General features: G+C 69.9%; 49 protein-coding genes and 5 pseudogenes (1 of these 54 cut by a window edge). 28 read left to right on the top strand and 26 right to left on the bottom strand.

The window, feature by feature from the left end:
• The 4 genes from ACPFP2_RS26070 to ACPFP2_RS26055 all read right to left on the bottom strand — a co-directional run.
• Positions 1 to 999, bottom strand: partial view of an AAA family ATPase gene (locus ACPFP2_RS26070; RefSeq protein ID WP_424092317.1) — the 5' portion only. It extends 786 nt beyond the left edge of the window; the window shows 999 of its 1,785 coding nt (coding positions 1-999); it begins with the start codon at positions 997 to 999; its stop codon lies off the left edge, out of view.
• A gap of 87 nt (positions 1,000 to 1,086) precedes the next feature.
• On the bottom strand, positions 1,087 to 1,905 hold the full coding sequence (locus ACPFP2_RS26065) for a ribonuclease HI (RefSeq protein ID WP_424092316.1): 819 nt from the start codon (positions 1,903 to 1,905) through the stop codon (positions 1,087 to 1,089).
• A 29-nt stretch (positions 1,906 to 1,934) separates the two neighbouring features.
• Positions 1,935 to 2,627 (bottom strand): hypothetical protein, encoded by a 693-nt coding sequence (locus ACPFP2_RS26060; protein ID WP_424092314.1) that lies wholly within the window; start codon positions 2,625 to 2,627, stop codon positions 1,935 to 1,937.
• Between the two features lie 86 nt (positions 2,628 to 2,713).
• Positions 2,714 to 3,196 (bottom strand): DUF4352 domain-containing protein, encoded by a 483-nt coding sequence (locus ACPFP2_RS26055; protein ID WP_424092341.1) that lies wholly within the window; start codon positions 3,194 to 3,196, stop codon positions 2,714 to 2,716.
• 163 nt (positions 3,197 to 3,359) lie between these two features.
• On the opposite strand from ACPFP2_RS26055, the gene ACPFP2_RS26050 reads away from it, so the two are divergent.
• Positions 3,360 to 5,306 (top strand): GTP-binding protein, encoded by a 1,947-nt coding sequence (locus ACPFP2_RS26050; protein ID WP_424092312.1) that lies wholly within the window; start codon positions 3,360 to 3,362, stop codon positions 5,304 to 5,306.
• Positions 5,307 to 5,408: 102 nt separating this feature from the next.
• Here ACPFP2_RS26050 and ACPFP2_RS26045 read toward each other — a convergent pair whose 3' ends face one another.
• The gene (locus tag ACPFP2_RS26045; RefSeq protein ID WP_424092310.1) at positions 5,409 to 5,786 is read right to left on the bottom strand and encodes a winged helix-turn-helix transcriptional regulator; all 378 of its coding nucleotides are present in this window, start codon (positions 5,784 to 5,786) and stop codon (positions 5,409 to 5,411) included.
• Positions 5,787 to 5,865: 79 nt separating this feature from the next.
• Here ACPFP2_RS26045 and ACPFP2_RS26040 point away from each other — a divergent pair, with 79 nt between their 5' ends.
• Positions 5,866 to 6,276, top strand: coding sequence for a RidA family protein (locus ACPFP2_RS26040; RefSeq protein WP_424092308.1), 411 nt, complete (start codon positions 5,866 to 5,868; stop codon positions 6,274 to 6,276).
• A 114-nt stretch (positions 6,277 to 6,390) separates the two neighbouring features.
• Here the strand turns inward: ACPFP2_RS26040 and bla are convergent.
• The 5 genes and pseudogenes from bla to ACPFP2_RS26015 all read right to left on the bottom strand — a co-directional run.
• A pseudogene (gene bla, locus ACPFP2_RS26035) lies at positions 6,391 to 7,061 on the bottom strand (class A beta-lactamase); the annotation flags it as partial.
• 152 nt (positions 7,062 to 7,213) lie between these two features.
• Positions 7,214 to 8,392, bottom strand: a complete 1,179-nt coding sequence (locus tag ACPFP2_RS26030; RefSeq protein WP_424092306.1) for a GDSL-type esterase/lipase family protein — start codon at positions 8,390 to 8,392, stop codon at positions 7,214 to 7,216.
• Positions 8,393 to 8,568: 176 nt separating this feature from the next.
• Positions 8,569 to 8,752, bottom strand: a pseudogene (locus tag ACPFP2_RS26025) (IS701 family transposase); the annotation flags it as partial.
• 58 nt (positions 8,753 to 8,810) lie between these two features.
• The gene (locus tag ACPFP2_RS26020) at positions 8,811 to 9,656 is read right to left on the bottom strand and encodes an LLM class flavin-dependent oxidoreductase (RefSeq protein WP_424092304.1); all 846 of its coding nucleotides are present in this window, start codon (positions 9,654 to 9,656) and stop codon (positions 8,811 to 8,813) included.
• Between the two features lie 151 nt (positions 9,657 to 9,807).
• Entirely contained in the window at positions 9,808 to 10,827 is a 1,020-nt protein-coding gene (locus ACPFP2_RS26015) for an aldo/keto reductase (protein ID WP_424092303.1), read from the bottom strand.
• 146 nt (positions 10,828 to 10,973) lie between these two features.
• Here ACPFP2_RS26015 and ACPFP2_RS26010 point away from each other — a divergent pair, with 146 nt between their 5' ends.
• Complete coding sequence (locus tag ACPFP2_RS26010) at positions 10,974 to 11,561, top strand: TetR/AcrR family transcriptional regulator (protein ID WP_424092301.1); 588 nt, start codon at positions 10,974 to 10,976, stop codon at positions 11,559 to 11,561.
• Between the two features lie 8 nt (positions 11,562 to 11,569).
• On the opposite strand, the pseudogene ACPFP2_RS26005 reads toward ACPFP2_RS26010, so the two are convergent.
• The 3 genes and pseudogenes from ACPFP2_RS26005 to ACPFP2_RS25995 form a co-directional block, all read right to left on the bottom strand.
• Positions 11,570 to 12,166, bottom strand: a pseudogene (locus tag ACPFP2_RS26005) (NF041680 family putative transposase); the annotation flags it as partial.
• Between the two features lie 303 nt (positions 12,167 to 12,469).
• Positions 12,470 to 13,126 carry a response regulator gene (locus ACPFP2_RS26000; protein WP_424092299.1) on the bottom strand — a complete coding sequence of 219 codons (657 nt, stop codon included), beginning with the start codon at positions 13,124 to 13,126 and terminating at the stop codon, positions 12,470 to 12,472.
• Positions 13,123 to 14,256 carry a sensor histidine kinase gene (locus ACPFP2_RS25995; protein ID WP_424092297.1) on the bottom strand — a complete coding sequence of 378 codons (1,134 nt, stop codon included), beginning with the start codon at positions 14,254 to 14,256 and terminating at the stop codon, positions 13,123 to 13,125. Before ACPFP2_RS25995 ends, ACPFP2_RS26000 begins: the two co-directional genes overlap by 4 nt.
• Before the next feature lie 186 nt (positions 14,257 to 14,442).
• Between ACPFP2_RS25995 and ACPFP2_RS25990 the strand changes: the two genes are divergently transcribed.
• Positions 14,443 to 14,919, top strand: coding sequence for a DUF6326 family protein (locus ACPFP2_RS25990; protein WP_424092295.1), 477 nt, complete (start codon positions 14,443 to 14,445; stop codon positions 14,917 to 14,919).
• On the top strand, positions 14,916 to 15,266 hold the full coding sequence (locus tag ACPFP2_RS25985) for a hypothetical protein (RefSeq protein ID WP_424092293.1): 351 nt from the start codon (positions 14,916 to 14,918) through the stop codon (positions 15,264 to 15,266). Before ACPFP2_RS25990 ends, ACPFP2_RS25985 begins: the two co-directional genes overlap by 4 nt.
• A gap of 774 nt (positions 15,267 to 16,040) precedes the next feature.
• Here the strand turns inward: ACPFP2_RS25985 and ACPFP2_RS25980 are convergent.
• A pseudogene (locus ACPFP2_RS25980) lies at positions 16,041 to 17,605 on the bottom strand (ISL3 family transposase).
• A 203-nt stretch (positions 17,606 to 17,808) separates the two neighbouring features.
• Between ACPFP2_RS25980 and ACPFP2_RS25975 the strand changes: the two are divergent.
• The 4 genes from ACPFP2_RS25975 (at position 17,809) to ACPFP2_RS25960 (ending at position 20,509) form a co-directional block, all read left to right on the top strand.
• On the top strand, positions 17,809 to 18,588 hold the full coding sequence (locus ACPFP2_RS25975) for a hypothetical protein (RefSeq protein WP_424092292.1): 780 nt from the start codon (positions 17,809 to 17,811) through the stop codon (positions 18,586 to 18,588).
• On the top strand, positions 18,585 to 19,160 hold the full coding sequence (locus ACPFP2_RS25970) for a hypothetical protein (RefSeq protein WP_424092290.1): 576 nt from the start codon (positions 18,585 to 18,587) through the stop codon (positions 19,158 to 19,160). Before ACPFP2_RS25975 ends, ACPFP2_RS25970 begins: the two co-directional genes overlap by 4 nt.
• A gap of 151 nt (positions 19,161 to 19,311) precedes the next feature.
• Positions 19,312 to 20,004 carry a hypothetical protein gene (locus tag ACPFP2_RS25965; protein WP_424092288.1) on the top strand — a complete coding sequence of 231 codons (693 nt, stop codon included), beginning with the start codon at positions 19,312 to 19,314 and terminating at the stop codon, positions 20,002 to 20,004.
• A gap of 61 nt (positions 20,005 to 20,065) precedes the next feature.
• Positions 20,066 to 20,509, top strand: coding sequence for a hypothetical protein (locus ACPFP2_RS25960; RefSeq protein WP_424092287.1), 444 nt, complete (start codon positions 20,066 to 20,068; stop codon positions 20,507 to 20,509).
• A gap of 189 nt (positions 20,510 to 20,698) precedes the next feature.
• Here the strand turns inward: ACPFP2_RS25960 and ACPFP2_RS25955 are convergent, their stop codons facing one another.
• The 3 genes from ACPFP2_RS25955 to ACPFP2_RS25945 form a co-directional block, all read right to left on the bottom strand.
• Positions 20,699 to 21,988: a GAF domain-containing protein gene (locus ACPFP2_RS25955; RefSeq protein ID WP_424092285.1), complete on the bottom strand. Its 1,290-nt coding sequence runs from the start codon at positions 21,986 to 21,988 to the stop codon at positions 20,699 to 20,701.
• A 622-nt stretch (positions 21,989 to 22,610) separates the two neighbouring features.
• A complete protein-coding gene (locus ACPFP2_RS25950) occupies positions 22,611 to 22,991 on the bottom strand; it encodes a YccF domain-containing protein (protein ID WP_088977229.1) in 381 nt (126 codons plus the stop codon).
• 157 nt (positions 22,992 to 23,148) lie between these two features.
• Positions 23,149 to 24,201 carry a sodium:calcium antiporter gene (locus ACPFP2_RS25945; RefSeq protein ID WP_424092283.1) on the bottom strand — a complete coding sequence of 351 codons (1,053 nt, stop codon included), beginning with the start codon at positions 24,199 to 24,201 and terminating at the stop codon, positions 23,149 to 23,151.
• Between the two features lie 109 nt (positions 24,202 to 24,310).
• Here ACPFP2_RS25945 and ACPFP2_RS25940 point away from each other — a divergent pair, with 109 nt between their 5' ends.
• From ACPFP2_RS25940 to ACPFP2_RS25930, 3 genes are all read left to right on the top strand, one after another.
• Positions 24,311 to 25,621 carry a hemolysin family protein gene (locus tag ACPFP2_RS25940; protein WP_424092281.1) on the top strand — a complete coding sequence of 437 codons (1,311 nt, stop codon included), beginning with the start codon at positions 24,311 to 24,313 and terminating at the stop codon, positions 25,619 to 25,621.
• Positions 25,622 to 25,888: 267 nt separating this feature from the next.
• Complete coding sequence (locus ACPFP2_RS25935; RefSeq protein ID WP_424092279.1) at positions 25,889 to 26,977, top strand: sporulation protein; 1,089 nt, start codon at positions 25,889 to 25,891, stop codon at positions 26,975 to 26,977.
• Between the two features lie 106 nt (positions 26,978 to 27,083).
• Positions 27,084 to 27,305, top strand: a complete 222-nt coding sequence (locus ACPFP2_RS25930; RefSeq protein ID WP_424092277.1) for a hypothetical protein — start codon at positions 27,084 to 27,086, stop codon at positions 27,303 to 27,305.
• Positions 27,306 to 27,490: 185 nt separating this feature from the next.
• Here ACPFP2_RS25930 and ACPFP2_RS25925 read toward each other — a convergent pair whose 3' ends face one another.
• Positions 27,491 to 28,528, bottom strand: coding sequence for a sodium:calcium antiporter (locus ACPFP2_RS25925; protein WP_424092339.1), 1,038 nt, complete (start codon positions 28,526 to 28,528; stop codon positions 27,491 to 27,493).
• A 217-nt stretch (positions 28,529 to 28,745) separates the two neighbouring features.
• Between ACPFP2_RS25925 and ACPFP2_RS25920 the strand changes: the two genes are divergently transcribed.
• The 3 genes from ACPFP2_RS25920 to ACPFP2_RS25910 all read left to right on the top strand — a co-directional run bounded on the left by ACPFP2_RS25920 (position 28,746) and on the right by ACPFP2_RS25910 (position 30,371).
• Positions 28,746 to 29,018 (top strand): GlsB/YeaQ/YmgE family stress response membrane protein, encoded by a 273-nt coding sequence (locus ACPFP2_RS25920; protein WP_424092276.1) that lies wholly within the window; start codon positions 28,746 to 28,748, stop codon positions 29,016 to 29,018.
• A 150-nt stretch (positions 29,019 to 29,168) separates the two neighbouring features.
• Entirely contained in the window at positions 29,169 to 30,119 is a 951-nt protein-coding gene (locus tag ACPFP2_RS25915; RefSeq protein ID WP_424092274.1) for a cation diffusion facilitator family transporter, read from the top strand.
• 78 nt (positions 30,120 to 30,197) lie between these two features.
• Positions 30,198 to 30,371, top strand: a complete 174-nt coding sequence (locus tag ACPFP2_RS25910) for a CsbD family protein (protein ID WP_424092273.1) — start codon at positions 30,198 to 30,200, stop codon at positions 30,369 to 30,371.
• 85 nt (positions 30,372 to 30,456) lie between these two features.
• On the opposite strand, the gene ACPFP2_RS25905 is transcribed toward ACPFP2_RS25910, so the two are convergent.
• The 3 genes from ACPFP2_RS25905 to ACPFP2_RS25895 all read right to left on the bottom strand — a co-directional run bounded on the left by ACPFP2_RS25905 (position 30,457) and on the right by ACPFP2_RS25895 (position 34,242).
• A complete protein-coding gene (locus tag ACPFP2_RS25905; RefSeq protein ID WP_424092272.1) occupies positions 30,457 to 31,803 on the bottom strand; it encodes an MFS transporter in 1,347 nt (448 codons plus the stop codon).
• A 557-nt stretch (positions 31,804 to 32,360) separates the two neighbouring features.
• Complete coding sequence (locus tag ACPFP2_RS25900; protein ID WP_424092271.1) at positions 32,361 to 33,404, bottom strand: endonuclease/exonuclease/phosphatase family protein; 1,044 nt, start codon at positions 33,402 to 33,404, stop codon at positions 32,361 to 32,363.
• 76 nt (positions 33,405 to 33,480) lie between these two features.
• The gene (locus ACPFP2_RS25895) at positions 33,481 to 34,242 is read right to left on the bottom strand and encodes a hypothetical protein (protein WP_424092270.1); all 762 of its coding nucleotides are present in this window, start codon (positions 34,240 to 34,242) and stop codon (positions 33,481 to 33,483) included.
• Positions 34,243 to 34,595: 353 nt separating this feature from the next.
• Here ACPFP2_RS25895 and ACPFP2_RS25890 point away from each other — a divergent pair, with 353 nt between their 5' ends.
• Positions 34,596 to 35,216: a DinB family protein gene (locus tag ACPFP2_RS25890; protein ID WP_424092268.1), complete on the top strand. Its 621-nt coding sequence runs from the start codon at positions 34,596 to 34,598 to the stop codon at positions 35,214 to 35,216.
• Between the two features lie 28 nt (positions 35,217 to 35,244).
• Entirely contained in the window at positions 35,245 to 36,348 is a 1,104-nt protein-coding gene (mraY, locus tag ACPFP2_RS25885; RefSeq protein ID WP_424092337.1) for a phospho-N-acetylmuramoyl-pentapeptide-transferase, read from the top strand.
• Between the two features lie 6 nt (positions 36,349 to 36,354).
• On the opposite strand, the gene ACPFP2_RS25880 is transcribed toward mraY, so the two are convergent.
• A complete protein-coding gene (locus ACPFP2_RS25880; RefSeq protein WP_424092336.1) occupies positions 36,355 to 37,146 on the bottom strand; it encodes an IS5 family transposase in 792 nt (263 codons plus the stop codon).
• 137 nt (positions 37,147 to 37,283) lie between these two features.
• On the opposite strand from ACPFP2_RS25880, the gene ACPFP2_RS25875 reads away from it, so the two are divergent.
• The 5 genes and pseudogenes from ACPFP2_RS25875 to ACPFP2_RS25855 form a co-directional block, all read left to right on the top strand.
• Positions 37,284 to 38,582, top strand: coding sequence for a hypothetical protein (locus ACPFP2_RS25875; RefSeq protein ID WP_424092266.1), 1,299 nt, complete (start codon positions 37,284 to 37,286; stop codon positions 38,580 to 38,582).
• A gap of 247 nt (positions 38,583 to 38,829) precedes the next feature.
• A complete protein-coding gene (locus tag ACPFP2_RS25870; protein WP_424092265.1) occupies positions 38,830 to 39,687 on the top strand; it encodes an SLATT domain-containing protein in 858 nt (285 codons plus the stop codon).
• A gap of 962 nt (positions 39,688 to 40,649) precedes the next feature.
• A complete protein-coding gene (locus ACPFP2_RS25865; RefSeq protein WP_424092263.1) occupies positions 40,650 to 41,201 on the top strand; it encodes a hypothetical protein in 552 nt (183 codons plus the stop codon).
• A gap of 450 nt (positions 41,202 to 41,651) precedes the next feature.
• On the top strand, positions 41,652 to 41,939 hold the full coding sequence (locus tag ACPFP2_RS25860) for a hypothetical protein (protein WP_424092262.1): 288 nt from the start codon (positions 41,652 to 41,654) through the stop codon (positions 41,937 to 41,939).
• Positions 41,940 to 42,068: 129 nt separating this feature from the next.
• Positions 42,069 to 42,409 (top strand): annotated as a pseudogene (locus ACPFP2_RS25855) (transposase); the annotation flags it as partial.
• 338 nt (positions 42,410 to 42,747) lie between these two features.
• Here the strand turns inward: ACPFP2_RS25855 and ACPFP2_RS25850 are convergent.
• A complete protein-coding gene (locus ACPFP2_RS25850) occupies positions 42,748 to 44,004 on the bottom strand; it encodes an MFS transporter (RefSeq protein ID WP_424092260.1) in 1,257 nt (418 codons plus the stop codon).
• Positions 44,005 to 44,197: 193 nt separating this feature from the next.
• Between ACPFP2_RS25850 and ACPFP2_RS25845 the strand changes: the two genes are divergently transcribed.
• Entirely contained in the window at positions 44,198 to 45,082 is an 885-nt protein-coding gene (locus ACPFP2_RS25845; protein WP_424092258.1) for an aminoglycoside phosphotransferase family protein, read from the top strand.
• Positions 45,083 to 45,262: 180 nt separating this feature from the next.
• On the opposite strand, the gene ACPFP2_RS25840 is transcribed toward ACPFP2_RS25845, so the two are convergent.
• On the bottom strand, positions 45,263 to 47,398 hold the full coding sequence (locus ACPFP2_RS25840) for a glycogen debranching N-terminal domain-containing protein (protein WP_424092256.1): 2,136 nt from the start codon (positions 47,396 to 47,398) through the stop codon (positions 45,263 to 45,265).
• Positions 47,399 to 47,544: 146 nt separating this feature from the next.
• Here ACPFP2_RS25840 and ACPFP2_RS25835 point away from each other — a divergent pair, with 146 nt between their 5' ends.
• From ACPFP2_RS25835 to ACPFP2_RS25815, 5 genes are all read left to right on the top strand, one after another.
• Positions 47,545 to 48,537, top strand: coding sequence for a LacI family DNA-binding transcriptional regulator (locus ACPFP2_RS25835; RefSeq protein WP_424092254.1), 993 nt, complete (start codon positions 47,545 to 47,547; stop codon positions 48,535 to 48,537).
• A gap of 40 nt (positions 48,538 to 48,577) precedes the next feature.
• Positions 48,578 to 49,825: a sugar ABC transporter substrate-binding protein gene (locus ACPFP2_RS25830; protein ID WP_424092252.1), complete on the top strand. Its 1,248-nt coding sequence runs from the start codon at positions 48,578 to 48,580 to the stop codon at positions 49,823 to 49,825.
• 65 nt (positions 49,826 to 49,890) lie between these two features.
• Positions 49,891 to 51,021 (top strand): carbohydrate ABC transporter permease, encoded by a 1,131-nt coding sequence (locus ACPFP2_RS25825; protein WP_424092250.1) that lies wholly within the window; start codon positions 49,891 to 49,893, stop codon positions 51,019 to 51,021.
• Positions 51,018 to 51,899 carry a carbohydrate ABC transporter permease gene (locus ACPFP2_RS25820; RefSeq protein ID WP_424092249.1) on the top strand — a complete coding sequence of 294 codons (882 nt, stop codon included), beginning with the start codon at positions 51,018 to 51,020 and terminating at the stop codon, positions 51,897 to 51,899. Before ACPFP2_RS25825 ends, ACPFP2_RS25820 begins: the two co-directional genes overlap by 4 nt.
• A gap of 108 nt (positions 51,900 to 52,007) precedes the next feature.
• Positions 52,008 to 52,961 (top strand): FAD-dependent oxidoreductase, encoded by a 954-nt coding sequence (locus ACPFP2_RS25815; protein WP_424092248.1) that lies wholly within the window; start codon positions 52,008 to 52,010, stop codon positions 52,959 to 52,961.
• A gap of 186 nt (positions 52,962 to 53,147) precedes the next feature.
• On the opposite strand, the gene ACPFP2_RS25810 is transcribed toward ACPFP2_RS25815, so the two are convergent.
• On the bottom strand, positions 53,148 to 55,301 hold the full coding sequence (locus ACPFP2_RS25810; RefSeq protein WP_424092246.1) for a sigma-70 family RNA polymerase sigma factor: 2,154 nt from the start codon (positions 55,299 to 55,301) through the stop codon (positions 53,148 to 53,150).
• A 341-nt stretch (positions 55,302 to 55,642) separates the two neighbouring features.
• Positions 55,643 to 57,124: pectate lyase family protein (locus ACPFP2_RS25805; RefSeq protein ID WP_424092244.1), on the bottom strand; the 1,482-nt coding region annotated here is incomplete at its 5' end.

Here is a 57,124-nt window from a genome sequence, read left to right as displayed (position 1 = left end):
GCGCACCACGTCCGCGACGGCGTCGCGCAGCTCCCGCGCGAGCCGGGTCACCTCGTCCACCCTCGGCACGCTCAGTTCGGCCAGTTGCCGGCAGCGGCGTACCGCCTCGTCGGTGCTGTCCTCGTCGGGCTCGTCGAGGATCGCGGTCAGCGCCGGCAGGTCCGCCGGACCCCGGCGGCGCAGCAGGACGGCGGCCCGCGCCGCCCGCTCGTCGTCGACGCCGTCCAGCGTGGCGGCCAGGGTGGCGCGCTGTCCGCGTACCTCCTTGATGCTGGCCTCGTGCGGCCCAGCGGCGCGCAGCAGACGCCGGTCGGCGTCGGTGATCGCGTCGAGGCCGACGATCGCGAACAGCGCGTCGAAGAGCTGGCTCTGCGTGCCGGCGGCGAGCCGGCCCAACTCGGCGGCGGTGAGGAACGGCCGGTACAGCTCCAGCGGCCGGTCCAGACCCAGCTCGGCGAGGCCGGCGGGCCGGCCGGCGGCGCTGGTGACGGTGACCTCGGCGTCGGCCAGGTCGGCGTCGGACCGCCAGGCGCGGGTGATCACCGTGGGGGTGGGCACCCCGTCGACGTGCAGCGCCACCGAGATGCGGCACGGGTCCGGGGTGTGCAGGTTGCGCCAGCCGGTACGCCACACGCTGGTCTTCTCCGCCCAACGGGCGCTGTCGCCGGTCAGGGCCAGCTCGACGGCCTCGGCGAAACTCGACTTGCCGGAGCCGTTGCGGCCCACGACCAGGGTGAGCCCAGGTCCGGGGTGGATGTCGAGGGTGCGTTGCGGCCCGACGCCGCGGAACCCGGCGACGGTGATCGACTTCAGCCAGACCTGCCGCTGCTCGGCGTGGCCGGTGGCGGGCGGGTCGAGGCGGGTGGGCGTGCCGGCGAGTGCGGCGGTCAGGTCGTCGTCGCCGCTGAGGGCGGCGAGGACCAGGTCGGCGACGTCGGCCGGTACGGCGGGGTCGGCGGCGAGCCGGTCGAAGACCAGCTCCAACACGGGTTCGGTCATGAACGCTCTCCAGTCGCGGTGGAGGGTGAGTCGTGGAAGGCTCCGCGGGCCCGCCGACGTTCGCGGCGTCGACGGACCGGGACTGGGTCAGACGGCGGCGGTGGCGTGCCAGTCGTGCAGGAACGCCTCGGCCAGGGCGCGGGCCCGGGGGCGCAGGTCGAACGTCTCCACCTGCCGGCGGCGGGCCATGTGCGACAGGGCGTCGGCGGCCTCGTTGAGCGGGTGACCGCTGTGCCCCTTGACGTGGGCGAAGACCAGGTCCGGTCGGGCGGCCACCTGCCCGGCCAGCCGCACCAGGGTGGGCTGGTCGGACCAGCGGCGTTGCCGCAGGCTGTAGCCGGCGGGCATCGCGTCGGTCTCGCCGGCCTGCCAGCGGTGCAGCCACCGGACGCCGGCCAGGCTGTCCAGCAGCACCGTCATGCCGACCGGCGGCTGCTCGTACGCGGTCAGCAGGAAGTCCACCGCCCGCAGCTCGTTGATCAGCACCCGGGACACCCCGGTCGGGTCGAGCCGGCCGGTGCCCCTGCCGAGCAGCCCGTACCGGCCGTCGCTGGCCAGGTAGCCGATGCCACCGGCGCGGCCCTTCCAGCTCGCGTCGGTCGCGGCGACCAGCGGCGCCGCCGTGTGCGTCCACCGGGTGATCCAGCCACGGCCGCGCTGGCTGCTCTGGGCCGGCTTGCGGTGGGTGTCGTGGGCGGCGGCCAGCGTCTCGGCGGTGTCGAGCAGGTCGGCGGCGCTGGTGAATTCGTCGTAGCGGGCGGCGGTGACGGCTACCTTCACCGCGTCGCCGATGCGCTCGCAGTCGGGGCAGCGGGTGGGGCGGGTGTAGGCGCGCAGGGTGGCGGCGCGGTCGTGCAGGGTGGTGGGGAGCAGGGTCAGGGCGTGGAGGAACTCATCGGGACGCACGACGCCTCCTGACGTCTCGGGCAGGTGGATCAGAGGACCTTGATCGAGTCGACCTTCAGCAGCGGAACCGTCGTCTCGCCGCCGATCTGGGTGTCGTAGCTGAAGGAGCCGAGCACCGTGACGTTGGCGCGGAAGATGTCGTCGTCTACGAGGTTCTCGAGCTGGGTCTCGTCGCCGTTGAGGAGCGTGTTCGTCTCGTAGTCGTACTTCTCCGCCATCCGGCGGTGCGCCACGTTGGCGCGGAAGGTGTCGGTGCCTGTGGCTGCGTCGAACTGAGTCACCCGCCCGTACACGACGTAGGTCTTGCCGAGGTATGCGTCAGGGTTCTTGGCGACGAGCTTCCACTGCCGCTCGGTCAACGCCTTGTAGGACGGGGGCTTCGGCTTCGGAGCGGGCAGCGTCGTGGTCGGGACTGCCGTGGTCGGCTGTGCCGTGCTGGGCGTCGCGTTCGGGGTCGTTGCGTTCGGCGAAGCGGTGGTCGGGGCCGCCGAGCTGGGGCTGGCCGTCGGGCCGCTCGCGGTCGCGGACGGCTCGTCGTCTCCAGCGGTGACCGCGCCGAGCGCGATGCCGCCGCAGCACAAGGCGATGATCAGGGCGACACCGCCGACCGCCCAGGCCTTGACATTGCTGACCTTGCTCGCGGGCGCCGACGTGACGGCGGGCTCGGCGTGGGAGGGCGCGGCGGGCTGGTCGGCCGGCGGCGGGGTGGTCGGGTCGGACATGGCGAGGCTCCTCCGGGTGTGAACAGGTGGGGGTGTGAACAGCCGGGGCGGGCGACGTGCCCGCCCCGGAGCGGACGGGGGAGCGGTCAGCCGAGCGCGACGGCGACGCCGCCGGAGAACGGCGAGTCGTGCAGTTCGAGCTTGGCGAGGGTGACCTTCTTCGGGATGTCGAAGACGACGACGGCGGTGACCTGGTTGCCGGGGTTGATCTCGTTGAGGAACGTCTCGGCGTTCTTGTTGGCGTAGAGGGCGGCCTCGCCGTCGGCGGAGTACTCGGTGCCGTCGGCCGCGTACGCCTTCTGGCTGCTGCCGTCGAACATCTGCGCTTCCTTGCCGATGTTCTTGACGTTGACCGTGACCAGGCAGAACTGGCCCTGGGCCTTGGCGCCGAGCAGGTCGGTGCCGACCTTGGCGACACCGCACTTGGTCGACTTGACCGTGAACTCGAACTTGCCGTCGCGGGCCGGCTGGCCGGCCTTCGCGACCTTCGCCCGCTGGTGACCTCGACCAGGTCGACGACCCGGCGAGCACGCCGGCGACGGAGACGAGGGCGAGGTCCGGAACCGAATCCGATGGCGGCGGTCGCAGCGGCGTGCGATCCTGCAGACGGCTCACCGCAGCACTTCGGTGGAGGGCGTCTGGCGCAACGACTACGACGAGGAGTGACGATGCGAGCAGATTCCACGCTCCGGACCCTGGACCGTCCTACCGTGGAGTTCTGCCTTGGCGTTGTTGAATCTCGGAATTGTCGCCCATGTTGACGCCGGAAAGACCAGCCTGACCGAACGCCTGCTCTACGAGGCGGGCGCCGTGTCCCAGTTGGGCAGTGTTGACGCCGGCACGACGAGGACCGACTCGATGGAGTTGGAGCGCCGCCGCGGCATCACCATCCGGGCGGCCGTCACGTCGATCGCGTTCGGCGATCTGAGCATCAACCTGCTGGACACCCCCGGCCACCCCGACTTCATCGCGGAGGTCGAGCGTTCGCTGGCCGTGCTGGATGCCGCAGTGCTTGTGGTGTCGAGCGTGGAGGGAGTCCAGCCGCAGACGGTCGCCATCTGGCGGGCGCTACGCCGCATCGGCGTACCAACGCTGTTCTTCCTCAACAAGGTGGACCGCCGCGGCGCCGACGTCGACCGGGTGATAGCCCAGGTACGCCAGCGGCTCGGGGCACGTCCGGTCATGCTCACCACGGTCACCGGACAGGGCGCGTACACCGCCCGGGTGCGGGCCGTGAGCCTCGACGCCGAACCGGTGGTGGAGGCGGTGGCGGAGGTCGACGACGCGGTCGCGGCGCGGTGGTTGTCGGACGAGCCGGTGCGCGTTCGCGACGTCCGGCATGCGACCCGGCACGCGGTGCGCCGCGGCGATCTCAGCCCGGTGACGTGCGGCTCGGCGATCACCGGCGCCGGCGTGCGGCAGCTGTGCCGCCTCATCACCGACCTGCTGCCGCGGGGCGAGGAGCGGGACGGTCCGCTGGCGGGCACCGTCTTCGCCGTCGATCGGGACGGGCACGGCCGGCGGGCCTGGCTACGGCTGTGGTCCGGGCAGCTGCGCGTACGGGATCGGGTGCAGCTCGCCGGCACTCGCCCCCAGACGGTGACCCAGATCGCCGTCACCGAGCCCGACGGCGTCCTGGTGCGCCCCTCGGCGTCCGCCGGGCAGATCGCCGCGGTGCGCGGCCTGACGGCCCGGATCGGCCAGCACATCGGGGACCCGCCTCGACGGCACGTCTACCGGTTCCCGCCACCGACCAGGCAGGCGGTCGTCGAACCCGTCGAACCAGACCAGCGCCTGGCGATGTTCGCCGGCCTGGCCGAGCTGGCCGACGAGGACCCGCTGGTGAACCTACGGCTCGACGAGCAGCAGGCGGAGGCGGTGATCCACCTGCACGGCGAGGTCCAGAAGGAGGTGCTGGCCGCCCTCATGGAGAACCGATACGGCGTCCGGGTGCGGTTCTCCGGCACACTGACCGCCTGCATCGAACGGGTCGCCGGCACCGGCGCCGCCGAGGAGCAGGTGAACGAGAGCGGCAACCCGTACCTGGCCGGGCTGGGGTTGCGCATTGAGGCCACCCCGGTCGGGCACGGTGTCGAGTTCCGCCCGGGTGTGGAACCCGGCCGGCTTCCACCGGCCTTCGTCGCCGCCACCGAAGAGGGTGTACGGGCCGCGCTGCGGCAGGGCCGGCACGGCTGGCCGGTCACCGACTGCACGGTCACCATGACGGCCTCCCGCTACTTCCCCCGACAGAGCAGGCCGCACCAGAAGTTCGACAAGTCCATCTCGACCGTGGCGGCGGACTTCCGCAATCTCGCCCCGGTCGTGGTCGCTGCTGCGCTGCGCCAGGCCGGCACCCGCGTATGCCAACCGGTCGAGCGGTTCGACGTCAACGTTCCCCAGCATGCGGTGGAGACGGTGCTGGCGCTGCTCGGCCGGCTCGGAGCGGTCGTCCAGGACACCGCCCTCACCGGCGGCTACCTCGAGATGAGCGGCACCCTGCCATCGGCGCGGGTCCCGCAGGTCGTGGCTGCTCTTCCCGACCTCACCGGTGGCGAGGCCGTCCTGACCACGACCTTCGACCACTACGCGCCGGTCACCGGTGAGGAGCCGCCGACGTTGCCCCGGCGCGGACCCGATCCGGACGATCGGGAGGCGTGGTTCCGTGCCGTACCCCGGTAGGGCCTCGCGGAATGCCGGAGATTCTGCCGCCGGCGGCGGCCGGCCGCCCCGTTACCCGTTACCCGGCCGAAAAATCTCTTCCTGGGTTCTTATTGCCGGTCGTCACTCGATCTCCGCGTCAAACGCCTTGCGGGCGTGTTCGATCTGCGGCATGTAGGTATCGGCCCACTCGAGGAGGGCGTCGACCGGGGCACGCAGGGTTTTTCCCAGCCGGGTGATCCGGTACTCCACCGCGACTGGGCGGGTCGCCACGACATGGCGTTCGATGATCCCGTTGCGCTCGAGTCGTCGCAGGGTCGCTGTGAGCGATTTCTGCGTCACCGCCGGGACCGCCCGGCGCAGCTCGTTGAACCGGCACGGGCGCTCGCACAGTTCGTTGAGAACGCTGAGCGACCACTTGTCCAACACCTGGTCGAGCAACTCGCGGTGCGGCGCGTCGATACGCATCTCCTCGGCAGGGGCGGTGGTGGTATCGCGCATGAAACCAGGTCTCCTTGAAGTGTCCTCTGTCAACTAGGTATCAATGGTAAACCGAGTTGGTTCCAGTAGAGGAGAAACGATGCCCGTCACCCGCTTCAGCCCCGACGGCCTCCAGCCGCACACGCCCTACGATCACGTAGCGGTGGCAACCGGGTCACGTCACATCCACGTCAGTGGTCAGATCGCACGCCTGGGCGACGGCACACCGGTTGCGCCGGGCGACCTGACCGGGCAGGTCGCGCAGACGTTGCGCAACACCGGCCGGGCCCTCGCCGGAGCCGACGCATCATTTGAGGACGTGGTCCGGTTGACCTTCTACGTGACCGACTGGGCACCCGAGAAGATCGGGCCGTTCATGGCCGGGATCGAATCGGTCGTCGAGGAGCTCGGTCTGCCCTGGCCCCTTCCGCCGGCGTCGCTGATCGGGGTGGACCACCTCTTCGAGCCCGACGTGCTCGTCGAACTGGAGGCGACCGCAATCTCGCAGTGAGTGCTTCCTGCTCGATCGCGAGATTGAGACAGCGGTCCGCACGGCCACGCGTCGGTGTCGCCACCTCACGCCCTGCATCACCTTGTGTCATCGTGCCCAGCATCAGGCCGGCTCCCGCAGCCACCCGTTGAGGATGTCGCGGTCCGTGGGTTCGAGGGCGTCGCCGACGGCGTACCCCGTAGGGATTCAACCAGGGCCCGTGGGGTGCTGGTGTCCCGCCGGTCGCCGGGCCTGGCCTCGTTGAGCGCGGTCTCGTAGCGCGCGGGATCGGTGACCTTGTCTCCGATCTCGCGCAGTTCCTTCTCGAACGTCTGTGGTCCGCCGAGGTGGCGCAGCAGCAGGTTGCCGGCGGTGTTGTCGCTGTACCGCACGGCGGCGTCGGCGATGGCGCGCAGCGTCATGCCGTCGGCGACGTGCTGCTCGGTGATCGGCGAGTAGGTCACCAGGTCGTCCGCCGAGTACCGCACCACCCGGTCCAGCTCGGCCTCGGTGGTCTCGTCGAGGACCTCCGCGGCGGCCAACGCCTTGAAGGTCGAGGCGTACGCGAACCGTTCGTCGGCCCGGTACCCCACCGTCCGGCCACTGCCGGTGTCGATCGCGTAGACGCCCAGCCGCGCGTCGAACCTCTCCTCCAGCTGCCGGAACTCGTGCTCCCGGTCGGGTGCGGGTGACGCGGGGGCCGTCACCGCGCTGTCCCGCGTCGGCTCGGCGGCACCGGCGGGGCTGCAGGCGGCCAGGGAGATCACTGCCGCCGTGGCCACCAGGCGGTGTGTCGCGGAAACCATGATCACTCCTTGTCGATACGTGGACCGGGCACCGGACAGCCGGTCGGACAGACTCGACCCTGACAGCGATCCGGCATGCGGTCGAAGACAGAAGTCGCGGGATTCATGCCGATCGGACATCAACGGCGCGGCGCGGGCCGACCGCAGGTGGATCAGGAGCGGCGTTCCGCGAAGGGTCCGTCGGCGGCGAACGCCCGCTTCGCGAAGCGTTCGGCGATGCGCCGGTGGGTGGCGGTGTCCGGGTGGAGCTGGTCGGGCAGCGGCAGCTCGGCGAAGTCAGCCTCGCCGTAGAGGTCGAGGCCGTCGAGGTGGTGCAGGTTCGGGTCGTCGGCAGCGCGCTGGGCGGTGATCCGCGCCAACTCGTCGCGGATGACACGGAGGGTGAGTTTCCCGCTCGCCCGTTCCGCCGGGTCGCCGGTGGCCCGGAAGCGCACCTGTCCGGTGGCGAGGGCGGCCAGGTCGAACGCGCCGGGGCCGGGGGTGTCCTCGTGGATGGGGCAGTAGATCGGGGAGACGACCAGCAACGGCGTGGTGGGATGGCCGTCGCGGATGGTGTCGAGGAAGCCGTGCACGGCCGGGGTGAAGGCGCGCAGCCGCATCAGGTCGGTGTTGACCAGGTTGATGCCGATCTTCACGCTGATCAGGTCGGCCGGGGTGTCCCGCATGGTGCGGGCGGTGAACGGGTCGAGCAGCGCGCTGCCGCCGAAGCCGAGATTGACCAGCTCGACGCCGCCCAGGTCGGCGGCGAGGGCCGGCCAGGTGGCGGTGGGGCTGGTGGCGTTGGAGCCCTGACTGATGGAACTGCCGTGGTGCAGCCACACCCGGCGCCCCCGGTCGGGTACGGGCGCCACCGGGGCGTCGGTGCGCAGGGCGACGAGTTCGGTCCGCTCGTGGTGCGGCAGCCAGATCTCGACGTCCTTCGCCCGGTCGGGCAGGCCGGTGAACCGGACGGTGCCGGGTGGGCCGGACCGGTGCTCCGCGGTGCCGCTGGTCATGTCGACGGTCACCGTGTCGCCGCCGGTGACGCTTGCCTGGTCGGTCAGGTGGCCGTCGACGAGCAGGTCGTAGACGCCGTCGGGGCGGTCCGGCAGGCCGGTGTAGGTGTGTCGGGTGGGCAGCGTGTCCAGTTCGATCGCGGTGGCGCGGGTGCGGAAGGCCAGCCGCACGCCGGCGGGCTGTGCCTCCACCATGGCGAGCTGCCCGTCGGTGTTCTGGGCGCGGGCCCAGGCGGGCAGCCGGTGCGGCAGCACCCCGCGCGCGGTGCGCTGCACGTCGAGCGCTCCGCGCAGGAGGTCCGTGCTGATCGGGGTGGTGATCCAGGTGGACATCATGCTCTCAATCCATCAAGTGACGTTGTCGGATGGCGGTGACCCGGCGGCCGGGTCGCTCACAGCCAGTCGTGTTCGCGGGCGTAGCGGGCCCGCTACGCGGCGGGTTGGGCTAGAGGTTCAGCGGGCGTTGACACCCACCGGCGCCAGGCATCAACCCCCGGCAGGCCGGGGGGAACCTCACGTTGCATCTCGGCCGACCGCGTGCCCTTCTTCAGGAACCCAGTGTCGTCGACGATAAGCGCACCGCCGCCGTTCTTGCGGCCCAGCCCCGACACCAACCGGCACAGGTACTGACGCGCCCGCCGCCGCGGCTCCGCCCGGCGAAACCGAGTCCCGATCCGCGTGTGCAAAACGGTCCAACTCCCCGTGTCGCCGGTCACCGGGTCGGAGGTCAACTCGAACCGAACCGCCACGGCCGCTATGTGGCCGACGGGGTGATGAGCTCGTCGGCGACCCAACGCGCGACGCCGGCGGGGTAGGGCGCCGGCAGCACGAGCACGATGTGCCCGAAGCCGGCGCCGATCGCCCTGCCGATGGCGTCCCGGGTGAGCCTGGGCTGGTCGTAGGAGACGGGCAGGTTGATCGAGCGGGTGATCGACGCGGGGTCGCGGCCGATTTCGGCGCGGTAGCGTTCCAGCAGGGCGCCGCGGCTGACGGCGTCGTTGACGTCTCCGCTGGCGATGTTCCAGATGTCCGCGTGCTTGGCGACCACCCGCAACGTGGCGGCGGAGCGGCCACCGATCACGATCGGCGGGTGCGGGCGCTGCATGGGCTTGGGGCTGGCGAACGCTCCGGTGAGGTCGACGCACGTGCCGTGGAAGTCGAACGGTTCGTTGTCGGTCCAGAGTCGCCGGATGACCGTGAGCGCCTCGGCGAGGCTGCCCACGGCGTCGGCGGTGTCGGCGAAGGGCAGGCCGTGTGCGGCGTACTCCCGCCGGGCCAGGGGGTGACCAGGCCGCGACCCGACGCCGATGCCGAAGTCGAGGCGCCCGCCGGAGACGGTGTCGACGACCGTGGCGATCTTGGCGAGCATCGCGGGAGGCCGGAAGCGGTTGCTGGTCACCATCACGCCCAGGCGCAGCCGCTCGGTCTGCGCGGCGAGGGCGGAGAGCAGGGTCCAGCCTTCGTACGCCGGTCCGCCCGGGTCGCCACCGATGGGCATGAGGTGGTCGAACAGCCACGCGTGCTCGATCTCGGCGATGTCGTCCGCTTCCTGCCAGACCCGCAGGATGTCGTGGTAGTCGACGTGCATCGGGGCGGTCATGAGCCCGAAGCTGGGCGAGGGCTTGCTTGGCATGGGGTCCGTTCGTCCTTTCGCGCGAGCCCGGTAAGGCCTGGCTGTGCGGTTGGTCAAGCGGCAGACGGACGCGTAGGCGTACGCCCGTCTGCCGCCCGGTCGCCGACGTGCCTGGTGATCAGCGGCGGCGCAGCGCCGGGTCGAGCAGAGCGGGCGGGGTGTCGTTCTTCTCGTGGGCGGCGAGGTCGACGCCGGGAGCCACGATCGCGTCGATCGCGTCCAGCACGTCGGCCGAGAGCACCGTGTCCGCGGCGACGAGCTGCGAGCGGAGGTGCTCCATCGTGCGGGGGCCGATGATCGCGCTGGTCACGCCCGGGTGCGCGGTGACGAAGCCGAGCGCGAGCTGGATCATGCTGAGGCCAGCCTCGTCGGCAACGGTGGCGAGCTGCTCGACGGCGTCGAGCTTGGCGCGGTTGGCGGGGATGCTGATGTCGTAGCGCTGCTGCATGAAGCCCGCGCGGTTCGTGCTGATCTCCTGGCCGGCACGGATCGCCCCGGACAGCCAGCCCGACGCCAGCGGGCTCCAGGCGAGCACGCCCATGCCGTACTCCTGCGTCGCGGGCAGCACGTGGGTCTCGATGCCACGCTGCAGGATCGAGTAGTTCGGCTGCTCGGTCACGTAACGGCTCAGACGTCCCTCGCGGGCGGCCCACTGCGCCTGCACGATGCGGTAGGCCGGGAAGGTCGAGGAGCCGAAGTAGCGGATCTTTCCCGCGCGCTGCAGGTCCGTCAGCGCCGACAGCGTCTCCTCGTCGCTGGTCGTCGGATCCCACCGGTGCATCTGGTAGAGGTCGATGTGGTCGACGCCGAGGCGGCGCAGGCTGTTCTCCAGCGCGGTGACCAGCCAGCGGCGCGAGCCGCCCCGCTGGTTGCGCTCGTCGCCCATCGGCAGGGTCGCCTTGGTGGCCAGGACGACAGCGTCGCGGCGGCCGGCGATGGCCTTGCCGACCATCTCCTCGGACTGGCCGCCGCTGTAGGCGTCGGCGGTGTCGATGAGGTTGATCCCCGCATCGAGCGCGGCGTCGACGATGGCGGTGGCGTCCTCCTGGGTGGTGTTGCCGATCTTGCCGAAGTTCATCGCGCCGAGTACGAGGGTGCTGACCTGCACACCGGTGCGACCCAACGTGCGGTACTGCATGACTGTTCTCCTTACAGGCGTCCGGCGGTACACGCTTTGGTGGCGGCCCATCCGGTCGGTATGCTGAGTAAGCGGAACGACGTTCCGATAAACAACATACGGAACAACGTTCCGGATGCCAAGTGGAGTGACGGAGGTAACGCGACGTGGCCGACATCGACAGCGGCTCAGAGCAACCGGTCCCGCGCAAGCGGGCCGACGCCCGGCGCAACGAGAGGGCCCTGCTCGACGCCGCCGCCGCGGCGTTCGTCACCTCCGGCGTCGACGTGCCCGTGCGGGACATCGCCGTCAGGGCGGGCGTCGGCGTGGGCACGATCTACCGCCACTTCCCCACCCGGGCCGACCTCATCGTCGCCGTCTACCGGCACCAAATCGAGGCGTGCGCGGAGGCGGGACCGGCCCTACTGGCCGACAGCGACACACCGCACGCCGCTCTGGCCCGGTGGATCGACCTGTTCGTCGACTTCCTGGTCACCAAGCACGGTCTCGCCGCAGCGCTACAGTCCGACGACGCCGCCTTCCAGACCCTGCACGCCTACTTCCTCGACCGGCTCGTCCCGGTCTGCGACCAGCTCCTAGACGCCGCCGTCGCCGCCGACGAGATCCGCCCCGACATGGACGCCTACGGGCTGCTGCGCGGCGTCGGCAATCTCTGCATCGGCGCGGGCAGCGATCCCCGTTACGACGCACGCCACCTGGTCGACCTCCTCGTCGCCGGGCTTCGCGTCCGCTAGCTTGATCTTTAACCTGTGCGGCGTGGCCTCGGGTTGTTCGAGGTCTTCGCTTTCTTCGTTCTGTCTTTCGGTTTCGTGCTGGTGACGGCGGTGACGATGTGGACGTCGTGACGGGCTGCCGGGTGGCGGTTGCGTAGTCCGGGTGGTCGGCCGGGTCCTGGCCGGGAGGGTTTCGGTGCGAGGGCGGGGTTGCCGGCTTTGCTGCGCAGGTGCCGAAACCCTCGCCGGACGCGGGCGGGCGTGAGTCGCTCGGGGGGCGCTGGGCGTTCCCAGGGCCGGCGCAGGTCGGCGACGGCGCCTCGGGCGAGGCGTAGCTGGGTGTAGGCGGTCAACGCGAGCCAGGTCCAGCGGTCGGCGGCGTGCGGGTCGCGCAGTTTCGGGCTGGTCCAGCCGAGGGTTTGCTTGAGCATGCGGAAGGTGTGTTCGATGTCGAAGCGGCGCAGAAACGCTTGCCAGAGCAGGTCGACTTCGGCGTCAGTAGCGGTCGCCTGCGACCACCACAGCCAGACCGGTTTCGCGATAGCGCCTGATGGCAGCCGGTCGACCTGAAGCAGGATCACGGTGCCCTCGATGATCGGCAGCGGGCCGTGCTGAGCGGCCCACGCGGTGACGACGCGGCTACCCCTGACCAACTGCCGTTGCAGTACAGCTAGCTAGCGCTGCGGGATGTCGGAGCCGTAACGGGTTGGCCGCCGCCGACACGGTGGTCGATCCTTCGGGGCACCGAGCACCGTGACACGCGACCGGGACACCGCAGGACGCACCCGTGTAGGAAGGGACAGCCGCCGGACGTCCGACGGTGCGCCCGAAGCCAGCGGCATGCCCACTCAACCCGCCCGAGGTGAGTCCCTCGCCTTATCCGGCCCCCCGGCGCTCCTGCTTCCGCGATTCGAGTATGCGGGCGCCGATCAGGTGTCGACGCGGCGTGTCTCGTAGGCCCACACGACGATCTCGACGCGGTTGCGGGCGTTGAGCTTGCGCATCAGGGCGGCGATGTGGGTCTTGACGGTGCTGAGGCTGATGGACAGCTCATCGCCGATCTCGCTGTTGGTCCGCCCGCGAGCGGCAGCCAGCAGGACCTGTTCCTCACGAGCGGTCAGCGGCTCGACAGGCTCAGGCGGCACCGAGCGCGAGCGGCTGTTCGCGAAGGAGGACAGGAGCCTCGCGGTGATGTTCGGTGCGATCAGGGCGTCGCCGCGGGCGGCGGCATGGACGGCCTGGGTGAGCATCTCGGCGCCGGCGTCCTTGAGGAGGAAGCCCCGGGCGCCTGCCTTCAGCGCGCCGTAGACGTACTCGTCGAGGTCGAAAGTGGTGATGACGACGACGGCCAGAGGATCGACGACGTCGGCCCCGGCGAGCTGACGGGTGGCTTCGATCCCGTCGACCTCGGGCATGCGGATGTCCAGCAGGCACACATCGGGACGCAGCGAACGGGCCATGGCGATCGCCCGGCGGCCGTCGGCGGCCTCGCCGACAACGGCGATGCCCGGTTGGGCATCCAAGATCATGCACAGCCCTGCCCTGACGATGTCCTGGTCGTCAGCGACCAGCACGCGGATGGTCATGACGCGCGCGCTGTCCGAGGCAGCGAGGCGTCGACGCTCCAGCCGCCGTCCGGGTCAGGTCCCGCCCGGAGGGTGCCGCCGAGCAGGCTCGCCCGCTCGGCCATGCCGCGCAGCCCGTAGCCGGCGTGCGGGGAACTGGTCGTACTCGCCTCGCCGTCATCGCGCACCCGCAGGTGCACCTGGCTGCGGGATGCGGTGACGTCGACGGTGACGTGGGTGGCGCCGGAGGCGTGGCGGGTCGCGTTGGTGACCGCCTCGGCGGCGATCAGGTAGAGGGCGGTGCCGACTGCTGGCTCAACGGCCTCGACGTCACCGGAGACCTGCACGCGCACGCCCAGCACCTCGCCGCCGGGACGAGCGAGTCGTTCGACGTCCACCACCCCTCGCCGGGGGGCGAGATCGGCGTCTGTTCCGTCGCGCAGCACGCCCACGAGGGCTCGCATCTCCTTGAGCGTCCGGGACGCCTCTTCCTCGATGGTGACCAGGGTGGCCAGCGCGCGCTTCGGATCTGCGGCGGACAGCGCGCGACCTGCCTGTGCCTGGACGGCGATGGCCAAGACGCGGTGGCCGACCGTGTCGTGCAGCTCGCGGGCGAGTTCGTTGCGCTGGTGAAGCCGCACCTGCTCCATGTCGCGGTCGTGGCTTCTGGTGCGGTAGCGCACTGCCGCGCCGAGCGCGGCCGAGAACAGGAAGAAGCCGTAACCGGCGACCTTCTCCGCGGGTGAGGTCGGCTCCGCGATGAGGGTGACGGGTAGCCAGATGAGGATGATGCCGAGTCCGAGGGCAGCCTCGCGCCCTGCCCCCCAGCGCAGCAGGGCGTAGGGCAACACGAGCAGCCCTGCGATGCCCAGCAGACCGGTGGCATCAATGACCGCGATCCTCGCGATGTCGAACGCGAGAACGGCTCCGAAGGCAACGGTGACTGCGGCCAGCGGCCGCGTGCGTCGCCACAGTAGGCACGCCGCGACCACGACGCTGACACCGACCAGCAGCGGCGCCCATGCCCTGTCGTCGCGCAGCAGTACCTCGACGAGCGAGATCGCGACAAGAGCCGAGGACAGCGCCCAGTCCCGCCAGACCCGCACCGGCGGGCGTGCGGGGCGAGGCTCAGCCCAGATCCCAGCAAGCATGCTTCCCCCTCCCGGACAACGTAAGGGGGCCGCCGCTCGGGCGGATCAGTCGAAAGTACTGCGGATGTCCCGTGCCTGCGGCCAGGACAGCACGAGCCCGCAAGCGGATGTAGCGCCCGCCAACGCTGGTCATGGTTAAGACATCGAGTGAGCCGACCCGGCTGACGCCAACACACAGGAGACGTGATGACCAGAACCGACAGACCAGCCGGTGCGCTCCAGGAAACGCACATCCCGGTCCAGGCGAAGCTCGCCGCGGCCTGGGCCAGCTTCATGTTCCTCTACATCTACGTCGACTACCTCGCCCTGTACAAGCCCGGCTTCATCGACGACATCCTGGTCGGCGTCGTTCACGAGTTCGACACCGGCCCCACCTTCGTCGCCCTTGCGCTCACGCTCATGGCCATCCCGATCCTCATGATCCTGCTCTCCACGACACTCCCCGCCCGCGTCAACCGCGCCACCAACCTCGTCGTGGCAACGCTCTACATCCCCGTCTCGGTGTACAACGCGGCGGGCGAGTCCTGGACCTACCTCTACTTCTACGGCCTCTCCATCGGACTCGAGCTGCTGCTCCTGGCCTTCATCCTGCGCGCCGCATGGACCTGGCCCCGGACCATTCGAGCCACCGCCGGCCGCGACCTCGCCCAGGCCCGGGTGTGACGCTCGAGGCAGGCCCGGTGTGCGGGGTCGGTGACAGCGGCTCCGGCAACAGCGACCGCGAGCAGCAGCACGACCCAGAGCGAGACGGCGCCGACGTCGCGCAGCACCACGGAATCGCCCGCCCCGTCAGTGAGCAGCACCGTGAGTGGATCAACGTAGGCGCGTCCGGGGATGCCGTCGCCGTCCCGCACGGGGACCAGGTCCCGCAGGAGTCCGTGCAGGCGATTGAGGATGCGAGTGCGTTCGCGGGTGAGGTCGTCGCGGTGCTCGGTCGGCTGCCACCAGCAACTCTCAGACCCCTGTTGCGGCGGCTGCTCGGCCGCGAGCGAGCCAACCTCCGCGCCTAGGCATTACACCTAGGCGGTAGGGGGTTTGCGACTGCGCGGGGTTCGATCCCAGGGTGGTCCAGCCGGATTCGATCCGTACCGATTATCACATTTGCCGCTGGGGGACTATCGTTCTTGGTCATCGCCGACGGGCCCACGTGGGTGTTGCCGAGAAGCTCCCATGCAAGAGCAGCGCGAACGTAGTGCAGGGCCGGCGCTACCGCGAGGCTGGCGGTGTACCAATAATCCGCAGGATGGTGGGGTGAGCAGAAGACGAACCACGCCCCGCCAACACCCTGCTCGCCCTCGCCGACCTCGCCCGGAAGGAACCGCACGGAAGTGACCTGATGATAGATTCGCCTCCCGGCCCACACCTATCGCGACGGTGACGAGAGCTTGGCCGCCTGCGGCGCACTCGGCTCCCGCTGTGCGCGACCACGTCGACGCCGGCCGCATCCGCCTGCCGGCCTTCCGGCCCACGCCCTCACACCGGCCGAACGGCTCCTCGGCGTTGTTTGCCATGCCGAGGCCCCGACGAGTGCATCACCCGTTGACCGGATTGTCGTCGTCGCGGGTACGAGTTAGGCGACCGACATCGTCGTGCAGGCTTTCTGGACAGCCGAATGCCGTGGAGCCGTCGGCGCGGGTAGCGTCTTTAGAGGTTCCTCATTGACCTCATCGGTGAGTCAAGGTGACTGTCACGGCTTTGCCTGTCGTCACATCTGCTCTGCCGCTTGTCGGCTCCGCCTGAAAACTGGCTCTGGCACACATTCTGTGATTGATCTCGGTGGCGGCTCACGGGTTGGTCAGGATGCGTTTGCGTAAGAGGTCGAGGTTCGCGCGGCCATACATCTGTCGCTTGATCGTCTTGATGCGGTTGACCTGGCCCTCGACCGGGCCTGAACTCCAGGGCTGGGTGAGGCCGGCGACGACGGCGTCGCGGTCGCTGGCGAGGCCGGCGGCGAAGCCGCGGATTTCGGGGTGTGCAGCGTGGCGGGCGCGGTCGATCCAGGCGTCGAGGTGCTGCCCGGTGCCCTGGTGGCGGACCAGCGCGGCGAACCCGCGGGCGAGGTCGGCGACGGCATCGAGGTCCGGGCAGCGACTGCGGGCGTCGGCGAGACCAGCGCGGTCGTCGTCGGCGAGTTTGTGGCCGGGGCGCATGATCCAGGCGGTGTGATCCGCCGGGCCGACGGCACCCGGACCACGGTCGCAGGGGTGGGTCGGGTGCGGTTCGTGGCGAGCCAGTCCCGCAGCACCCGCAAGCTCCCTTGGTAGCCGCGGGCCAGGATCTCGCCGTGCAGGTCAGCGGTCTGATGGACGCCGTCGGTGAGGCGTTGCCGTAGGTAGGAGTGGAACGGGGCGAGGACGCTGGGGCGGCTGCTGGCGTTCGGGCCGATCAAAGCGTCGGCGGTGGCGGCGTGGGCGTACTTGCGGGCAGTTCTGACGTTCATGCCGAGGCGGCGGGCGGCTGCGCTGATCGACAGTCCTTCGGCCCGTAGGACGTGCACGGCCGCGTGGCGTTGGCGGGTGTTCGCCGCCCGACGTCCCGTCCTGACCGGCTCGTCGGCCGGCGCGGCCAGGGTGGGGTCGGTGTGGGTGCGGAGGCATCGGCGGTGCCCGCGAATGACCTTCTCGACGGTGTCGCTGAGGTTCTTGAGCAGGTGCCACCGGTCGGCGACCTGAATCGCCTCAGGTGCTCCCTTGCGGGCGCCGTCGGCGTAGCTGCCACCACGATCACGGCAAATGATCTGAACGCCAGGATGCTGGCGCAGCCACGCGGCGAGGGTGTCGGCGGTGCGGTCGGGCAGGACGTCGATCGGTCGGCGGGTGTGCATGTCGAGCAGCACGGTCGCGTATCGGTGGCCGCGACGGCGGGCGAAGTCGTCCACGCCCAGCACCGTCGGCGTCGCTGGCGACGGGTCGGGCATCCGCCGGATCATCCGGATCAACGTCATTCGCGACACCGACACCGCCAACCGATGCGCCAACCGGCTACCCGGTCGACCGCCCAACGCCACCGCGACGGCTTGCAGGTCACCTGTCGCGAGGACTGTGTGGCGGGCATGCCCGCGGGTCAATCCTGGCACCTGCTCGACGAACGTCCGCCGCCCACATCCGGCGTTCAGGCAGGCGAATCGGCGGACTGTCAACGCGACCAACACCTCGTGGCCACCCAACCTGACATCGGCCAGCCGCCGCACATAGCGACCATGCACCATGGTCGACCAAGTGCCGCAGACGCCGCACGGCGCCCGCACCGTCTGTGTCGCCGCGTCGATCCTGACCCCGACGCCCCGGACCACCACCGCTTCCAACCGCAGGCCTACCAGATGCGGCAGCAACGCCGAGATGATCTCCACCTGGGCACCCAACCCGAACTACCGACGAGCGCGACTCACAAAATGTGTGCCAGAGCCCGGCAATCACCGTCGCGATCGACGTGGAACACCCACCGACGGGGGATCTGGTGCTGGCGGCGCTGGCGTCCGCGGGGCCAGCTGGCGGGCCCTCACCGCATGTACGGGTGCTCGGTCGAGACGAGGAATGGACGCCGGAGTTGCTGGTGAGCGCCTACGAGCCGGGGCGGGTGCGCATCTGCGGCGGGGATGGCGCTCCGCTCTGTGACGACCTGACCATCCTAAGTGGTGACGGCGGGCGGCAGGTCGCGGCGGTACTCGAGCACCTGGCCCGGGTACAGCAGGTCAAGGCCCTAGTGAACCCCGTCTCCGCCCTGGCCGGCGCGGTCTCGGTGGAACTCGTCGAAGCCCGGCCAGGCGAAGTGAGTGTGCCTGCGGACCGTCCACCGCTGCGCCCGGGCGGGGACGGCGCAGTGCACCTACGCTACCGCCGGGAGCAAGGGCAGTGGGTGCCGCCGACCGTCTTCGTCCGACTGCGTAACGATAGCGGCCGGCGGCTCTTCTTCGTCCTGCTCGACATCACCGAACGGCACCGTGCCCATGCAACGCTCTTTCCCGGGGACCACGTCGCGCCCGGGCATGTCGGTGCGGCGCTGTACGGGCGCCCGGTCGAGCTGCGGCTACCCGCCGGCAGCCCCCTGGCACGGGGCGCCACCACCCGCGACTGGCTTGTACTGCTCGCCGCGGAGGAAGAATTCAACTCGCTTCCCTTTGAGCTGCCCGCCGTGGCGGAGGCGTCGTCGGGACCGGCACGGGCACCGCTTGCGGTGACCGGCCTCCTTGGGCGGTTGGGCCTCGCCGCCGAGCACCGGGATGCGGGAGCGATCGAGGGTGCCGCGTGCGACTGGGGCACCGTAGCGGTGCCGGTGGTCACGGGCGTGCCGACCGGCCACAGTCTGGCCGAGCCGATACGGGAACCGGCGTGAGCGCCGTGCCGCTCGACGAGTGGATCGCCCACCTGATTGCCCTCACGACGGAGCCGCCGCCCGGAGCCGATGTCGCAGAGCTGACCGGGATGCTCGGGCAGGCTTACCTGGAACGCTACGACCTCGACCCGGACGAGGCGCTCCTCGCGGCTGCCGTCGCGGCGTTCGACCGCGCAATCATCACCGCCCCGAACCACGAACAGGCGGTGCGTTGGTACTGGGGGCTCGGCGCGGCCCAGGTGGAACGGACGCGGCTCGATGCGGCCGCGGCCGATCACGACGCGGCCGTGGCCCACCTGGCCGTCGCGTACCAGGGATGGCCGGCGGACGATCCTCAGCGTGACGTCGTCGCAGTGGAACTGATCGAGGCCATCTGGGACCGGTTCCTGTGGCGGTGCCTGAAGGACGGACGCGCCCCTGAGGCCGCCGCCCTGAACGCGGACGAGGTCGTGAAGGCGGTCCAGGCCGTAATGGTGTCACCCGCGTCCCCTGATCTCGCGACCTACGCCCAGATGCTTTTCGGGATGGCACTGCTGGCGCGGTACGACCACGGCGGGGGGGCGGGAGCATGACCTGGATTGCGGCATCGAGACGCTCGCCGACGCCCTCGCGCAACTGCCACCCGAGACCACCCCGGACTACGCCATCGCGTCCGCCGACCTCGCTGCGGCCTACCTCGATGCGGCCAGCCTGAGGGATGACCGGACGAGCGTGAAGCGGGCCGTGTCCGTCGTGGGTCGCGCCGTCGGCGCAGGCGCATCTGGGACGGCAGCCTGGCTCCGTCTGCATCACACCGAAGCCACCGCCTACGAGACCCTGTGGGATCTCGACAACGATCCGGACGACCTCGCCCGGTCGATCGCGGCCTGGCGCACGGTCCACCGGGACGAGCCCGACCCGACCGTACAAGTCAAGATCGCTGAGTTGCTGCACAGCGGAGCGGTCCGCACCGGCGACGCGAGTGGGCTGCCTGAGGCCGTCAGTCGCTTGAACCAAGCCATCCCGTCAATCAAGCAGCCAGGGCCGGTGTGGCGACAGCTCGCCGAGACACACCTGCTGCACTGGCAGCTCGCTCGCGTGCCGGGCAGCCCGGACGCCGCCGCCCGGTGCCTGGACCACGCCCTTGCCGCCGCCGAAACGGCAGACGATGTCCTTGCGGCGCACACGCTGCGTGTGGTCATCGCGAACGAGATGCTGCAACGCGACGTTGACCAGGACAGCGCCAAGGTCCCGATCAGTCTCGACCAACTGCATGGAGCGCTGGACGAGGCCGGGCGCGCACTGGACGGCCTGGCGTCAGCCGCGGCCGACCGCCGCGCATTCTCGCCATCGTCCTGCTCTATGGCGAATACGCCCGTTTTGGAGAGGCAAAGGACGAGCTCGACGTGCCGAGGATGCGGCAGCTGCTCACTCTAGGGCGATCGATCGGTGACCAACCACCGCCGGGCTTCGCCGGGCGCTGGACACGGCAGAGGGGATGCTCGAACAGTACGCCACGGTCGTCGCAGCGGATCGTGGCGCGAAGGGAGGCATGGAGGCGCTGCTCCGGGCTGAACGGGACGACGCATTCACCAAGTCCCACGGGCCCCGGCTGCGGATGCTGATCTCCTTCGCGCTGACGACCAGAGCCTCGGGCGTGGGCGACCTCCGGGGCCACCGGGCGGCCGTCCACCTGACAACAGGGTTGGCGGAGGAGCTCGACCACCAACGGCCGGAGAATGCGGTGCTCGCCGAGGCGCAGGCGATGTCGGCCGTGATGGAGGCCCTCAGACTAGGTTCGCAAGGCGATCTGAGCGGCATGCGCGGCGCGACCGGCCGCGCCGTTGCCCTGTCGGATCAGCTCTCGCCTTCGCGCAGTAAAGATCAGGTGCTGGGGCAGATGACGGTCCGCCGGCAGTGGGGTCGACGGGCCGGCTCGTGACGAACGCCATCAGGGCCCAGGCGGTGTCCCGACTCAGGGACACATCGCGAGATGTCAGCCATCGACTCCGGTGGCTCGACGAGCCATCCCTATGACGGGACTCCGAGCCCCACGCGGCGAAGGAGACCCACCACGACGCGGCCCGACTACGCCACACCGAGCGCTGACGACGGCCCGCGATCCGCCTTGCTACCGACGGAGATAGGCGGCCAGGCCCCCGAGCTCTTCATTGGCGATGAACACCGACCGTACGTTGAGGATGGCTTCCTCGACGTGAGCGGGGCAGCCCCACGCGGAGTCGCCCCACGAGTCGGCGACCTTGATCTCGGCGGGCGCGTCGCATCCTTGGGCATCGCCGAGCTGGCACTGCTCGGGTCGCGGTGTGGCGGCATGCGCGGTTGCGGCGGCTCGCATCCGCTCGGCCAGGTCCGCGGCTGCCGCGGCGCGCTGTTCGGCCTCGGCGCGCAGCTCACGCTCTGCGCGTACCGCCCTGGCCAGCTCTTCATGGGCGGCCTTGGCGCGTACGTCGGCGGCCGCCTTCGCCTGTTCGATGTGGTGGCGTTCGATGGCCAGTGCCGCGGCGCCGGTGAAGACCCGGGCGAGAGCGAGGTCGGTGTCCCGCGGGACACGCGGGGTGCGGTGGTACATGGCGAAGGTGCCCAGCAGGCTGCCGTCGCGGGCCAGGATCGGTGTCGACCAGCAGGCCGCCAGCTCTGCCCGCTCGGCCAGGTCCCGGAAGGCATCCCAGAACGGGTCGGTGGCGATGTCGGTGACGATGACCGGTTCCCGCCGGTGGGCGGCGGTGCCGCAGGAGCCGACGCCTTCGCCGGTGGCGATGCCGTCGATGGCCTGGTTGTAGAAGTCGGGCAGGCTCGGGGCGGCACCGTGGCGCAGGTGCCGGCCGTCGGGATCGGCGAGCAGGACGGAGACGAGCACCTCGTCCGGGGCGAGGTTCTCGATGCAGCGGGCCATTCCGTCGAGCACGTCGGTCAGGGGCGCCTGACGGGCGATCTGCTGCAGCAGAGAGCCATGTTCGGCCATCAGTCGTTGGGCGTGCTTGACCTGGGTGGTCTCCACCCCGATGACCCAGATGCCGGTCACCGTGCCGTCGGCGTCCCGCCGCGGCTCGTAGGTGAAGTCGAAGAACGCCTCCCGCGCGTGCGGGCCGACGCCCAGCACGACTCGAGCATCGCGGCCGGTGTAGGGCTCGCCTGTGCGATACACCTGGTCCAGCAGAGAGATGAAGCCTTGACTGGCCAGCTCCGGCATCAACTCAGCGATCGCGATCCCGGTACGCGCCCGTTCCTCGCCGATTGTGGCGAAGAACGCCGGGTTCGCCGTCTCCACCACATGGGCCGGCCCTGCAAGCGACGCGAAAACGGCGACGGACTGCCCGAACAACGCCCGCAGATCCTCCTCCGCCGCCTGCCCGACAGCAGGGCGCGGAGCCGCAGGCCGCTGGCCCGGTACCGCCGTCATGTGATGTCCCTTCCTTGCGGGCGGATGCGTCGGATCGGAGAGTGCACCGCCCGGTGGTGGCCAGAGTACGGGGAAGACAGCACGGCTGCTGTGCAGCCCACCGGCGTGACACAGGTCGGCCGGCGCATCGAGGGGCCCGGCCACCTCACCCGTCGGAGCTGGTCGATCGTCGGCCGGAGGTCGAAGCCTTGCTCGGCGCACCGTGACCGTGCGGGTCGACCGGAGCGCCCCGGAGGTCGACGTGCGGGGGCGGACGGCGTTGCAGGAGTCGCGGCCAAGGGCGCGGCGTGGCTAGCAACTGCCCGCCCTCGCCGATGAGGCCGCTCGAGGGCTCAGCGCGACCGGCATGCGCCGGTACGTCGTCGACCGCGAGCTGCTACCTCTGCGCGGGCCCTGACACCGGCAGCGAGCTGCCCGCCGTCGAGGTAACGCCAGCGGGACGCGTGCACCGCACCATGTCCGCCAGGTCGTTGCCGATGGGAGCCGTCGAGCTGGCCCAGCGCCTGGCCAACAGCCTCAGCAAGCAGGTACGCGCCACAGGCATCCCGCTCTGTGCCCGTCCGGAACAAGTGGTCCTGCTGGGGACGGCGGGCGCTGGCACTGTACGAGGTGGTCGGATCCGTTATGGGGTGTCGATGACCTCGCGGCCGAGGGGCCAGAACGCGGCGGGGACGAGCTTAAAGTTTGCGATCCCGAACGGGATGCCGATGATCGTGAGGCACAGCGCGATGCCGGCGAGGAGGTGGGACAGGGCCAGCCACCAGCCGGCGAGCACCACCCAGAGGACGTTGGCCAGCCCGGAGGCGATCCCGGAGTCGGGCTTGGGTACGACGGTGCGGCCGAACGGCCACAGAGAGTAAACCGCCAGCCGGAGCGCCGCGACGCCGAACGGAACCGTGACCACCAGGAGAAAGCAGATCAGCGCGGCGACGCCGTAACCCGCGGCGAGGACGATGCCGCCGCCGAAGATGAGCCACAGCACGTTGAGCACAAACCGGATCATGTTTCTGAGCATGACCGACGCGTGCCACCCGGGTGGCGCTGTCGACAGGGACCGGCAGCCGCCGGCGATCGGTGTACCTGTTTGCCGCGGAAGCAGTTGGCGACCTCGCTCTCAGGTAAGGGCTTCGGCGGTGAGGTGTCGGGCACGCAGGCGTGGGCTACGCGGGGGAGAGGGCGAGGATGACGGTCATAGCGGCGTAGCTGGTCACGAGTAGAACGCCTTCGAAGCCGAGGCGGCCCCATCCGCATGCCTGGCGGACGAGTAGACCACCGACAAGGACGGCGGTCATGAACAGGGCGTTGGTAGTGACAAAGAGTTCCTCGGTTCCGGCGGCGTGGTAGATCGATCCGTCGCGGTAGGCGATGTCACCCACGACGAGGTTGAGCGCGTCCAGGCTGTTACCGCCGAGGACGGCAGCGATGGCCAGCGTCGGGGCGCCGCGGCGAACGGCGGCGACGGCGGTGACGGTTTCGGGCAGGGCGTTGACGGCGCCCATCAGAATCGCGCCGATGAAGCCGGCGCTGAGCCCGGTGATGGCGACGAGGCTCTCGGCGGCGAGGGCGATGGCCCAGCCGCCGACGGCGACGAGCAGGCCGACACCGGCGAACCGGGTCCACAGCCAGGCGGAGCTGCGCTGGTCGAGCTTTCCATGGGCGTGCGGGACGTCGGGAAGCGTCTCCGTGGTGGCAACGGCCTGCCACAACGGGCTGGCCCCGGCTCTGCGGATGAGGTGCAGGCCCCCGAGGTAGCTGCCGATCATGACGAAGGAGGCGGGATGTAGACCGGCGAGAGTCGCGTCCGGGGTGAAGCTGCCGAGCAGCGCGATGGCAAGCAGGGCGATGAGCAGGGTGCCGAAGAGCACGTTCGACAGGGACGCGGCGGCGTGTTCGAGGTTCACCCGACGCTGGAAGGCGTCCGCGACCGCGACCGCAGTCGTCTGGGCGGCGATGCCGCCGACGGCGTTGCTGTAGCCGAGCTGTGGCTGGTCGGTGGCAGCGGTGACGGCGGTCATCACAATGCCGGACAGAGAGGTGGCCAGGCCGAAGAAGACCGCGCCGAAGAACGCCTCACCCCAGCCCGTACGGTCGGCGAGGGTGTCACCGAGGGTGACCAGCCGGATGCTCCCGAGCACGGTGAGCGCACCCGCGATCAGAAAAACGGCGACGCTCCATCCCAACGGCCAGGGCAGAGCGGTGAGAACCTCCGGCACCGGCGGCGGATTCCCCGTTTTGCGGCGGAGATGCCCCGATCTCGGTGGCCCCGGGGCGGCTACGGTTGGTGTTGCGGAAGGTCCGGTTCAAGGAGGCGTCGAACAGGCTGTGGGCGGCTATGGCGTGCAGGTCACGCTCGTGTTCGTGTTGGTGAACGCGGTGTTCGCGGGCAGCGAGATGGCGTTGGTGTCGCTGCGGGAGAGTCAGCTGCAGCGCCTGGAGCGGACCTCCCGGGCGGGGCGGGTGCTGGCGAGGCTGGCGCGGGACCCGAACCGGTTCCTGGCCACGATTCAGATCGGCATCACCCTGGCCGGGTTCCTCGCCTCGGCCGCCGCGGCGGTGTCCCTCGCGGCGCCGCTGGTGGGGCCGCTAGGGTTCCTGGGGTCGGCGGCGGAGCCGGTGTCGATCGTGCTGGTCACCATCGTGCTGACCTTCGTCACCCTGGTGCTGGGTGAGTTGGCGCCGAAGCGGATCGCGATGCAGCGCGCGGAGGGCTGGGCGCTGCTGGTCGCCCGCCCTCTGGACGCGTTGTCGGCGTTCTCCCGGCCGGCGGTGTGGCTGCTGAGCAAGGCCAGCGACGCGGTCGTACGGCTGACCGGCGGCGACCCCCGCGCCCGGCGGGAGGAGGTCACCACCGAGGAACTGCGGGACATGGTCGCCGCGCAGCGCAACCTCACCCCGGAACACCGGATGATCATTTCGGGGGCGTTCGAGGTGGCCGAGCGGATCCTGCGGGAGATCCTCGTCCCGCGCCGCGAGGTCATCACCCTGTCCGCGACGCTGACCGCGCCGCAGGCGCTGCGCGAGCTGGGCAAGTCGGGGCAGACCCGCGCCCCGGTCGTGGGTCGCGGCGGCCTGGACGACACCGTCGGCGTGGTGCACATGCGGGACCTGCTCGACCAGGAAGGCCCGGTCGCCGAGCACGCCAGCCCTGCGCTGTATCTACCGGAGACGCTGAAGGTGACCGAGGCGATCCGGGAGATGCGCGCACAGCGGCAGCAGTTCGCCCTCGTCGTGGACGAGCGGGGCTCCATCGACGGCATCGTGACGATGGAGGACCTGGTCGAGGAGATCGTCGGGGAGATCTACGACGAGACCGACCGGGACGTGCAGGCCGTCGTGCGGGAGGCGGACGGGTCGCTGCTGATGCCGGGTGGCTTCCCGCTGCACGACCTGCCGGACGTGGGCATCGACCTCGACGAGGACGTCCTCGAGGCCGGTGACTACACGACCGTGGCGGGCTTGCTTCTGGCCCACCTCGGCCACATCCCGAAGACGCCGGGTGAGGTGATCGAACTGCCGGGCCTGACCGCCGAGGTGGCGGAGGTGACGGGCCGCGCCATCACCCGGGTACGCCTGCGCACCACACCGGTGCGTGGCGACGGGCACGAAGCCGGCGAGGACGAGACAACCTCCTGACGGGGCCGGCCGACGACTGACACGCGCGTGATGTGGGGGTAGCGGCCGCACATCACGCGCAGAGGTCAGGCCCGACACCCACGCACCGTTACCCGAGAGTAGCGGTGCGGATGCACTCAGCTACCTCTCAGGTGGTGTTGGTAGTTTCCCGACGCGACGGCTTCCATTATGGACGTCGTTGATCTCGTTGCGACACAAGGGTTCCGGGTGGAAGTTCCACCGGATCCGCGGTTGTTGCGCGTTCGGTGGTCGTCGAGGGAGAGGTTCGTGGTGTTCAAGAAGATGCTGGGCGCGTTCGGGGTGGGCGGCCCCAGCGTCGATACCGTCCTGTCCAATCCGAACACCCGCCCCGGGCTGGTGCTGAGCGGGCAGGTGAACCTCACCGGTGGCAGCCACGACGTGGAGATCGACCACATCACCGTCGGCCTGGTCACCCGGGTGGAGATGGAGGGCGCGGAGGAGGAGTACGACGCGCTCGTGGAGTTCCACCGCGTTCAGGTCGCGGGTGGCCTGCACCTGCGTGAGGGCCAGCAGCTGTCGTTGCCGTTGCAGGTGGCGATGCCGTGGGAGACCCCGGTGACCGACCTGTACGGGCAGCATCTGCACGGCATGACGATGGGTCTGCGCACCGAGGTGGCGATCCGCGGCGCGGTCGACAAGGGCGACCTCGACCCGGTGTTCGTGCACTCGCTTCCGGTGCAGGAGCGCATCCTGGAGGCGTTCGGCCGGCTGGGCTTCCAGTTCAAGGGCGCGGACCTGGAGCGCGGGCACATCTCGGGGCTGCACCAGAGCCTGCCGTTCTACCAGGAGATCGAGTACTACGCCGCCCCGCAGTACGCCCACGCTGTAAACGAGGTCGAGCTGACCTTCGTCGCGAACGAGCACGGCGTCGATGTCGTGCTGGAGTTCGACAAGCGCGGCGGCCTGTTCAGCGGCGGGCACGACTCGTTCGGCCGCTACCACGTCGCCCACGCCGACGCCGACCGCGTGGACTGGGCCGCGCAGGTCGACGGCTGGGTCCGCCAGGCCCTCGACGGCTACCAGAGCCTGCACGCCGGCCACGGCTACGCCACGCCCGCCCCGGGCTACGGCACGCCGGGCTACCCGCCCCCGCCTCCGCCGCCCGGCTACGGTCAGCCCGCGTACGGCGCCCCGGGATACGGACACGCCGCATACGGGCACCCAGGCGGCCACCACAAGGAGGAGCACCACCACGAGCGGCACGGTGGCCCCGGCATGGGTGCCGTCGCCGCGGGTGTGGTCGGCGGCGCCGCGCTCGGCTTCGCCGGCGGCATGGTCGCCGACGAGGTCTTCGACTCCTTCGGCGATGACGAGGGCGGCGACGAAGAGGCGTGAACCACCGCTCGTCCACAGTGGATCAGGACACCCCCTCCATGATCTAATTCGGTAGGTTTGTCCGTAACCGGTCGGATCATCCGATCGGGATTTCGAAGGAGTGTGCATGCCCGTCACCGCCGACCTCACCAAGCTGGTCGACAAGGCCTACCAGGACAAGACCCTCACCGAGATCGTCGACGCCCCGGTGTCCGCCCTCGCCGGGGTCAGCGACGGCGACGCCAAGCTGCTCAAGGACGCCTTCAACATCACCACCGTCGGCGACCTCGGCCGCAACCCGTACTTCCGCACCGCCAACGCCCTGGTCGCCCTCGCCGGCGCCAAGTAGCTCCCGCGCGGCGTGGTGCCGGGCTTCCGGCACCACGCCGCCACAGCATCGGCTGCCGTCCAGGCGCGGCCACCGCCGGCGACATCGCCTCGAATCCGCGGTTCTCATCGGCGGCGAGGATGCCCAGCTCGGGCTGAATCGACGTCTGCGTGGCGGCGGGGCCGGTCTTGGCGGCTGTCGTGGTTTCAGGTGGCCAGGACCGCGACGATGGCGAGGTAGCTGCCCAGCAGCAGGACACCCTCGAAACCCACTCGGCCCCAGCCGCGGGGTTGGCGGACCAGCATGCCGGCGAGGACGACGGCGGTCATGAACAGGCCTGCGGCGGTGACGAAGAGCTCGTCGGTCTGCGCGGCGTGGAACAGGGAGCCTCCCCGGAACGCGGCGTCTCCGACGACGAGGTTGAGCGCGTCGAGACAGTTCCCGCCGATGATCGCGGCGATGGCGAGGGTGATGGCGCCGCGGCGGACCGCCGCGATGGCGGTGACGGTTTCCGGCAGGGCGTTGACCATCCCCATGAGCACCCCGCCGACGAAGCCTGCCTTGAGCCCGGTCGCCTCTACGATCCCCTCCGCGGCGGCGCCGATGGCCCAGCCGCCCACCCCGACGCTCAGCCCGACGGCGAGGAAGCGCCCCCACAGGCCCCGGGTCGACACGCGGTCGAGTGATCCGTGCGACTGCGGAGTGTCGCGGCGGGTTTCCCGGGTGTCCACGGCGTCCCACATGGGGCGGGCGTCCGCGACGCGGACCATCCGGATCCCGCCGAGGTAGCAACCGATCATCACCAGGGAGACCGGGTGCACCTCGGCCACGGTGACGTCCGGGGTGTAGGTGGCCAGCAACGCCAAGGCGAGCAGGGCGATCAGCACGCAGCCGAACAGAATGTTCGACAGCGACGCCGACGCGTGCTCGAGATTGACCCGCCGGTAGAACATGTCGGCCACGGCCACCGCCGCGGTCTGCGCCGCGATCCCACCCACGGCATTGCTGTAGGCCAGCTGCGGCTGATCGCTCGCCGCGGTGACCGCGGTCATCACGATGCCGGACAGAGAGGTGGCGAGCCCGAAGAACACCGCCCCGAACACCGCCTCGCCCCAACCGGTCCGGTCGGCCAGGGTGTCACCGAGGCCGGCCATCCGGATGCTGCCCACCACGGTCAGCAACCCGGCGGTGACGAATACCGGGATACTCCACGCCAGCGGCCACTGAGGGGTCAGATCAGGCATGGCAGCCCCCGTTACCCCCGTTACCGACCCGGTGAACCTGGTCGCGGGACGGTCCAGCCGACCTCGCATTGCTTTGGCCGCTGACGTCGTTTGACGGTCGGTGCTCGATTGCATGACAGGTGTGTGAAGAAGTACAGGCATGCCATCGGGAAGGTTTCGCCGGCGACACTGCAGGGGCACAGTGACCCGGCAGACAACCTCTGGAGGGACGGCTCTCGTGGAAGTTACCGGCTTCTTCACCGCGATCATCATCGGTCTGGTCATCGGCGCTCTCGGCCGCCTGGTGGTGCCGGGCAAGCAGAACATCCCGATCTGGCTGACCCTGCTCATCGGTGTGGTCGCCGCGATCCTCGGCACCCTCGTCGCAGGTGCTCTCGGCGTGGACGACACCGCCGGCATCGACTGGATCGAGTTGGCCCTTCAGGTGGCCTTCGCCGCGATCGGCGTCGCGGTCGCCGCCGGCGCCTACGGCCGCCGCCGGATCCACTGATCCGACCAGCGTGTGCCCGGCCTGTCCCTCTGGGACGGGCCGGCGCGTGCTGTCCGGCGTGACGGTGGCAGACACCGCTCCGAGGTTCGGTCCGGCGTCACAGGCACACTGATCACCCCATCCGACGATGTGACGAGGGAGAACGGACCGATGGCGGCTGAGGGCAGTACCAAGGCTGTGATGACGGCGCTGGTCGCGAACCTGGGTATCGCGGTGAGCAAGTTCGTCGCCGCAGGCATCACCGGATCGGCCTCGATGCTCGCCGAAGGCGTGCACTCGGTCGCGGACTCCACCAACCAGGCGCTGCTGCTCGTCGGCGGCAAGCGCGCCCGCCGTGCCCCCACCGCCCTGCACCCGTTCGGCTACGCCCGAGAGCGCTACGTCTACTCGTTCATCGTCGCGATCATCCTGTTCACCCTCGGCGGCCTGTATGCGCTCTACGAGGGCTACCACAAGATCAGCGACCCGCACGAGCTGACCTCACCGCTCATCGCCGTGGCCGTCCTGCTGATCGCGATCGCCCTGGAGGGCTACGCCCTGCGGACCGCGGTAAAGGAGGCGAACAAGGTTCGTGGCAAGCGGGGCTGGGTGTCCTTCATCCGTCACGCCCGCAGCCCGGAACTGCCGGTGATCCTCCTCGAGGACGCCGGCGCGCTGCTCGGCCTGCTCTTCGCCCTGTCCGGCGTCGGACTGAGCGTGCTCACCGGCAACGCCCTGTTCGACGGCATCGCCACCTTGTGCATCGGCGTCCTGCTGGTGGTCATCGCCGTCATCCTCGCCGTCGAGACCAAGAGCCTGCTCATCGGCGAGGCCGCCCTGCCCGAAGAGGTCACCGCGATCCACACCGAGCTGGTCTCCACCCCCGGCGTCGACCGCGTCATCCACCTGCGCACCCTGCACCTCGGCCCGGACGAGCTCCTGGTCGCGGCGAAGATCGCCATCGGCACCGCCGACCGGGGAGCCGACGTCGCCGCCACCATCGACGATGCCGAGGCCCGGATCCGCCGGGTGCTGCCCACCGCCACGGCGATCTACCTCGAACCCGACATCGACCGGCAGCCCGCACCCGCCGGCGCCGCCGCGCCCGGCCTCAGCAACTGACCTGGTGGTCGGTGGTTCAGGTTCGATGCCGGGGGTAGTGAAATCCGTGTAGCGCCAGTATCGACGTGGGGAGGCTCCATGGGTATCGACGACAAGATCGGCAATGCCTCCGAAGAGGCCGCCGGCAAGCTGAAGGAAGGCGCCGGCCGGACGACCGACGACGAGCGGCTCGAAGCCGAGGGCCGCGGCGACCAGACCAGCGCGAACGTCAAGCAGGCCGGCGAGAAAATCAAGGACGCCTTCAAGAGCTGACCCGCACCGCGCAGGGCGCGGCACGGGTGAGACGACATACAACGGCCACGGCGGCACCTTCCGCCGTGGCCGTTGTCGCCAGCGGCTACCGCTCGACCACCGGCATCGTCCCCACCCGGAGGGCGATGTCGTCCCCCGCCTTACGCGCCCACCGGCCGGCGGCAACCGCGTAACCGACCGCGAGGCAGCCGTAGCCGGCCGCGGCGACACCGAGCAGCACCGGTGAACGCCCGTCGTCGGGGATGATCCGGGACGCGGCCACCATGCCGAGCACGTAGGCGAGGTTGAACGCCGTGTCGTTGGCGGCGAACACCCGCCCCCGGAACGCGTCGGCGCACTCGTGCTGCACCATGGTGTCCACCACGATCTTGATACCGTGCCCGGCGACGTTGACCACCAGCACGACCACCACCAGCAGCAGCGGGTCGAACGGCAACCCGAACACCGGCAACGCCACCGCCACCGCCGCGAGCAACCCGACCACCCACCGCCACCCGCCGACCCGGCGGGCCACCGCCGGAGTCACCGCCGCCGCCAGCAACACGCCGGTCGCGCCCGCGGCGAAGACCAAACCCAACTGCGCAGGCACGCCGTCGAGGTCGTCGCCGGTGAACCGGTTGCGGTAGAGCAGCAGCATCGCCAGCGCCAGAACCCCGAACAACAGCCGGAACCCCGCCTGAGCCCCCATCACGTACGCGGCACCGCGCGCCTGCCCCAGATGCCGTACCCCGTCGACCATGCCCCGCACCACCGCCACCGCCTCCCCGGCGAGGCCCGGCCGGTGCGGCAGGGCCTCGTCGGGGCCCAACTCGTCGTGGGCGAAGGAGACCCGGGCCAACACTGCGGAGAGCAGGTAGCCGACCGGCGCGAGCAGGGCGATGGCGGCGTAACCGGCGTTCCCTGCCGGGAAGACGGTCTGGAGCAGCAGCAGAGCACAACCCAGCCCAAGCGAGTACGCCACCGACCCCGCCGTGCCGCCGACCGCGTTCGCGGTCACCAGCCGCTGGTCAGGCACCACGTGCGGTGTCGCCGCCGACAACCCCGACAACAGCAACCGGCCCAACCCGATCACCACCAGGGTCGAGACGAAGAACAGCGGCCCTTCCGACCCGAGAAAGATCATCACGGCGATCGGCAGCACGACACCGGCCCGGGCCAGGTTGGTCACCACAGTCACCGTCCGGCGGCTCCACCGGTCCAGAAACACCCCCGCGAACGGCCCCACCAGCGAATACGGCAGCACCAACACCGCCGCCGCGAACGCGATCGCCGTCGGCGTAGCCTGCCGGTCCGGGTTGAACAACACACTGCCCGCCAGAGCGGCCTGGAACACCCCGTCGGTGAACTGCCCACCCAGCCGCACGGCCAGCAGCCGCCGGAACGCCGGCACGGCAAGCAGGGCCCAGAGGTGGCGCGTATCGCGAACAGCCATGATCCGGCAAGCCTACGGTGGCGAGGCCCCCACACGGACCTTGACTGCACCCCCCCACGAAGACATCCGCGAGCACGGCACAGCTCTCATGGACGTCGTGTGGCAGGTGTCGCAGCTCGAAAGACCAGGAGATGGGGGCACCGGCTTACATGGGCCCGCTGACCACGCATATGTCGGGCTGCAGACGGCATGCGCCGACCAGGACGTGATTGTCAGCCTGAACAAGGAGTAGCGTGTCAAGACGGCCGTGCCCGTTACCAGAGGTTGATAAGGCAGCTTTCGTCATGCCCCTGTGGCGCCTCGGAGGCGAGTCGGACGGCGGCCGACCTCAACATTTCCTAGGCGGACGGGACGATCTCGAATCGCATTGTGGGTTCCATTGTCCCCAGACGGCACGGTGAAGCTGTACGTGACGCAGTCCCTCCCACCTCGGGGCCGACGTGGCCGACTGGTTCACCGGGCCGGCCGCGGCGGACAGCACGGCGGGGCTGTTCGTGCCAACCCGGCCGACCCGATTGTGCGAAACGCGGCCCGGCCAAGGCTTGGGCTCGTGACCATCAGGGCAGTGCGAGGTCGATGTATGCGGGGTCGTGGTCGGATCCGTCGCCGCTGATCTGGGTGCGGCGCATGACGTGCGCGGCGGTGACGGTCAGGTCCGGGCTGGTCCAGATCTGGTCGTAGAGGGCGAACGTGGTGACGCCTTTGGCCCGGTGGCGGTGGGTCCAGATGGTCGGGGACAGGTCGGCAAACATGTCGTCAATCAGGTCGCCGTCACGGTCGGGGCCAGCAGTGGTTCTGCCCTGGTGGATCTGTTCGGTGAGGTTCGCCTCGCGCAGGGCAGTGAGGGTGGCGGCGCCGGGTGTGTCGTTGAGGTCGCCGGTGACCACGACGCGGCGGGTCAGTCGCTGTCGACGCAAGATCTGGGCGATTGCAGTCGCCTGCTCGGTGCGTCGTCGGGCGATCGCGTCACGGGCAGCGGTGACCTCGGCGGGGGTGAGGGTGTGTTCGTCGGTGATGAAGTTGCTCTTGAGGTGGTTGACGAAGACGTGCAGTGGTCTGCCGTCCGGGGCGGCGATCTGTGCTTGGAGCAGGTCCCGGCCGAACACGGGTTCGCCGGTGCGGTCGGGCCAGAACCGCCAGGAGCTGATGCGGGTGATCGGCAGCCGGGAGCAGACGGCGACATCGATCCGGCGGGGGTCATTGCCTTCCACCACCACGCGGTAGCGGTAGTCGACACCAAGAGGGCGCAGGTCATCGCGGTGGAACGCGTCCAGGGCGTCCTGGTCTTCAACCTCCTGCAGGCACAGCACATCGGCGTTGAGAGCGGCGATGCGCCGGGCGATCCATTCCCGGGCTTTCGGGTCCTTGCCCTTGACGAGTTTGCCGCGGAAGGTGCGCAGGACTCCGCTCATGCGGGTGCCGTCGGGTAGGACCACCTCGACCACCGACGGTTGCCCACCGCCCGGAGCACTCACCGTCTCGGCGACCTCTGCGGCGATCTCGGCTCGGGGAAGATGCGCCACAGTTCGGGGAAGCTCGGCCTGGAACGACCAGCGGGAGAACAGGTTGTTGGCGTTGAAGGTCGCGATCCTCACTGCCATCGCCCTGCTTCCTTACCTCGTCACGCCTGCCGTGCACTCGACGATACGGTCCGTGTACTCCTGGCTGCCTCGACTATCAGCAAAAGGTCAATCCTCGTGCCACGTGCGAAGGTGGGAGATTGAGCCACCGAAGAGGGACAGCATCGATCTGCGGCTCCCCGAAGTAGCCTTCCTGCTCGCCGAGCAGCAGGGGCACGTCGTGGACCGACAGTTCGGCGCGGGCGCGGGCGTACTTCACCCGATGCCGCCACCGCTGGCGCTCGAAGGTGACATCCGCGTCGATCTCCACCACCACGCTCGGGTCGACCTGCACGTAGGGCAGCGGCTCCGGGCGATCCAGCTGCCCAGTCCAGGAGGCCGGCAGCGGCTGCGGCCATGGATGAACGACGCTACGCCGACGTGGCGCAGGGCCTACCGGGGACAGCATCGCTGCAAGCTCGTGTCGCTGTGACACGGTCAACGGACGGGTCCGGCCGGTGTAGCGCAGCTGCCCCCGCCGGTCGAACCGGCCCAGCAAGGCACTGTCCGGGTGACGGATGTTGCCGGTCACGCCGCCGACGATCGCCTCGACGGTGATGTGGGTCCGGTACTTCGACCAGCCGCGCCGGCCCGGTTCGTAGCGCCCATCATGCCGCTTACTCACCAACCCCTCAATGCCGGCCGCGACGCTCCACTGAATCAACCAGTTCGCCACCTGTCTCATGTCAGCGGTTTGCGGAGTGACCGCGAGCTGAGCCGGTGCGCCGGCGATCAGCTGCTCGAGGCGGCCTCGCCGCTCCGACAGCGGCAGGCCCAGGAGCACCTGCCCATCGACATCCGCGAGCAGGTCGAACAGCACGTAGTGCGCCGGGTACGCGGCTCAGGCGCAGCAGGCCGTGGCCGGCGGTCACGCGCCGCTGCCTCCGTGCGAAGTTCGTCCGCCCGCGCTCCCACACAATCAGCTCGCCGTCCAGCACCACGCCAGGCGGGATAGCGGCCCGTACAACGCGGGACTGTGTCAAATGGTGACGTCGGTTATCGGAACTGTCCGAATGCCTGTCGTATGGCTATCCCCGCGGCTTCGGACACAAGTTGAACCTCCGGGCCTGGCGCTGCAAGATCGTCGTCGGATTCGGGTCGGCGAGTTACGAACGCCGGCGCTGTGAGGTCCAGGGCTGCTCCGCTTGCCGTCGGATGGCAAGCTCATGTCCCATGATCGAGGATTTCGCTAAGGGCCATCTGCACGGCCAGCTCAGGCGGACACGTCAGGCGCTGGCCTGGAAGCTCGATGGCCTGTCCGAGTACGACGTCCGGCGTCCCTTGACAGCGACGGGGACCAACCTCCTTGGCCTGGTGAAGCACTTGGCGACCCTGGAGGCCTGGTATTTCGGTGAGGTCTTCGGCCGCCCGTTCCCAGAGCCGCTGGGGCGATGGCAGGACGCGGACGGTAGCGACCTGTGGGTGACCCCGGGCGAGACCCGCGAACAGATCATCGACTTCTATCAGCGTGCCTGGGGGCATGCGGACGCGACGATCGAAGAGCTTCCCATCGACGCGCCTGGCCACGTGCCGTGGTGGTCGCGGCCCGACGTCAAGCTGTTCAACATCATGGTCCACGTCCTTCAGGAGACCACCCGGCATGCCGGACACGCTGACATCCTGCGTGAGCAGCTCGATGGCCGGACCGGGGTGAGGGCTGAGTACGAGGAGCAGATCGACACGGCGGCCCGGGAGGCGTACTGGGCGAAGATCGAGCGGGTTGCGCAGGAAGCGGCCGGCGGCTCGCATCATGCCGACCTATCCGACACGCATCGCGCGGTGGGGACGCCGTGAGAAATCCGGATCTCGTGGAGGTTCGCCCGTGAGGGCGGTCATCGTCGCGGCCGCGGTCGCGTTCATCATCTCCCTGTTCGGCACGCCGGTGGCGATTCGCGTCTTCACCGCGCTCAAGGCCGGCCAACCGATCCGATCCATCGGGCTCGCCAGCAACCAGGGCAAGAAGGGCACGCCCACAATGGGCGGCGTCGTCTTCATCGTGGCGACCGTCCTCGCCTACGTCGCCGGGCACATCGCCCTGACCACCGTGCCCGAGCGGCAGATCGCGCAGGAGGGGCCGACCATGACGGCCCTGGTGCTACTCGGGCTGTTCGTCTTCTGCGGCGCGGTCGGCTTCTTCGACGACTTCCTCAAGGTGCGCCGGCGCAACTCCGACGGACTATCCGCCAAAGGCAAGCTGCTCGGCCAGGCGATCGTCGGCGGCGGGTTCGGCATCGCCGCGCTCTACGTGCCGAGCACCAACGGCCAGACCGTGGCCAGCGATCACATCTCGCTCATCCGCGACATCAGCTGGCTGAACGTCGGCAAGGCCGGCGCGGTCATGGTCATCGTCTTCGTGATCATGGCGATGTCGAACGGCGTGAACCTCACCGACGGCCTCGACGGCCTGGCCACCGGCGCGTCGATCCTGGTGCTCGGCGCGTACGCGCTGATCGGCTTCTGGCAGTACCGGCACTGGTGCGCCGACGACGCGTACGCCCGCGTGAACGACTACTGCTACCAGGTCCGGGATCCCCTGGAGATCGCCATGATCGCGGCGGCGGCGGCCGCCGCCTGCGTGGGCTTCCTGTGGTGGAACACCTCCCCGGCACGGATCTTCATGGGTGACGTGGGCTCGCTCGGGCTCGGCGCCCTGATCGGCGGGCTCGCAGTGGCAACCCGCACCACGCTGCTTTCGGTCATGATCGGCGGGCTCTTCGTCATCATCACGACGACCTGGGTGATCCAGATCGTCTCGTTCCGAACCACCGGTAGACGTGTCTTCCGGATGGTGCCGTTGCACCACCACTTCGAGTTGGCCGGCTGGAGCGAGGTCAATATTGTGGTCCGGTTCTGGATCGTTGCCGGCGTCTGCGTGGCGGTCGGCCTTGGCCTGTTCTACTCGGATTTCTTGGCGGTCGTTGGATAAGAGGTCCTAACAAAGTCGTACGACGTGCCGGTACGTGATGATGAAGGTGGCGAGGCCGAGGAAGGCTTCGTGGATGTCGTCGCGGCGTTCCCATCGGATGCGTAGTCGTCGCATGCCGTGGTACCAGGCGATCGTCCGCTCGAGGACCCACCGGAACATGCCGAGACCGCAGCCGTGAGGCTGGCCACGGCGGGCGATCCGCGGACGTTTGCCCTTGCCGCGTGTCGCCCGATGGTACTTGTCGTGGTCATAGGCGCGGTCGCCGGCGAGCTGGTCAGGGCGCCGGCGGGGTCGGCCGCGCCGATTGCGTACGGGCGGGATCTTGTCGATCAGCGGGATCAGGTCGGTGACGTCGTGGCGGTTGCCGCCGGTCAGCGACACGGCGAGGGGGATGCCGGCGCCCTCGGTCAGGACGTGGTGCTTCGAGCCCGGGCGGACGGTCGACCGGGCTCGGCCCGCTTCTGGGCCACGTCGGGCGGCCCGCACATGCGAGGAGTCGATCACGGCGCGGGACCAGTCCAGCTTGCCGGCTGCCTGCAGCTCGGCCAGCAGCAGCTCGTGCAGCCGCTGCCACACCCTGGCCCGGTTGCATTCCTCCAAGCGCCGCCAGCAGGTCATCCCGGACCCGAACCCCAGCTGCTGCGGTAGGAACTCCCACTGGATGCCGGTGTGCAGCACGAACAGGATCCAGCACAGCACCTGTCGGTCCGGGATCCGCTTGCGTCCCGGATGCCGTGGATTGCGCTCAGGCTTGGGCAGCAGCGGCTCGATGCGCTGCCACAGCCCGTCCGGCACGATCCACGGCGGCTGCTCGCCACGTCTCACGGCCCGACATCGTAGATCATCCTTCACAAGGGACAACACCCAGACATCATTTTGTTAGGACCTCTAATGGAACCTTCTCGTTCAGGTTCAGTGACGAACGGTTCTGGCGGGTGACCAACACTCCCACCCTCGATCACGCCTACCGCAGGGCCGGGTCCGTCGGTGTCGACGTCTGGGCCAGCTTCGACGGGTTCCGCACCTCAGGTGGTTACGGACGGCTGGGTTACGAGCAGCCCGGCCTGTCCACGGTCGTCGGCGCCCTGTACACCCCGCTGTCCCCGACCCGGCTGCTGGACACCCGCGCCGCGCTCGGCACCGCCACCACCACCCCGCTGGCCCCGAACACAGAGGTCATTCTGCCGATCACGGGCACAGGACAGGTTCCCATCGGCGACATCAGCGCCGTGGTGCTGAACGTGACCGTCACCCAGCCCACTGCCGCCGGCTTCGTCACTGTCTACCCTGATCAGGGGTCCCTGCCGAACACCTCGAACGTCAACTTCGTCGCTCAGGAGACCGTCGCGAACCTGGTAACCGTTCCGGTCACCAATGGCAAGGTCCGGTTGCGCAACAGCGGCGGCGGAACCGTCCACTTGGTCGCTGACCTGCAGGGCGTCTACGGCCCGCAGGGCTCGGGCTTCAAATCCCTGTCACCGGCCCGGGTGCTCGACACCCGCACCGCAGCGGCGATCCCTGCGAGGGCCGACCAGGTCCTGGACCTGTCGGCCAAGCTGCCCGCCGACGCCACCGCAGCGGTCTTGAACGTCACCGTCACCCAACCGGCGTCCCACGGGGTGCTCACCGTCTACCCCTACGGCTTGACCGCACCGGTCGCCTCCAACCTCAACTTCGTCGCCGGGCAGACGATCCCGAACCTGGTGATCGTGCCGGTGCGCAACGGCAGGATCGTCATCCGCAACGCCAGTGCGGGTAGCACCCACGTCGTGGCCGACCTGGGCGGCTACTTCGGGTCGGCAGCCTCCGGCGCGACGGAGCACTACGTGCCGTCCGGTCCGAGGCGAATCGTGGACAGTCGGACCGGCACAGGCTTGCTCGGTCGCCAGCCCGGCTCCCTACGCCCGCAGGAATCCGCATCGTTCTACGCCCAGTACTACGGGGACAACCCCTCCAACCTCACCACCGGGTGCAACATCAACTGCCCTGTCCCGACCGCGCTCGTGGGCAACGTGACAATCACGGGACCGACCGCGCCCGGCGTGCTCACCGCGTACCCCTATCTCACGACCCGACCCACGACATCCAACGTCAACTTCATTGCCGGGGAAACCGCCTCGAATCTCACCCTCACCAAGGCCAACCAGACGTCTCTCACGGTCTACAACGGCAGCTCAGGGAGCACGCACGTGATCATCGACCAGAGCGGATATTTCATCGCCGCCGCGCTCTGATCCGGTGCCGCGCTGCCTACCAGCCGATCTGTGGAAGCGTGTAGCAACGGGATCACGCTCAACGGGCAGAGACCCCGCTGTTGCCGCCCGGGTCGCGGCGTCGAGGGGGACTGCCTATTTTGGTGGCCGACCGCTCCGCCGGCTGTGGTCGACGAGGCCGTGGGTGTCGTGCCGAGCATGGGGGAGCCGCAGGTGCCGGACCATCATGCGTTCCGAGTAGTCGGCCCTTTCTGCGAGCTCTGCCACCGTGCTGCCGCTGGCGAGTTGTCGGAGCCAGGATCGTTCCTGTTCGGACGGCACGTCGGCGGCACAGACGCCGGTCACGAGTCACCGAACGACCTCGAGGGGAGGGAGGGTCTGGTCGTCGAGTAGCGCGGCGAACACTTGCTGCAGTTCGGCCGGCGAACATGACGGCGCCACAGCGGCAGCGGCGGCCGTCTTTGACTGCTCGGACGTACGACGGAAGGTCAGGAGCAGGTGTCGGACATCCGACCTTGTCACCTCTCACACGGCCGGGCACCGTGACCTTGTGACACCAGAGAAAGCCACACCCGCTGAGCTCCGAAGCGCAGAGGATGGCCAAAAGCTTCTTCGGGGGTGGCGTATGGGTATACGCACCCTGCACATCGGCCACAACCTAGCGGGAGAAGCGTTTGACAAGTGGGCCCGCGTGACAGGGGTGGCCTCAGCAGTTGTCGGCTCTATCGTTGGTACCGCCATCTTCGCGTCGTTAGCAGCTTCAACGCGTATTGAGATCCGGATCGCTACTGGCGTCGCGAGTCTTATCGCGGCCGGCTTAAGTACTGCGCAGCTGATATGGAATTACCCACAGCTCGCTCAGCGACACAAGTACGCTGCCGTGAAGTACGGGACGCTACGTCGGAGAACCGAGGAAATCCTCGCGAGCCCGGTAGTTTCGCCCGCAATGCTTCATGAGGTATCCCGAACCTGGGAACAGGTCGAGGACACTGCACCGCCACTCCCGGAACGCTTTCGCCGCCGTGCCCGGCACATGATGGATGTGGCAGACCGTAAGATGATCGCACCTCCGGCGGCAAGCATGGAACCAACCAACCACCGGCCGGCGGTCCTCCCGAAGCCGTGAGGACGAAGGGGACGCCCTTCCCGGCCTAACCAATCGGTGATCGATCGTGCGGTCGAGTCGAGCCACCATGATCTGCGGCAGTACGAGGCTACGCCTGAGGGCCCTCGACCAACGTCTGATCTGCCGCCGACAAGGCGCGGCGATCGTGAGCCAGCGCTGGCGCAAGCCAAGGAATTGGGCCGGTAGCTCACGATCGGTCGGCGGTCGTTTGGTCCGGTGCGGGACTGGTTCGGGGGAGCAGGTTGGGAGCAGTGGGGTGCCCTGAACGGCCTTGAACTGCGTTCAACGGCATCGAACGGCGCTCCACTGCACCCACCCCTGCCTGCGGCTCCACGTTTTCGCTGGTCAGAGTCGGTGCGGCGTCCTGCTTCACACGGAGTGCTCAGCGGTTCTGAGTAGCAGTCGACAGCGTTCTATCCCGCCTGGCAGGGGAGTATGCGCAGGTCGGAGCGGTAAGGAGCCGTTGGAAGGGCTGGCCTTGCAAGTGGGTGCAGGTTGGGCGCAGGTCAGCGAAGTGGTCACCGCGTCCGAAGTGCTCAATGAAGTCGGGTGTGGCAAGGCGCTCTGGCCTGCGGTGATGTGGTCGAGCGGGTTGGCGTGACCTCCCAGAGAAGACCGAAGTAATCAGGCGTCGCTGCCCCCGCCCTGGCTGGCGCCGGCTCTCGTCCTGGGCTCGCTGACGCCAGTCGGGGCGGTCTTGCCGCATCGACGTAAGGCATTGAGCTCTGTCGTGCTGGCGTCGGTTTGGATTCTGCAGGCTGAGACTCGAATCCCACCCCCACCCCTCTGGCCAGGGCATCTGGCGCGGTGACCTCTTCGGGGCGCCCGAAGGCGTCAGCACCGGCGGCTCCAGGTTGCAGGTCGGCGCCGCCCGCACATGCCGAGTTGAGTATGTGGAACTGGTCGCGATCAGGGCTTGCGATTCACCTCTATGCTGAGATGAAATCCCTAAGGGAGCAGGCATGGATGTTGCTGCAGCGGTACAGACGATCGGCGGCGTTGCTTCAGTTGTAGTAGCGGCAGCTGCTCTTGTCGTCGCCTTCCGAGTCGAAAAGAGGACAGCATCGAGATTTCAGATGCAGATGGACGTTACCGAGAGGATTACAGCAGCGAGCATTCAACCCGTGCTCGGCATCCTTACATCAGAGTTCATGGATTATAAGGCCATCAAGATCATAAACTATGGAACAGGCACGGCGGTCATTACGGCGTCGGAAATATGCAAGGATGGCCGCAGAGTACGCAACATGGCGCAACTATTCGAATTCGATCGCCCGATCATATGGAAGAACTACTGGACTTTTCCCGAGTCGGACTTCTACCTGCGGTCCGGCCAAGAGCTCACGCTGGCGAGCATCACGCATGAGTCTGTCGAGAAGCAGTTTGACGGGAGCTCCGCTGACTCGGTCATGGAGGCGTGGCAGAAGCAATTGGACGGCATCGAGATCAAGCTGTCGTACCGCGACGTCGCCAGGTTGCGCGAGTATGAGTATCGTCGAACTTTGAAATCTTAACTGGGTTGAACGACATGCAATGGTTGGACTTTCTGTCGGGGAGGTCGACACAGGCCCAAACGCGGAAATCGACACACTCCCAGACCTGATCTCGCGCTCTCACCTGCTGCTGCTCCCGGCGTCGGCGAGGTTTGCGGACACCTGGACGCCGTCGGCGTCGATCTGCACCGTCCCGCTTTTCGCTGTGATTACGGGCAGCCGGCGGGAGTCGAGCCGAGTCCGGTTACCTCTTGATCATCTCTCGCAACGCCGCGTACGCTCCCGTGACATCCAGCAACGGTGACCGCCCAAATCGAGGGGGACTAGCTAATGCGTAGATGCGTCATCGGGGTTGCTGCTGCGGCCGCTATCGCCAGCTTGGCAAGTTGCTCTGGGGCCGACCGTCCGAAGGTCCACCCCACCGCCTCGGCCGTAACCACCCCGAGCCCCGCTGCCCCGACTGCCGCTGGTGTGGCTGTCAGTGCCGATGACTACGCCCAGGATGCATGCATCCGGGTGGCAAAAGCCTCGCGTGATGCGGGCGAACCGGACCCAGCGCTGATGCTCTCGATCGGTCAGGCCGCCGCAAAATCGTCCTACATCGAGGTCAACGTCCGGGGAATGGTGCTGCTCGAGTACGCACAGAAGACGATTGCCGCGAAAGGTCGAAGAGATGAGGCTTCGCGGAAAGAGCGCATGATTACCGCCGCGATCCAAATGACCGCTGTTTGTGAATATGTCGGCATCACGCGTCAGTAAAGCGGCGGCGTTCATCCTGTTCAGCTGGAGGAGTCGGACTTAGAACTCCTAACTAAATGATGTTGGGCGTGTCCTCGGGACGTGAGGATCGTTCTGTCTGAACGTGAGGGGGGTGAGCAGCCGCCGTGGATCGTCTCGGACGATCTGTGGGCCGAGATCGCGCCGCTGCTGCCACCCCGGCCGCCGCGCAGGCACCGGTCCCGGGCCGCAAGCCCCTCGACGATCGGAAGGTGTTGTGCGGGATCCTGTTCGTGCTCTGCACCGCGATCCCGTGGGAGTACCTACCCCAAGAGCTCGGGTTCGGGTCGGGCATGACCTGCTGGCGCAGGTTGCGGGACTGGAACGACGCCGGCGTCTGGCAGCAGCTGCACGAGGTCCTGCTGGGCAGACTGCGGGCCGCTGGCCAGTTGGACATGTCCCGGGCGGTGATCGACGGCTCCCACGTTCGGGCGCTTAAGGGCGGCCCAAAACCGGTCCGAGCGGTGACGGTGCCGGTGGTGGCGGCCGGGGGAGCGGCGGCGCCGCCGCGGGCCCCACCGGCGGGTCCGTCGACTGCTGCACGAGTCCCTCGCCTCCCGAACCGGATGCGGTACTGCCGGCCCCGGAGGCGCCGCTGCTCCGGGAACGCGGCCGGCTCTTCGTCGCCGGCACGCGGGCCCGGGAGGCGCTGCCCTTGCCGTGGACCGGTCAGCCAGTCCCTTCCTACCGGTTGCCGCGAGCGAGCTGGTACGGCCGGCGCGAAGATGAGCGAGCCAAATGCGTCATGGTGCCGATGACGCCTGACCGGCCACGTCGACAGTGGCCCGGGTCATGGCCGGGACGCAATCCACCATGCCGTGGTCGCGGTGACTGCGACCACTGCGCTGAACACGAACGGCGCCTCCATTCCGATCGTCGACGTCAGCACACCGCCGAGCAACGCACCTGCGGCGGCGGCACCGAAGCTCAGGGTCCGGCCCGCCGCCACCACACGGCCGAGCAGCTCTCGGGGCACCAGACGCTGACGCAGCGACACGACCGTGACGTTGAGTACGGCGAACGAGCCACTCGTGACCACGATGACGAGCACCGCGGCCCACATCTGCGAGGTCACCGCGAGCAGCGCGGGGACACCGGCGGTGCTGGCCAGCGTGCCGGTGAGGACCGCGCGGTGCCGGCGACCCGCGACGAGCCGATCAGCGACGAGCGAGCCGAGTAGACCGCCGAGGGCTCCGACGGCGAGCAGGACACCGAAGCCGGCCGCGCCGGTGCCGAGACGCTCGGTCACGTACAGAACCAGGATTGCGAACCAGGCACTGTCGGCAGCGGCGACGGCGGCAGTGACCACCGCAAGTGTCCGCAGCACGCGATGGCGTGCCAGCCATCGCAAACCTGCCACCACGCCCTGGCCGACCTGCGTCGTCGCCACCACCGGCGGGCGGGCGGCCAGGCTCAGCGGCAGGGTCAGCACGAGCATCACCGCCAGGGCGAGGGACGCACCGTTCGCCGCGAACGGCAGCGCCGCGCCCACCGTGAACAGCGCCGCGCCGACCGGCGGGCCGACGAACTCGTTGCCGACGATCTCGCCGGCCGCCAGCCTCCCGTTGGCGCGCTCGAGCAGTCGCTCGGGCACCAGACCGGGAAGCGCTGTCTGCGCCGCCGTGTCGCGCACGGTCTCCCCGACACCGAGCAGGAAGCTGGCCAGCAGGAGGAGCGGCAGAGACGCCCAACCCATCGCCACAGCCACCACGAGGACGGCCAGGACGATCACCCGGGCGACGTCTGCCTGGGCGAGCAGAGCACGGGCGCCGCGACGGTCGGCCAACGACCCGGCGAGCAGGCCCGTCACCAGCCACGGCAACGCCTGGGTCGCCGTAACCGCGGCCACACCGACCGGACTGGTCGTCAGCGACGCGGCGAGCAGCGGAAACGCGGCCAGCCGGATGCCATCACCGACGTTGGCGAGAGCCGCAGCGCTCCAGAACGTCCAGAACGGCCGCCCCAGCGACACCGAATCAGTGACCACGAAAGGGATCCTGACAGAATCCGCAGGCACCAGAAAGTCCGCCAGAGCCAGCCACCCCATCCGCTTCTACCGGTGGGCTGACGGGCCCCCCGCCGGTCCACAGCGGCCGTCGGGAGAGTCGACGTACGACGGCCCGAGTGGTAGACCAGTCGGGATTCGGATGCCACGGGTTCGGCGCACAGCCCGTGGGCGGGTACCTGTCGACGCTGAGCGGCCCCTCTCGCCCGTCCCGAGCATCGGAGAGGAAGACGGCATGGCCACGGTCGTACCGGACATCGACGCGGTGCTCGCGGCGAGGCTGATCGCCGACCAGTTTCCCCAGTGGGCCGCCCTGCCGATCGTCGCGGCGTCGCCACAGGGCTGGGACAACCGCACGTTCCGGCTCGGTGACAGGCTGGCCGTGCGGCTGCCGAGCGCGGAGGGGTACGCGCACCAGGTTCTCAAGGAGAGCCGCTGGCTGCCGTACCTGGGCAAGCACCTGCCGGTTGCGGTGCCGAAGCCGATCGGCCTGGGTCGCCCCGCGCTGGGCTACCCGTTCGCCTGGTCGGTCAGCGAGTGGTTGGACGGTCAGGTGCTGTCCCGCGCCCGCGTGCTGGACGATGCCGCACTGGCCACGGACATCGCGGCGTTCCTGGTCGAGTTGCGTGCCGTACCCGCCGACGACGGCCCGCGGCCCGGGCCCGACACGGCGTACCGGGGCGGAGCCTTCGCGCACTACGCACCCGAGGCGCGTACGGGGCTGCGGTCGCTGGGTGTGCCGTCGTCGGCCGTCGAGCAGGTCATCGACGAGGCGTTGGCCTCCCAGTGGGGGAGTCCGCCGGTCTGGTTCCACGGCGATGTCGCCGCCGACAACATCCTCGTCGCCGACGGCCGCCTCGCGGGGGTGCTCGACTTCGGCTGCTCCGGGGTGGGAGATCCCGCGTGCGACCTGGTCATCGCCTACACCTACCTCACCGACGAGACGCGGCCGGTCTTCCGTCGCGTTGTCGGGCTCGACGACGACACGTGGCGTCGCGCCCGGGGGTGGGCGGTGTGGAAGGCCGCCGTCACCCTGGCCGACCCGCACGCTCCTGGACTGCGCAGGACGGAACAGGAGCAGGCGTTGCGGTCCGCGCTGCGGGACGCGGCCGCAGCCTGACGGTCGCTGCGCGGCGACGAACCGGCACCGGCGGCAGGAACGGTGCCACTGCCGGGCGGGGACCCGGTGCCGCGGTCGCCGTTCGACCCACCTACGGCTGACCGCCACGCCGACCACGGCAGCAGACGGCCGCCGCGTACGCCGATGAGGGCGGGTTGCGCGTAGCGAAACCTTTCCCGGTCAGCGGGGGAGCGCGACGTTGTCGTCGGCGGAGCGGGGGGCCGGCACCACCGCCTTGCCCGCCACCGGCTCCGTGGTGACGTGCAGCCGCCCGGGCAGCCCGAATACGGCAGTGCTGCCGTCCCGGTCGACGGCGACGTCGACCGGAACACCGGCCACCCGCAGTCCGGTCACGGCGACCGCGCCCAGCTCCGCGCCGGCCAGCGGAGCGAGCCGTACGGTGCCGGCGGGCACGTCCGGGTAGAGCCCGGTGGCTGCCTGCAGCAGCAGCACCGCGGCCGCCGCCGACCACGCCTGGGGCCGGCAGGCGGCCGGGTACGGCGTCGGTCGGCCGAGCAGGTCGCGGTCGTCACCGCCGTACAGCTCGGGCAGTCGGTAGTCGAACGCCTCGGCGGCGCCGAGCAGCCCTTCGGCCAGGCCGAGCGCGGCCTCCCGGAAGCCGGCGCGGGCGAGCCCGGCGAGCACGATCGCGGTGTCGTGCGCCCAGATCGACCCGCAGTGGTACGACAGTGGGCTGTACCCGGCGTCGTCGGTGGACATGGTGCGCAGGCCGAAGCCGCCGGCCAGTGCGTCGCCGGTGAGCAGGGCCGCCACCCGCGTCTCCTCCTCGGCCGACAGCAGGCCGGTGCCGAGCAGGTGGCCGATGTTGCTGGTCAGCGAGTCGACCGGGCGTTTGTCCCGGTCCAGCGCGAGCGCCGGGCGGGGGCCGTGCGGGCCGCCGTCGACCCAGAACGAGGTGCGGAAGCGTTCGGCGAGCCGGGCGGCGTAGCCGCGCCACCGGTCGGCGCCGGGGCGGCCGAAGGCGTCGAGCAGGTCGGCGCCGTTGGTCGCCGCCTGGTACGCGTATCCCTGCACCTCGGCGAGCACGATGGGCGGTGCGGCGAGCCGGCCGTCGTGGAAGCGGACCGCGTCGCCGGAGTCCTTCCAGCCCTGGTTGGCCAGGCCGTGCCCGGTGGTGTCGACGTACTCGACCAGGCCGTCGCCGTCGGCGTCGGCGTGGTCGCCGAGCCAGCCGAGTGCCGCCTCGAGGTGCGGCAGCAGCGGCTCGACCTTCTCGGCGGGCAGCCCCCACCGCCAGGCGTCGTGCAGCAGCGACACCCAGAGCATGGTGGCGTCGACGGTGCCGTAGTACGCCGGTGGCAGGCGCAGCCCGTCGTCGAGGGTGAACTCGCCCCGGCGCAGCTCGTGCAGGATCTTGCCGGGCGCCTCCCCGGTGGCCGGGTCGACGCGGGTGCCCTGGCGCCGGGCGAGCACCCGCAGCGTTCCGGCGGCGAGGTCGGTGCCGAGCGGCAGCATCATCCGGGCCGCCCAGAGGCTGTCGCGGCCGAAGAGGGTGAGGAACCAGGGCACTCCGGCGCCGAGGAAGACGTCCCCGGGGGCGGTGGCGTCGGCGAGCCGCAGTCCGCGTAGGTCGTCCAGCGAGCGGTCGAGCAGTCGGACCAGCCGGCGGTCGTCGGCCCGCAGGTGCGGGTGGGCCCACTCCGGTTCGCCGGCCGGGGCGGCCACCACGGCGCGTGGGTCGTGCACGCGTAGCCGCCATCGGAGGGTGACCGTCTCCCGCGGGCCGAGGGTGACCGGCCAGGAGAGCCGGGGCGCGGCGGCCCGGTCACCGTCGGCGTGTCCGGTGGCGCCGTCGCCGGTGACGGTCACCGTGACGCCGTCGGCGGTCCAGGTGATCTCGCCGGAGGGTCCGGTGCCGGCCTTCAGCGGCGTCGCCGTGGCACCGGACTTGACCACCTCGATCGGGGCGAGGTCGCAGGCCAGGTCGACCCCGACGGTGGCCTGGACCGGTACGGCGGCGGTGGAGACGACGCAGACCTCCTCGTCGAGGCCGTGCGGGCCGACGCGGCGGGTCCGCTCGATGCGGACGGTGGGGTCGGGGCCGGGGTCGCCGAGCCAGCGGGCCACGCCGACGAAGCGTGTGCCGTGCGGACCGGCTGGGCCGTGGGCGAGCGCCTCCGGTTCCCGGTCGTCGACGCGCAGCTCGGCGCGGGAGAGCACCCGGGCGTCGGCGTGGAAGACGCCCTGGACGCCGGTCGGGCGGATCTGCCCGGCCCGGTCACCCAGCGCGCTGGTGGGGGCGAGGACCGTCCCGACCAGCTCGTGCAGCAGGGGTTGCAGGTGGCGTTCGGTCACGGGGGTGTCTCCAGATCCTGTGGGGTGCGGACGACGTCTTGACAAGCCGTCCCGGGCGGTGCAAAGTGCCAAACATTCCGAGGGATTTGAACGATCCAATAATGCCTCATCGGAATTGGATCGTTCAAGACGGCGAGAGGGATCACGTGTCCGACAAGGTCACCATCGCGACGGTCGCCGAACGCGCCGGGGTCAGCCGGCAAACGGTGTCCAACGTGCTCAACGCCCCGCACATCGTGCGGGAGGAGACCCGCCGCCGGGTGCAGGACGCCATCGCCGCCCTCGGCTACCGCACCAACCAGGCCGCCCGCCAGATGCGCACCGGCCGCTCCCGGCTCATCGCCACCCGGATCGAACCCACCCGCGACGGCATCAACGGCTCGGTGCTCGACCGGTTCCTGCACGGGCTCACCGAGACCGGAGAAGCCGCCGGTTACCGCACCATGCTCTACACCGCCACCGACGCCGAGCGGGAGATCGCCGTCTACGACGACCTGCTCGGCTCCTACGACCTCGACGGGTTCGTGCTCACCGGCACCGACCACGGCGACCCCCGCACCACCTGGCTCGCCGAACGCGGCGTACCCTTCGTGACCTTCGGCCGACCCTGGGACGACCTCGACGCGCACTGCTGGGTCGACGTCGACGGCGCCGCCGGCACCGCCCAGGCCACCAGCCACCTGCTGGCCTCAGGACACCGGCAGATCGGCTGGATCGGCTGGCCCGCCGGCTCCGGCGTCGGCGACGACCGCCGCGCGGGCTGGCACGACACCCTGCACGCCGCCGGCGTCGACCCGGCCGGACTGGCCAGAGAGACCGTCGACGGCATCGGTGAGGGCGAGCGCTGGGCCCGCGACCTGCTCGCCATGGCCACGCCGCCGACCGCCCTGGTCTGCGCCAGCGACTCCCTCGCGCTCGGCGCCCTGCAGGCCGTACGCGAGGCCGACTCCCCGGTGCCGGTGATCGGCTTCGACGACACCCCCGTCGCCGCCGCGATCGGTTTGACCAGCGTCAGCCAGCCCCTCGGTGATGCCGCCGCCCGCTGCGTCGACCTGCTCACCGCAGTCCTCGACGGCCCGCACCGCACCCCCGCCCCGGTGCTGCTCCAGCCCACGCTGGTGCGCCGCTGCACCGCCTGACGTCCCCCGCGCACCGCATCCCCCACCACCAGGAGAACAGATGACACCTCGATCCCTCACCCGCGCGGCGGTGGCCGGCCTCGCCGCCGTCGCCCTCTTCGCCACCGCGGCCTGCGGAAGCGGCTTCGACGACGACAGTTCCGACGTCGCGCAGTCCGGCGGACCGGCCAACCTGCAGATCCTGATCGGCTCCTCCGGCGACGCCGAGACCAAGGCCGTGCAGGACGCCGCCGCGAAATGGGCCAGCAGCTCCGGCAACCAGGCCACCGTCACCCCGGCCCAGGACCTCACCCAGCAGCTCGGCCAGGCCCTCGCCGGCGGCACCCCGCCGGACGTCTTCTACGTCGACGCGGCCCGCTTCGCCGACTACGCCAGCGTCGGCGCGCTCGAACCGTACGGCGACCGGATCAGCAACCCCGACGACTTCTACGACAGCCTGCGGAGCACGTTCACCTACGACGGCAAGCTCTACTGCGCGCCCAAGGACTTCTCCACCCTCGCCCTGCAGATCAACACCGAACTGTGGACCAGGGCCGGGCTGACCGACGCCGACGTGCCGACCACCTGGGAACAGCTCACCACCACCGCCCGAAAGATCAAGGCCAAGGGGCAGGTGCCGCTGGCCCTCGGCGACACCCGCGACCGCATCGGCGCGTTCCTCGTCCAGAACGGCGGCTGGCTGCTCAGCCCCGACGGCAAGCAGCCCACCGCCGACACCCCGCAGAACGAGGCCGCCCTCAGCTACGTCAAGTCACTGCTCACCGAAGGACTGGCCCGCTTCCCCAAGCAGCTCGACGCCGGCTGGTCCGGCGAGGCGTTCGGCAAGGGCAAGGCGGTCATGACCATCGAGGGCAACTGGATCAAGGGCGCCCTGCAGAACGACTTCCCGAACGTCAAGTACACCGTCGTCGAGCTGCCCGCCGGCCCGAAGGGCAAGGGCACCCTCTCCTTCACCCAGTGCTGGGGCATCGCCGCCAAGTCGAAGTACAAGGACCAGGCGATCAAGTTCGTCGAGGCGATGACCGCCGGCGAGCAGCAGATGACCTTCGCCAAGGCGTTCGGGGTGATGCCGTCCCGGCAGTCCGTCCGCGACCAGTACACCACCGCGTTCCCGGCCGACAAGCCGTTCATCGCCGGCGCCGAGTACGCCCAGGGCCCGGTCAACGCCCCGAAGATGGACAGCGTCGTCGGCGACCTCGACACCGGCCTGCAAGGCCTGGCCAACGGCAACCCGAAGACCATCCTCACCACCTTCGACAAGAACGCCAAGGCGGCACTCGGCGGCTGACGTGACCCACGGGGGCGCCGCCCGGCGGCGCCCCCACCGGCCACGCGCGAATCGAAGGAGGGGAGATGGCAACCGAAGCACTGGCGGCGCCGGCCACCGCGGGTCAACGCCGCCCACGCCGTACCGGACGCGGCATCCGAAGCAACGAGAACCTGGCCGGCTGGCTCTTCGTCGCCCCGGTCATCGTGATCCTCGGGCTGTTCCTGCTGCTGCCGATCCTGATGGCGCTCTGGGTCAGCCTCACCGACTGGAACGGCCAGGGCAGCCCGTTCACCACCGGCGTGCCGTTCGTCGGCGTCGACAACTACACGACGCTGTTCACCGAGGACGGGCTGGCCCGCCGCGACTTCATGACCAGCATCCGCAACAACATCTACTACGTCGCGATCGTCGTGCCGGCGCAGACCGTGCTCGCCCTCGGCCTCGCGCTGATCGTCAACAACCGGATGCTGCGCGGCAAGGCGTTCTTCCGCAGCGCCTTCTACTTCCCCTCGGTGACCAGCTCGGTGGCGATCAGCGTGGTCTTCCTGTTCCTGTTCGCCAACTCCGGCGCGGTCAACCAACTGCTCGGCGTCTTCGGCATCGACGGTCCCCAGTGGTTCGCCGACTCCCGCGGGGTGCTGCACCTGCTGCTCGGCGTGCTCGGGCTCGACACCGCGCCGGCCGTCCTCGCCGACGGCGGCCCGTTCGGGCTGAGCTGGTGGGACTGGCTCGCCGGGCCCAGCGTCGCGATGATCTCGATCATCGCCCTGGTCGTCTGGACCACCTCCGGCACCTTCATGCTGATGTTCCTGGCCGCGCTCCAGAGCGTCCCGGTGGCCCTCGACGAGGCCAGCACCCTCGACGGCGCGTCCCGCTGGCAGCGCTTCCGCCACGTCACCCTGCCGATGATCAAGCCGACCACGTTCCTGGTGCTCACCCTCGGCCTCATCGGCTCCTGGCAGGTCTTCGACCAGGTGTACGTGATGAGCCAGGGGGAGCCGGCCAAGACCACCCTCACCCCGGCGTACCTGTCGTACCGGACCGCGTTCCGGGACTTCGACTACGGCTCGGGCGCGGCCATCTCGTTCGTGCTGTTCCTCATCATCATCGTGCTCACCCTCGTGCAGCGCCGGGTGATGGCCGACCGCGACACCGACGCGCCCACCGGCCGTCGTCGGTGGCGTCGGCGCGTACCAGGAGGGTCGTCGTCATGACCGCGCTCACCACCCGGCCGCCGGTCGCGGCCCGCGACCGCCGCGCCGCGCGCACCCTGGCCAGCCGGATCCTCGGGTACGCCGTCCTGATCTTCTTCGGGCTGGTCTTCCTCTACCCGTTCGTCATCCAGCTCGGCAACTCGCTCAAGACCGAGCCGGGCGCGGCGGCGAACCCGCTCTCCCCGTTCCCCGACCCGGTGAGCACCGCCGGCTTCGAACGAATCTTCGCCGGCACCAACTTCCCGCTCTGGCTGGGCAACTCGCTGCTGGTCACCGTGCTGGTCACCCTCGGCCGGGTCTTCTTCGACTCACTCGCCGGCTACGCCCTGGCCCGGCTACGCTTCCGCGGCCGCGCCGGACTCTTCGCCGCGGTCATCGCCGTGATGGCCGTGCCCGGCGTCGTCCTGCTCATCCCGAAGTTCCTGGTGCTCAACCAGCTCGGCATCTACAACAGCTACGCCGGGCTGATCGTGCCGCTGCTCGCCGACGCCGCCGGCGTCTTCATCATGAAACAGTTCTTCGAGTCGATCCCGGTCAGCGTGGAGGAGGCCGCCCGCATCGACGGCGCCGGCATCTTCCGCACCTACTGGTCTGTGGTGCTGCCGATGGCCCGCCCGGCGCTGATCACCCTGACCATCCTGTCGTTCCAGGGCTCCTGGAACGAATTCCCGCACAGTCTCGTCTCCGTCCAGGACCCGGACCTGTTCACCCTGCCACGAGGGCTCGCCGACCTGGTCAGCGGCTCACTCGGCAAGGGCACCCAGTACCCGCTCAAACTCGGCGCGGCGCTGCTGGCCACCATCCCGGTCGCCGTCCTCTTCGTGATCTTCCAACGGTACTTCGTGCGCGGCGGCAACGAGGGCGCCGAGAAGGGCTGACGACACCGGGCCGCCGGCGGGCGTCGCGGGCCCGTGATCCGGCCTGGACGGCGGCCGGCTCGGACCGTCACCATCCGAACACGACGGTACGAGCCACGGGAGTGGGCGATGACGGCGGCAGACGTGGTGGTGGTCGGTGCCGGGGTGGTCGGGCTGACGGCGGCGGTCACCCTCCAACGGCGGGGCGCGCGGGTCACCGTGCTGACCGCCGACGACCCGGCGGGCACGGTCTCCGCGGTGGCCGCCGCGGTGTGGTACCCGAGTCACGCCGACGAGGATCCCCGGGTGCTGCGCTGGGCCCGGGAGACGTACGCGGAGCTGCGCCGCCAGAGCGCCGACGGTGTGCCGGGCGTGGTGGACCGGCCGACCCGGATGTGGCTGCGCCGTCCGTACGCCGCACCGCCGTGGTGGGCGGACGCCTGCGGCGACCTGGTGGCGGAACCCGCCGTTGCGCCGTACACGGCGCTACTGCGGTTCACCGTCCCCGCGGTGGAGATGACCCGCTACCTGCCCTGGCTGCGACAGCAGCTGGAGGCCGGCGGCGGCCGGGTCGTCCGCCGTCGCCTGGACCGGCTCGCCGAGGCGTTCGACACCGCGCCGACGGTGGTCAACGCCACCGGCCTGGCCGCCGGCCTGCTCGCCGACGACCCGGCCGTCCACCCGGCGCGCGGACACCTGGTGCTGGTGGCGAACCCCGGCCTGACCGTCTCGGTACGCGACGAGGACGAGCCGGCCGGCATCACCTACGTGCACCCGCGCCGGCACGACGTGGTGCTCGGCGGCACCTACCAGCCGGGAGTGGGGCACACCCTGCCCGACCCGCAGGAGGCGGCGGCGATCCGACGCCGCTGCGTCGCGCTGGTGCCGCGACTCGCCGACGTGCCGGTGCTCGGCGAGCGGATCGGTCTGCGGCCGGCCCGGCACGGCGGCCCCCGCGTCGAGGTGGACCGGGCCGGACCGTCCGGCGGCCGGCTGGTGCACGCCTACGGGCACGGCGGAGCCGGGGTGACCCTGTCCTGGGGGTGCGCCGCCGAGGTGGCGGACCTCGCCCTGGCGTTCTGACCGGCGGTGACTGTGGGGGCACCGCCGTGACCGCACTCGCCGCGATCATCGCGGCGGCGCATCCGGCGACGCCTGCTGCGAGCACGGCCCGTCGTGTCGACAGGAGTCTCACCTGTACGCCTCCCTGCTCCGGCCCCGGGCCCGGGCCCTCGGAGTGTCAGGCCGACAGGCATTACAGAAATCTGCTCAGGCAGGGAACATCCGCGCGCCGATGCCGTCGCGGGTACGGAGGTAGTCGGTGCTCGGTAACCTGCCGTCCGGCGGCCGTGCACCTTCGGCGATCGAGGGGTTCGTCGACCGGAACGCCGATCGGGTCCACCGTCCGCCGTCCCAGGAGTTGCCGGCGGAATCGACAGCCGAGCCGAGGTTCACCGGGGTCTTGTTGTCGACGGCCAGGTTCTCCCGCGCGACACCCCTGGCGTCAGGCAGGTCGAATCCTGCCCCGCCGTTGTCGAAGGCGGTGTTGAGGCTCAGGCTGAGGTTGCCCCGGTTGGCCTCGGCGCCGAAGCCGTGGCCTCGGTTACCCCAGGCGGCGTTGTCGCGCAGCCGGTGACCGGACCGCGTGGTGGTCGGCCCGCCACCCAGCGAGAACCCGTACCCGTTGCTGTCCCAGTCGGGCACCCGCCACCGGTTCAGCCCGTTGCCGTACGACCAGTTGCCCTCCACGGTGAGCGGGCTGTCGAACGCGCCGAAGTCGAAGCCGTCGTCGGCGTTGTGGAACGCCCGGTTGCCCCGCAGCACGTTGCCCTGGCCGGCACCGAACTTCACCCCCAGGCCGATACCGGCACCCCCGTTGTCGGCGGGGTCGTAGTTGCGGAAGAAGTCGCTGTCGAGCACCTTGTTGCCGACTGTCCCGAGATCGCGCAGAGTCAGCCCCGAACGCGCGTTGTCGTGCATGGACAGCCGTTGGAAGATGGTGTACGAGCAGGCGCTGCACACCCAGGCGTGGCTGCGTGAGCCACGGACCTCCAGGTCCTGCACGGTCCAGAAGCCCGTCTGCTGGTGTACCGCCCACTCGCTGGCGGGCAGGCCGGCCGCGTCGAGGATCACCGGTTCGTTGCGATAGGCGCTCAACACGATCCGGCGGCCGGCCGTACCGCTGGTGGTGATCTTGACCGGTCGGGTGAGCCGGTACGTGCCGGCGCGCATCGCGATGGTCTGCCCCGGCCGGACCACCTCGACCGCCCGGTTGAGGGTGGCGAAGGGACGGGTCAGGCTGCCGTCGCCGCTGTCGCTGCCGTCCGGCGCGACGATGATGTCGGCGCTGGCCACGCCCCTGGTCGTGCCTGGTGGCCGCGACGTGGGGGCGGGCGAGGGTCCGGTGGGGGACGGTGTCGGCCGCCCCGCTGTTGTCGCGCTCGGACTCCGTGCGGGGGGTGCGGCGACGCCGTCGCCCCGATCGCCGGGCGCGACCAGCACGGCCAGGGCGAGTACGACGACGGAAACCACCGCAGCCGCGCCCGCGACGATCGTCTTGCCGGCGTACGACTCGGCGGCGCCCTGCCCCGCGGTCAGCGTCCCGGGCGTGACCAGTTCCGCCTCGACCGCCGCTCGCAGGGCCGCCGCGACCCCGACCGGCACCGCAACGGCCGTCAGACCGGTCAGCAACTGCTCCGGTGGCACCAGCTCCCTGCTCATGGCTGCGCAGAACTGGCAGGTGCGGACGTGACGCGTGAACCGCTTGCGCCACAGGCCTGTCGTCGTGCCGTCCCAGGAACGGGTCAGGATGGTCAGCTCCGGGCATCGGGGGCGATGCCGCAGCGCCGCGACCACGGCGCGGGCGGAGTCGAGCTGGGTGCGCATCCGGTGCAACCGGACGGCGACGTGGCCCTCGGACGTGCCGAGCGCCGCCACCACGTCGGGACGACTCAGTTCACCGGTCGCCTCCTGCCACCACAGCGCCATCAGCTGCCGGTTGTCGACATCGAGCCAGCGGGTCGCCTCCGCCAGCTGCCGCCGTTGTCCGGTGAGCAGGAGTTCGGCGACGGTCCGGTCGGCGAAGTCGCCGGTCGGGTCCGGCAGGTCCTGCCCCCGCTCGTGCAGCGGCACCTCGGCTCTGCGTCGCCCGCGCCAGTGATCCTGGATCTGCCGGTAGGCGATCGACACCACCCAGGAGGTGAACCGGTCCGGATCCCGCAGGTCGGGTAACCCGCGAATGATCCGTACCAGGCAGTCCTGTACGACGTCGTCGACGTCGGCGTGGCCGTTGAGCGCCCGCCCGACCAGGTTGTAGATCAGGGGAAGGTGCGCGGTGAGCAACTGCGAGACCGCGGCGCTGTCGCCGGCCCGGGCGGCGCGCGCCAGCCCCGTGGTCGCCGGGTTGCCCGGACTGTTCCGCACTGCCCCGCACTCTCTCGTGCCTCATGTGCCGGGGACGGTCCCGCCTGCGTGAGGTGCTGCGGCGGGTGCGTCCGACGGCCAGGCAACACAGGCCTCTGGAGATGCTCAGCCGTCATCGGCGACATCGATCGGTAGGCATGCTCACACGGATCGACACAACTGTAAAGGCGGCAGCGTTGGTCCGCCCGGGCCGGATCCGAGGGGCAGGGCCGTCGTACGTGGCGGCCCTGCCCCTCGGTCGCGGTGCGGATCGGTAGCGGCGGCGGTCGTTGGTGCCGATGCCGGCGAGTTGCTACCGCCCGCGGGTCCGGGGTTGCCGGACGGGCGGTGAGACCGCGCTGCTACCCGGCGTACGTCTCGAACTCGGCGACCTTCGGCGTGCCGTTCGAGCTGTTGATCTTGAAGGTGATCTTGGTCAGCGAGGTCCGGGGAATGCTGATGACGCCCGCGCCGCTGCCGGAGGCCAGGACGGCGCCGGTGTTGTAGTTGATGACCTGCCAGGATCCGATGGAGCCCTGGGTACCCGACGGCTCACGGATGACGACCGTGGAGACCGTGGTGGCCGAACCCCACTTGATGGAGACGGATCCGGTCGAACCGGAGGGCGACCAGTAGGTGCTCAGGTTGCCGTCGCGCACGTTGCCGTAGCTCGTCCCGTCGGCCTTGCTGGAGCCGTCGGAACCGGCCCCGATGCTGAGGTTGGTCCCGCCGGGCTGGGTCGGGCCCGGGGTGGGGTTGGTCGGCGTCGGCGTCGGCGTCGGGCTGGTCGGGCCCGGGGTGGGGTTGGTCGGCCCCGCCGTGGGCGACTGCGGGGTGCAGTTGCCGTCCGACACCTGCAGGCCCTTGTTGGCGCCGGCGGTCTGGCTGATGACGCCGGGCACGCAGTTGGCCCCGTCGAGGCGGTAGGAGTAGGGGATGCTGACGGTGGTGTTGGACTGCGGGTTGGGGCCGGCGGGGTTGTGGTCGCTGCTGCGCGCCGACCAGGTCACGTTGTCGAAGGTGTTGCCGCTGACCTGCCAGTAGCCGGCTTCGCTGGTGTAGAAGGTGCCCAGGACGTCCTTGGAGTCCTTGAAGTAGTTGTTGTCGACCTTGGCCTTGGCGCCGGCGCGGGAGTTGATGCCGGACTCGTGGAGGTTGACGTAGTGGTTGTTGTAGATGTGGGCGATGCCGCCGCGCAGCAGGGGCGTGCGGGAGTCGATGTTCTCGTACTTGTTGTGGTGGAAGGTGACGAAGCCGTTGGAGCGGTCGCTCTCGCTGGAGCCGATGAGGCCGCCGCGGCCGGAGTTGCGCAGGATGCTGTAGGACAGCGTCACGTACTGGGTGTTGTTCTTCATGTCGAAGAGGCCGTCGAAGCCCTCCGACTCGCCGCCCGAGGCCTCCAGGGTGACGTGGTCGACCCAGACGTTGCGGACGTTGTCCTCCATGCCGATGGCGTCACCGCCGTTGGACGTGGGGGAGCCCGACTTCTTGACGTTCCGGACGGTCACGTTCTGGATGATGATGTTGCGGGAGTTGCGGATGTGGATGCCGAGCTGGTCGAAGACCGCACCGCCGCCGACACCGAGGATCGTGACGTTGCTGATGTCCTTGAGTTCGATCAGCCCGTCGGCGGTGTTGCAGCTCGCACCCGACACCTTGCTGGTGTTGCCGTGGTTGATGGTCCCCTCGACCTGGATGATGATCGGGGTGCTGCTACTGGCCCGACTGCACAGGGCCGCGTGGATCGCGGTCCCCGTCGTGGCCCGCACCGTCTGCCCACCCGCGCCGCCGGTGGTCCCACCGTTCTGGGTCGCGAAGCCGGTGACGCCGCCGACCGCTGCCGA

The organism is Micromonospora citrea, from assembly GCF_049629545.1.
Taxonomy (GTDB): Bacteria; Actinomycetota; Actinomycetes; order Mycobacteriales; family Micromonosporaceae; genus Micromonospora; species Micromonospora citrea_A.
Note: the sequence above shows the minus strand (reverse complement) of the source record. Positions and strands in the feature narration are given on the sequence as shown.

What these genes read in the sequence shown, in the direction of transcription:
- ACPFP2_RS26060 (WP_424092314.1), bottom strand. Translation starts at nt 2,627, where the DNA reads ATGTCCGACCCGACCACCCCGCCGCCGGCCGACCAGCCCGCCGCGCCC.
- ACPFP2_RS26045 (WP_424092310.1), bottom strand. Translation starts at nt 5,786, where the DNA reads ATGCGCGATACCACCACCGCCCCTGCCGAGGAGATGCGTATCGACGCG.
- ACPFP2_RS26040 (WP_424092308.1), top strand. Translation starts at nt 5,866, where the DNA reads ATGCCCGTCACCCGCTTCAGCCCCGACGGCCTCCAGCCGCACACGCCC.
- ACPFP2_RS26030 (WP_424092306.1), bottom strand. Translation starts at nt 8,392, where the DNA reads ATGATGTCCACCTGGATCACCACCCCGATCAGCACGGACCTCCTGCGC.
- ACPFP2_RS26020 (WP_424092304.1), bottom strand. Translation starts at nt 9,656, where the DNA reads ATGACCGCCCCGATGCACGTCGACTACCACGACATCCTGCGGGTCTGG.
- ACPFP2_RS26015 (WP_424092303.1), bottom strand. Translation starts at nt 10,827, where the DNA reads ATGCAGTACCGCACGTTGGGTCGCACCGGTGTGCAGGTCAGCACCCTC.
- ACPFP2_RS26000 (WP_424092299.1), bottom strand. Translation starts at nt 13,126, where the DNA reads ATGACCATCCGCGTGCTGGTCGCTGACGACCAGGACATCGTCAGGGCA.
- ACPFP2_RS25995 (WP_424092297.1), bottom strand. Translation starts at nt 14,256, where the DNA reads ATGCTTGCTGGGATCTGGGCTGAGCCTCGCCCCGCACGCCCGCCGGTG.
- ACPFP2_RS25990 (WP_424092295.1), top strand. Translation starts at nt 14,443, where the DNA reads ATGACCAGAACCGACAGACCAGCCGGTGCGCTCCAGGAAACGCACATC.
- ACPFP2_RS25960 (WP_424092287.1), top strand. Translation starts at nt 20,066, where the DNA reads ATGCTCGAACAGTACGCCACGGTCGTCGCAGCGGATCGTGGCGCGAAG.
- ACPFP2_RS25955 (WP_424092285.1), bottom strand. Translation starts at nt 21,988, where the DNA reads ATGACGGCGGTACCGGGCCAGCGGCCTGCGGCTCCGCGCCCTGCTGTC.
- ACPFP2_RS25950 (WP_088977229.1), bottom strand. Translation starts at nt 22,991, where the DNA reads ATGATCCGGTTTGTGCTCAACGTGCTGTGGCTCATCTTCGGCGGCGGC.
- ACPFP2_RS25930 (WP_424092277.1), top strand. Translation starts at nt 27,084, where the DNA reads ATGCCCGTCACCGCCGACCTCACCAAGCTGGTCGACAAGGCCTACCAG.
- ACPFP2_RS25925 (WP_424092339.1), bottom strand. Translation starts at nt 28,528, where the DNA reads ATGCCTGATCTGACCCCTCAGTGGCCGCTGGCGTGGAGTATCCCGGTA.
- ACPFP2_RS25915 (WP_424092274.1), top strand. Translation starts at nt 29,169, where the DNA reads ATGGCGGCTGAGGGCAGTACCAAGGCTGTGATGACGGCGCTGGTCGCG.
- ACPFP2_RS25910 (WP_424092273.1), top strand. Translation starts at nt 30,198, where the DNA reads ATGGGTATCGACGACAAGATCGGCAATGCCTCCGAAGAGGCCGCCGGC.
- ACPFP2_RS25905 (WP_424092272.1), bottom strand. Translation starts at nt 31,803, where the DNA reads ATGGCTGTTCGCGATACGCGCCACCTCTGGGCCCTGCTTGCCGTGCCG.
- ACPFP2_RS25900 (WP_424092271.1), bottom strand. Translation starts at nt 33,404, where the DNA reads ATGGCAGTGAGGATCGCGACCTTCAACGCCAACAACCTGTTCTCCCGC.
- ACPFP2_RS25890 (WP_424092268.1), top strand. Translation starts at nt 34,596, where the DNA reads ATGATCGAGGATTTCGCTAAGGGCCATCTGCACGGCCAGCTCAGGCGG.
- ACPFP2_RS25865 (WP_424092263.1), top strand. Translation starts at nt 40,650, where the DNA reads ATGGATGTTGCTGCAGCGGTACAGACGATCGGCGGCGTTGCTTCAGTT.
- ACPFP2_RS25850 (WP_424092260.1), bottom strand. Translation starts at nt 44,004, where the DNA reads ATGGGGTGGCTGGCTCTGGCGGACTTTCTGGTGCCTGCGGATTCTGTC.
- ACPFP2_RS25845 (WP_424092258.1), top strand. Translation starts at nt 44,198, where the DNA reads ATGGCCACGGTCGTACCGGACATCGACGCGGTGCTCGCGGCGAGGCTG.
- ACPFP2_RS25830 (WP_424092252.1), top strand. Translation starts at nt 48,578, where the DNA reads ATGACACCTCGATCCCTCACCCGCGCGGCGGTGGCCGGCCTCGCCGCC.
- ACPFP2_RS25825 (WP_424092250.1), top strand. Translation starts at nt 49,891, where the DNA reads ATGGCAACCGAAGCACTGGCGGCGCCGGCCACCGCGGGTCAACGCCGC.
- ACPFP2_RS25820 (WP_424092249.1), top strand. Translation starts at nt 51,018, where the DNA reads ATGACCGCGCTCACCACCCGGCCGCCGGTCGCGGCCCGCGACCGCCGC.
- ACPFP2_RS25815 (WP_424092248.1), top strand. Translation starts at nt 52,008, where the DNA reads ATGACGGCGGCAGACGTGGTGGTGGTCGGTGCCGGGGTGGTCGGGCTG.